We start from the raw sequence: 45,050 nt of genomic DNA, 5'->3' as shown, positions 1-45,050 counted from the left end.
CCCGGCTCCCCCCTCGGCCCCCCTCCCCCGCACGCAGTGCGAAATACGTCTCCTCGGGGCGCTTTGCGCAAACCAATTTCCGGCCGATTGCCCGCCGGCTTCCCACGCACCGGACCGGCTGCGGCGGCGCGCAAAAAAAAATGCGCGGAAATGCAGATTGCGTCAAAATGGGTCTTTTCATTCCCCGCGGGCTCCGCTAAATCCCCGCTCACCAAGTCAGAACGTGCGGTTGTGGCGGAATTGGTAGACGCGCAGCGTTGAGGTCGCTGTGGGGTAACTCCCGTGGAAGTTCGAGTCTTCTCAACCGCACCACTGATTTCAGGACGGCAAGCCCGGAGCGCTCCAACGCTCCGCGCTTCGTCGTTTCGGCGGCGCCCGCCAATCTCTTTTTCGGCAATGGGGGTCCGGGGGCGAAGCCCCCGGCGGGTCGCCTCGGCTCTGCCGAGGCGAAACACCCTCCAAAGCGCCCCAAAAGCGAAGGCCCCGCCAATGGCGGGGCCTTGCTCTCTCTCCAACGCTGTCGCGGCTCAGGCGGCTTGCGCCTGGCTCAGCCACGCGAGCACATTTTCCGGGCTCGACACGCCGTAGGGGTCCTCCGGGCAATTGTCCATCAGGCCGGGCTCTTCGAACCAGGCCTCGATCACCCCATCGGTCACCACTGCCGCATAGCGCCACGAGCGCAGGCCAAAGCCGAGATTGTCCTTGCGCACCAGCATCCCCATGCGGCGCGTGAACTCGCCCGACCCGTCCGGGATCACCTTGACGTTTTCGAGCCCCTGCGCTTTCGCCCATTGGTTCATCACGAAACTGTCGTTGACCGACAGACAGTAGATCGCATCGATCCCCTTGGCGGCAAAATCGCCAAAGCCGTTCTCGAAGCCCGGCAGCTGATAGGTCGAGCAGGTCGGCGTGAAAGCACCCGGCAGCGCGAACAGCACCACCCGCTTGCCGGCGAAATAATCTGCCGTGGTCATGTCCTGCCAGCGGTAGGGGTTCGGCCCGCCCACGCTTTCGTCGCGCACGCGGGTGTGGAAGATCACTTCCGGCAGTCGGGAATTGGTTTTCATGCTTGGTCCTCGATCGGGTCGTTGGCCGGCGCGCCGGGGAGGCGGCGCGCCGGATCGTTTCAGGCAGAACCGCCGGGCGTGCCCGTGAAGCTCACCAGCACATCCTCGTCGCGCGGGATGAACTGGCAGGCGAGGCGGAACCGCGGCGGCGTGTCATTCACTTCCGCCAGTTCGAGTTCTGCAGGCGAGATCATCTGCAACTCCTTGAGCCGCGCCTTCTCTTTTTCGGTCAGCGCCATGCCCATCAGCGGCTTGTCGCCCAGTGCTGTTACTTCGATCAGGCACGAACCGCAATCGCCGTCGCCGCATTCAAACGGGATCGGGATCTCATGTTCCTTGGCCAGCGCAAGGATCGTCGAGGTGTTGCCCGCGACGGCGTAAATCGTCTTGTCCTTCTTCATGATCGGTGCGCTGAAAGTAATATTCGGCATCGCTGTCTCCTTGTTGTCATCACTGTGTCGTGATCGTCGGGGGCAGCCCCCCGATCTTCGCACAGCAAGGGCCATGCCAGCGCATTTTGTCGCCTTTTCGCCCTTAATCGCAGCGCGGCGCAGACACTTTGGGCAGATCGACAAGGCTCACCGGCGCCGGAAAATCCCCCCCCACCGGCGCGAGTCGCGCCCGCATCGCCGGGGTGGCGAAAATCTCGCCCGCTCCGGTGATCATCAGCACGTTCTCAACGCCCATCTGCGCGGCAATCCGCGGCCAGTCCTTCGCGCCCGCCACGCTCAGCGCGGTGGCAGCGGCATCGGCCAGCGCGCCGTTTTGCGCCAGCACCGAAACGGAGACGATATCGGTCACGGGCCGCCCGCTGCGCGGGTCGAGAATATGCGAAAAGCGCAAGCCCCCGGCCTCAAGGTAGCGCTCGTAATTGCCTGACGTGTGCAGAGATTCTCCGGGCTGCAGCTCCAGGGCCGCAACCACCCCCCAGGCAAAGGGATCGCGGATCGCCACCCGCCAGGGCCGCGCGCCGTGGCGGCCCATCACCTGCACGCCCCCGCCCGCATTGAGCACGGCATCGGTAATGCCCGCCGCGCGCAGATCCGCCTCGGCCAGATCGAGCGCCGCGCCTTTGGCATAGGCGCCCAGATCGAGCTGCACCGCCGGATTGCTTGAGCGCACCTCACGGCCCGAAATCGTCAGATCCGTCATCCGCGGATGCGCCGCCACAAGGCGCGCGATCTCCGCGGCGGGCGGCGGATCGCCCTCGGGAAGCGTATCGGCATGAAAGCCCCAGGCCTCGACCAGAGCGCCGATGGCGGGATCGAAAAGCCCGTCCGAGGCACAGGCAAGCGCCCGGCCCTGCGTCAACACGGCCGCCATCGGCGCATCGACGGTGAAGGGCGCGCCCGCGGCAATCGCGGCATTGAGGCTTTCGAGCTCCCCCGGGCGCCAGGCGTGCCAATCACGATGAAGCGTTTCGAGATGCGCATCAACCGCCGCAATCGCGGCGCGGGCGGTCGCGTCATCGACCCCATGGATCTCGATTTCGACCATCGTGCCAAAGAGATAGAGAGACTCGCTCACATCGGGCATGGGGCGCAGCGCGCGCACGCCGCCCGCCAGCGCCAGAGCCGCCGCCAGCGCCACAGACACCCGAAAAAGCGCGCCCCGCGCGTTCATTCGCAGCAGCTCGCGGCTTTGGGCGGATGGACCGCGACCGCGCGCAGGTCCGACACGCCCCGGCGGCGCCGCTCGATCAGCGCGACCGGCGCGAAGCCGAGCGCAAGCGCACCAAGCCCCGCGAGCCCCGCCCCCAGATCGCCAAGGCCAAGCCCCGAGGCGAGCGCGACACCGGCCACCAAAGCGAGCGCCGGCAGAAGATAGGCAAGCCCCGCCGCGGCGAGAAACGCATTGCCGCCCATCTCCACCTCGACCTCATCGCCCGGATGAATATCGAGTCCCGGGGGACGAGCGATTTCAAGGAGTTGCGGGCGCGAAAGTTGGGCCAGCGCGCCGGTGCCACAGCCCTTGCGGGAGGCACAGGCAGCGCAGCCCGCGGCCCGGTCGGCCAGAACGGTGAGCCGCTCCGGCCCGACCGCGACCACCCGCAGCCGCTCGACCAGAGCGCGGGGCGCAAGGTCCCCGGCCATCGGATCGGGCCGGCCTGCGGGGGCGCAGCCTGTCATCTCAGGCCTCGATCGGCGTGATGCACCCGTCTTCCATGCAGGTCGAGATGCATTGCGGCAGGTCATGCTCGCCTTCGCATTCGTTGCACAGATCGGGGTTGATGGCATAAACGCCCTTCTTCGGCGCGATCGCCTCGGTCGGGCATTGCGGCTCGCAATCGCCGCAAGAGGTGCAAAGGGTCGGGTCGATCTTCATGGCCATGGGGAGTGTCCTTTCCTTGCCTGAATGTGCAAGCGGCGCTTGCGGTGGGTGGGGCGGGCGGCCGGGGTCAGCCCGGACGGACCTTGACGTTGCCGCCAAGGATTCGGCACTGGCAAGCGAGCCGATCGTCGCTGCCGGCAAGGTTTTCCGACAGCACCCGCATTTCGAGCGCGCTCGGTTCGGAGAGATTCTCGGCGCCTTCGAGCACATGCGTGAGGCAGGTGCCGCATTCGCCCTCGCGGCAGCCGTAAGTGATGCCCGAGCCGACCTTTTCCGACATCTCGATGATGCGCGTTCCGGGGGGCACATTGACGGTGATCGCAACATCGGTGAAGGTCAGTGTCGCCTTTTCCATGCTCTGTCCTCTGGGGTTTGCCTTTGGAATTCCTGGGTTTTTTGTTCAGCGGGCGGCAAGTTCTGCAAAGTCGATCTCGCGCGGGGGGGCGCGGCCCGTAAGCTGCTGGGCAAGGCGGCGGCCAAAGGCGCGCCCCTCTTCCAGTTCCTCGTCCGAGGGATGCAGCTTCACCCGCAGCCCCGGTTCGGGCAGGCGCATCTTGAGCCCTTGCAGCCGGGTTTCAACGAGGCGGACTGCCTCACCCGACCAGCCATAAGAGCCGAAGGCCGCGCCCATCTTGCCGCGGGTCTCGATATCGACGAGGCGGGCGAGCAAATCCCACACCGTGCGCACGGCATCGCCGTTGATCGTGGGCGTGCCCACGGCCAGCCCGTCGGCCTCCTCGATCAGATCGAGGAAGGGGTCGATATCGGCGCCTTCGAGATCAAAGAGCGAGACCCGCACGCCCTCCTCTTCTTCCGCACCGTCATGGATCGCCTGCGCCAGCTGGGCGGTCGCGCCATAAGCGGAGACGTAGAAAATGAGCAGCACCTTCTCGGCGGTTTCCGCCTTCGGGCGCGGCGTGGCCAGCGCCCGGGTGCGCGCGAGCCAGTCGCGCGGACGCGCCCGCAAGATCGGGCCATGCGCGGGGGCGATCATGGCAAAATCGAGAGGCTCGATCAGATCGAGCGCCGAAATCACAAAGCTGCGGAACGGGCGCATGATCCGGTCGAAGTAATTGTCGAAGGCGTGGCGGAAATCATCCACCCGGTCCTCAAACAGCCGCCCGTCGCAGAAATGGCTGCCAAAGAGATCGCAGGTGAAAAGCACCCGCTCTTCCGGCAGCCAGGTGCATTGCGTATCGGGCCAGTGCACGTAAGGCGTGTTGAAAAAGGCCAGCGTCCGCCCCCCGAGCGACACCGCGCGCCCGGTAGTGACGGGTTTCACATGAGCGGCGTCAAAAGCCTCGCCCAACAGCGCGCGCAGCATCGGCAGGCCACGCGGGGAGAGCAGGATCTCCGCTTGCGGCGCGCGGCGGATCAGCTCGGGCACGGCGCCGGTATGGTCGGGCTCAAGATGGTTGAGCACGATGTAGCGGATCTCGTCATAGCGCGCGACCGCCTCAAGCCGTTCAAAAAAGGCGGGCGCAAATTCCGCCTTCACGGTGTCGATCACCGCCACCCCCTCGGTGCCGCGCACGAGGTAGGAATTGTAGGTGGTGCCATTTGCGGTTTTCAAGATCACGTCGAAGCTGCGCAAGCCGGGATCGAGCGCGCCGATCCAATGCACGCCATTGGCCACGGGAACCGCGCCTTCGGGGCCGGTCGTGCGGGGCGCCGCGGGGCGCAAGTGGAGGGCTTCGGAGGGCAAGAGAAACTCCTGACGATGTGATCGGGCAGCGATGGCCGCCACAATGGATCAAGCAAGCTTCATGCCATCCCCCGCGCGCGGGGGATTCCCGTCGCCCCGGCGGACCGGCCGCGACAGCACACCACAGCCGCCAAGGCCGCGCCGGGCGGCCGGGGCGGCAAGGCGGCGTTCGCACACCGCCCACAGGTTACGGATTTGTCGCAAAGCTGCGCTCCCGAAGCCGTGATGGAGCAGCCCCGACAAATTGTAGCAAACCCTACAAGCGAGGGCGCGCTCACGCGCGCGGGCACACGCACGCGCGCGACCCGCCCCTGCGCGAGCGCGCGGAGGATTGAAGAGTGCCCGCCCGGCCCCGCCGCCCGGATGCGGCAAGCCCCCGGCCGGAGCCAGATCACGGCCACGTGACGCCCGCCCCTCCAGCGGCCCTTTTGGGGCGGATGGCACGGAGCTTGCTCCATCACCCTCAGGCAGTCCCGCGATCCGGCGGGCCATCCCCGAGGCGGAGACCCAGATGCATGATTTTTTCCTGATCCTGCTCAGCACGGCGTTGGTGAACAACGTGGTTCTGGTGAAGTTCCTCGGGCTTTGCCCGTTCATGGGCGTGTCGCGCAAGACCGATGCCGCGATCGGCATGGGGCTCGCCACCACCTTCGTGCTGACGCTGGCTGCGGGTGCGAGCTGGATGGTCGAAACGCTGGTGCTTGAACCGCTCGACCTTGGCTATCTGCGCATCCTGAGCCTTATTCTCGTGATCGCCGCGATCGTGCAATTCATCGAGACGGTGCTGCGCAAGCTCTCGCCCGGGTTGCACCGCTCGCTTGGCATCTACCTGCCGCTGATCACCACGAACTGTGCCGTGCTCGGCGTTGCGCTTTTGAACATTCAAGAGGGCCACGGCCTCGCCTCGAGCCTGCTTTACGGCTTTGGCTCGGCGGCGGGCTTCACCATCGTTTTGGTGATCTTTGCGGGCATGCGCGAGCGCATGGCGCAGCTTGCCGTGCCGGTCCCGTTCAAGGGCGCGCCGATCGCCTTCGTCTCGGCGGGGCTTCTGTCGATGGCCTTCATGGGCTTCGCCGGTCTCGTTCCGAACTGATCCCCTGCCCCGCAACCGCTGCCCCAGAGGAGAGAGAAAGATGATTGAAGCCGTCGGAGCGATGTCTGCCCTCGGGCTTGGGCTCGGGCTGATGCTGGGCTTCGCCGCGCGCCGCTTCCATGTGGAGGCGCCGCCGGTGGTCGATGCGATCGACGCGATCTTGCCGGGCACCAATTGCGGCGCCTGCGGCTACCCCGGCTGCCACGGCCTTGCCGAGGCGATGGCCGAGGGCCAGGCGCCGGTCACTGCCTGCACCCCGGGCGGGCGCGATGTGGCGCTGGCGCTCGCCGAAGTGGTGCAGGAGATCGATTGCGGCGGCGGCGGGGTCTCGCTTGCGGGCATGGCCGAAACCGAGCCGATGGTCGCCTTCATCTTCGAGGACCACTGCACCGGCTGCACCAAATGCTTCAAGCGCTGCCCGACCGACGCCATCATCGGCGCGAACCGGCAGATCCACACCGTCATCACCGATGCCTGCACCGGCTGCGACGCCTGCATCGACGTCTGCCCGACCGAGGCGATCGTCAAGCGCGTCAAGCCGAAGTCGCTGCGGCAATGGTACTGGGACAAACCCGAACCGCGGCGTGAGGCCGCCAGCACGGAGCAAGCAGCATGAGCGTTCTGCCCACTCTCGGCACTCTGTTTCGGCCCTCGCAGCTCTTCTCCTTCAAGGGCGTGCACCCCGATCCGCGCAAATATCTGAGCTCGGAATCCGAGATCGAGACGATGCCGATCCCGACCCTGATCCGCCTGCCCCTGCAGCAGCATATCGGCGCCGAGGCGGAGCCGGTGGTGCAGCGCGACGATTACGTGCTCAAGGGCCAGCTCATCGCCAAGGCGCGCGGGCCGGTTTCTGCCAATATCCATGCGCCCACCTCGGGCCGGGTGATCGCGGTGGGCCATTTCACCGCGCCGCATCCTTCCGGCCTGCCGGTGCCAACGATCACCATCCGCCCCGATGGCGAAGACACCTGGGGCCCGCACCTGCCCCGTATCCGCCCCGAGAATGCCACGCCCGAAGAGATCGCCGCGCAGGTGGCGGAAGCCGGCATCGTCGGCATGGGCGGCGCCACCTTCCCCTCGGCGGTGAAGCTCAATCTGCGCGCCAAATACGACCTGCACACGCTCGTCATCAATGGCGCGGAATGCGAGCCCTACCTCACCTGCGACGACCGGCTGATGCGCGAGCGCGCCGAAGAGATCGCCGACGGCATCGGCATCATGGGCCGCGCCTTGGGCGTGAAACAGATCATCGTCGCGATTGAATCGAACAAGCCGCAAGCCATTGATGCGATGAGCCGCTACAACCGCGCGCTCGACTACACCTTCCAGGTCAAGGTGGTGCCGACGCAATATCCGATGGGCTCGGAAAAGCATCTCGTGCGCCTGCTCACCGGCAAGGAAACGCCCGCCCGCGCGCTCACCGCCGACCTTGGCGTGGTGGTCCATAACGTCGCCACCGCGCATGCGGTGCACAATGCGGTGCGCTACGGCGAGCCGCTGATCACCCGCATCGTCACCGTTTCGGGGCGCGGCATCAAACGGCCCGCCAACGTCAAGGTGCTCCTGGGCACGCCGGTCTCCGAAGTGATCGCCCATTGCGGCGGCTTTGTCGAAGAGCCTGACCGGCTGCTTTTGGGCGGGCCGATGATGGGCCAGCCGATCGCCAACCGCCGCGTGCCGATTGTGAAGGGCTCGAACGGCATCCTCGCGCTGACCCGCGCCGAAACCCCCGGCAACGAGGTGATGCCCTGCATCCGCTGCGGGCGCTGCGTGCAAGGCTGCCCGGTGGGCCTGACGCCGTTCGACATGAACGCGCGCATTCAGGCCGATGATCTCGACGGCGCCGCCAAGATCGGGCTGATGGATTGCCTGACCTGCGGCTGCTGTTCTTACAACTGCCCGGCCAATATCTCGCTCGTGCAGACCTTCCACTTTGCCAAGGGCAAGCTTGCCGAAAAGCAAAGCCGCAAGCATCAGGCCGAGGAAACCAAACGCCTCGCCGCCGCGCGGCAGGCCCGCGAAGAGGCGATTGCCGAGGCGAAGCGCCAGGCGATGGCCAAGCGCAAGGCCGAGATGGACGCCAAGAAAAAGGCCGATGCCGCCAAGGCTGCGGCCGTCGCCGCCGCAACAGCCGCCACAGCCCAGGGGGAGGCCAATCCGTGACCGCGCAACCGCTTCTGGCCGCACCGCATACCCATACCGTCTTCACCGTGTCGCGCACGATGCTGGCGGTGGTGCTGGCCCTCGCTCCCGCCACGCTCTTTGGCCTTTACCAGTTCGGCTGGCCGGCGGTGTTTTTGTTCTGTGTCACCGTGCTCTCGGCCTATCTCTTTGAGCTTGCGTGCCTGTGGGTCGCGGGCAAGCCGCTGGGCCAATTTGCGCGCGATGGCTCGGCGCTCCTGTCGGGCTGGCTCGTCGCGATGACGCTGCCGCCCTATGCGCCCTGGTGGGTCGGGGTGATCGGCTCCGGCATCGCCATTGTCATCGCCAAGCATCTCTTTGGCGGGCTCGGGCAAAACCTCTTCAACCCGGCGATGGTCGCCCGCGCCATGCTGCTGATCGCGCTTCCGGTGCAAATGACGACATGGGTGCCGCCGGTGGGCCTGTTTGACGGGCCGGGCTTTGTCCATTCGCTCGCCATCACCTTTGCCGGCTCGACCGAGTTTGACGCCGTCTCCTCCGCCTCGACGCTGAGCCATATCAAGAGCCAGATCGGCGCGGGAGCCACGATGGGCGCGATCACGCCCGATCTGGCCGACCTCAAGGCGCGGCTGATCGGCCTCGTGCCGGGCAGCATGGGCGAAACCTCGACCGTGCTGATCCTTTTGGGCGGCCTTGCGCTCGTCTTCATGCGCATCATCACGCTTGCCATCCCGCTCTCGGTTCTGGGCACGATCGCCGCGCTTTCTGCCATTGCCTCGAGCCTCGCGCCCGACCGCTTCGCCCCGCCGATCCTGCATCTGACCTCCGGTTCGACGATGCTCTGCGCCTTCTTCATCGCCACCGATTACGTCACCTCGCCGGTCTCGGCGCTCGGCAAGATGCTTTACGGCATCGGCATCGGCGCGCTCATTTTCGTGATCCGCACCTGGGGCTCCTTCCCCGAGGGCGTGGCCTTTGCGGTGCTCTTGATGAACGCCTGCACGCCGCTCATTGAAACCTATGTCCGCCCGCGTGTGTTCGGGCGCACCCGGACCGGCAAACCGCTGCCGATCGCCAAGCCAAAACGTTCCGCCAAGGATACGGGAGCCAAGGCATGACCGAGCCCGCCGAAAAACCGCGCAAAAGCTGGTTCAAATCCTCGCCCCTCGCGCATGGGCTGATGCTCGGGCTGTTCTCGCTCGTCACCGCCGGGCTGCTCGCCTGGGCCGATCAGGCGACCGAGGCGCCGATTGCCGCGCGCGGCGCCGATGACCTTGCCGCCTCGCTCGCGCAGGTGCTGCCCGCAAGCCTTTATGACAACAGCCCCGCCACCGACATGCGCACCGTGACGGACGCCGCCGCGGGCCCGGTCTCCGTGCATATCGCGGCGAAGGCGGGCACCGTCACCGGCACCGCCTTCGAGCTGACCGGCTACGGCTATTCCGGCGCGATCCGGGTGCTGATCGGGGTTGCCCCCGATGGCTCGCTTCTGGGCGTGCGCGTGCTCTCGCATGCCGAAACCCCCGGCCTTGGCGACAAGATCGAAGTGGCGAAGACCGACTGGATCGAGGGCTTCACCGGCCGCTCGCTCTCCGACCCGACGCCCGACGGCTGGAAGGTGAAGCGCGACGGCGGCATTTTCGACCAGTTCTCCGGCGCCACGATCACGCCGCGCGCCGTGGTGGGCACGATCCGCCGCGGGCTCGAATTCTTCGCCCGCAATCAGGCCGCGCTGACCGCGCCGCTCGCGAACTGAGGGAGCAAGCGATGTCGAACCAATATGCCAAGATCGCCCGCGAGGGCTTTTGGGACAAAAACATCGTCTTTGGCCAGATGCTGGCGCTCTGCCCCGCGCTGGCCATCACCGGCACGGCGACCAACGGGCTTGGCATGGGGCTCGCCACCACCGCGGTGCTGATCGTCTCGAACGCGATGATCTCGGCGCTGCGCAAGGTGATCGCGCCCGAAATCCGCATTCCCGCCTTTGTGCTGATCATCGCCTGCATCGTCACCGTGGTCGACATGGCGCTCAACGCCTATGTGCATGACCTGCACAAGGTGCTCGGCCTCTTCATCCCGCTCATTGTGACCAACTGCGCCATCCTGGGCCGCGCCGAGGCTTTTGCCTCCAGAAACGGCATCCTGCCTTCGCTCTGGGACGGGCTGACGATGGGGCTCGGCTTTACCCTCGCGCTCGTCGTCGTGGGGGCTTTGCGCGAGGTTTTCGGCTCGGGCACGCTCTTTGCCAATGCCTCGGTGCTGCTCGGCGCGCATTTCGCCTTCATGGAAACCACGGTCTTTTCCAACTTTCCGGGCTTCCTGATCCTGATCCTGCCGCCCGGAGGCTTCATCATCGTCGGCGTGCTTCTGGCGCTCAAGTCGATCATCGACGCGCGCGGCAAGAGCATCGACGAGGAAATCAAGGAGATGCGCGCGCCGCGGGTGTTCACCGCCGCGGGGGCGCTCGGCCCGGTGCCGCAAATGGAGGATGACGAATGATCGTCGGTGTCGCCTATGCCAAGCCGACCGTGCAGGTCTGGAAACATGTCGATGTGCCCGAGGGCGCCACGGCGCAAGATGCAATCGACCGCTCGGGGCTGCTCGACCAATTCCCCGAGATCAATCTCGCGGAAATGAAGATCGGGGTTTTCGGCCAGATCTGCAAACCCGAACGGGAACTGCGGGAAGGCGACCGGGTGGAGATCTACCGCCCGATCCATCCCGAAGCCGAACTTCTTGAAAAGAAACGCTGAACAAGCGCCCAACGCCTCGCGTCAAAGGAGACATGTGATGACCCGCCTGAGCCGCCGCAGCCTGACCCTCGGCCTTCTCTCCGGTGCCGCATTGGTGGCAACCGGCGCCAGCCTCCGCCTCGGCCGGAGCGAACGCGCCCTCGTGATCGGCGCGGGCCCCGCCGGCGCCCTCGCCGCCGCCGGGCTTGCGCGCCAGAGCCCCGGCGCCTCCGTGGTGCTGCTGGAGCGCGACCCCACCCGCCTTGGCCGCGACACCGCCGCGACCGCGTTCGAGCGCCCCGCCCCGGGGCTGAGCCTCGCTGCGCTCGCCGCCGCGGGGGTTTCCGTCAAGATCGACGAGGTGACGGGGGTCGATTGGCGCGCCGGGCGTGCGGCGCTGTTCTCGGGCCGCAGCCTCGCCTTTGACCGGCTCATTCTTGCGCCCGGCACCGCGCCGCGCGCCGAAGACATCGCCGGGCTCGATGCGGTGGCGCGGCACGACTGGCCCGCCGCCTGGGGCTCGGAGCGCGAGGCGCGCCGGCTTGCCGCCCAGCTTGCGGCGCTCCCCGCGCGCGGCCATGTGGTGCTGCGCCTTCCCGCCGAGATCGGCGCGCCGCAGGTGGCGCTCGGCCGCGCGCTCACGCTCGCGCGCAAGGTGGCGCAAACCGAGGGCGCGCGCCTGACCGTGCTCGACGAAAGCGGCGATGCCGCGCTTGCAGGCGCCTTCGCCATCGCCGCAGGTCTGCAGGGGCTGACCCGGAACATGCGCTGGATCGGCGCGGATCAGGGGGCAAAGGTGCTCGCCGTCGACAGCCGCCGTGGCCGGATCGAGACCGCCGCGGGCCGGATCACCGCCGATGTCGTGAACTTCATCGCGCCGCAGGAGGCCGGGCGTCTCGCGCAGGCGGCGGGCCTCACCGATGCCTCCGGCTGGTGCCCCACCGATGCCGAAAGCCGCTCGACCCGGGTCGAGGGCGCGGTGATTCTGGGCGATGCCCGCAAGGGCGCGATCCGCAATTTTGAAAGCGCCCGCGCCTCGGCGCAAGCGCTCACCGCCTGATCAAAAGCGCCGCCCGCGCGGAGGCCCGGAGGGGCCCGCCGGCCCCGCCGGGCGGGGGGCTCGGGGGGCGGCAAGCCCCCCGACCTCCCCCCGACTTCCCCCCTCGCAGGGGCGCTCAGGCGCGCAGATCGAACCGATCCGCCTCCATCACCTTGACCCAGGCGGAGACGAAATCGCACACGAATTTCTCCGCCGCATCGTCTTGCGCATAAAGCTCGGCATAGGCGCGCAGGATCGCATTCGAGCCGACCACAAGATCCACCCGGCTGGCGGGCCATTTCAGCGCCCCCGTGGCGCGGTCGCGCACTTCATAGCCGCCCGCCCCTTTCGCCCAGGTGTTGCCCATATCGGTCAGGTTGACAAAGAAATCGGTGCTCAGCGCCCCCACCCGGTCGGTAAACACCCCCTCGGGCGCGCCGCCCGCATTGGCGCCCATCACGCGCAGACCGCCGAGCAGAACCACCATTTCCGGGGCGCTCAGCCCCATCAACTGGGCGCGGTCCAAGAGCAGCTCCTCAGGCGCCACCGCATAATCCTTCTTGAGCCAGTTGCGGAAGCCATCGTGAATTGGCTCAAGCACGTCAAAGCCTGCCGCGTCGGTCATCTCGGGGCTGGCATCGCCGCGTCCCGGGGTAAAGGGCACATCCACCGGCACGCCCGCGGCCTTTGCCGCAGCCTCAACGCCGACACAGCCCGCAAGCACGATCGTATCGGCGACCGAGGCGCCGAACCGCGCCGCGAGCGGTTCGAGCACCGCCAGCACCCGGGCCAGACGGTCAGGCTCGTTGCCCTCCCAGTCCTTTTGCGGCGCAAGCCGGATCCGCGCGCCATTCGCCCCGCCCCGCAGGTCAGACTGCCGGAAGGTGCGCGCACTGTCCCAGGCCGTCGCCACCATTTCGGCGGTCGTGAGCCCCGAGGCCGCAATCGCCGCCTTCAGCCCCGCCACATCGTAGCCCGTGGCGCCCGCGGGCACCGGATCTTGCCAGAGCAGATCCTCCTGCGGCACCCAGGGGCCGAGGTAGCGCGCCTTCGGCCCCATGTCGCGGTGCAAAAGCTTGAACCAGGCACGGGCGAAAGCGTCGTTGAAGGCCGCGGGGTCGGCCATGAACTTCTGGCAGATCGCGTTGTAGATCGGGTCCACCTTCATCGCCATGTCGGCGTCCGTCATCATCGGGTTGTGGCGCTGCGTCGGGTCGGAGGCATCGAGGGGCTTGTCTTCCTCGGCAATCGTCACCGGCTCCCATTGCCAGGCCCCGGCGGGCGATTTGCGCAGCTCCCAGTCATGGCCAAAGAGCATCTCGAAATAGCCCATGTCCCATTGCGTCGGATGCGTGGTCCAGGCGCCCTCAAGGCCCGAGGTGATGGCATTCGCCGCCTTGCCACCCATCGTCGGGTTTGCCCAGCCAAGCCCCTGCGCGGTCACATCCGCCGCTTCCGGGTCGGCGCCAAGCTGGCTGGCATCGCCATTGCCGTGCGTCTTGCCCACGGTATGGCCGCCCGCGGTAAGCGCCACGGTCTCCTCGTCATCCATCCCCATCCGGGCAAAGGTTTCGCGCACATGAAGCGCGGTTTTCGCCGGGTCGGGCTTGCCGTTCACGCCTTCGGGGTTGACGTAGATCAGCCCCATCTGCACCGCGGCGAGCGGGTTTTCCATCGTGTCGGGCTTCTCGACATCGCCGTAACGGCCATCCGACGGCGCCAGCCATTCGGTCTCGGCGCCCCAATAGACATCTTTCTCCGGCGCCCAGATATCTTCACGACCAAAGCCGAAGCCATAGGGCTTCAGCCCCATCGATTCATAGGCCACCGTGCCCGCATAAAGAATGAGATCCGCCCAGGAGATCTTGTTGCCGTATTTGCGTTTGATCGGCCACAGCAGACGGCGCGCCTTGTCGAGGCTGACGTTGTCGGGCCAGGAATTGAGCGGCGCAAAACGCTGGTTGCCGGTGTTGCCGCCGCCGCGCCCGTCGGCCGAACGGTAGCTGCCCGCCGCATGCCAGGCCATGCGGATGAACAGCCCGCCATAATGGCCCCAGTCTGCGGGCCACCACGGCTGGCTGTCCGTCATCAGCGCCTGCAGATCCGCCCGCAGCGCCTCGAAATCCAGCCCCTTCACCGCCTCGCGATAGGCGAAGCCCTTGAGAGGGTTTGTCTTTTCATCGTGCTGATGCAGGATGTCGAGATTGAGCGCATTGGGCCACCAGCGCATCGTATCCGCGCCCAGCGCCGTCGCTCCGCCATGCATCACCGGGCATTTGCCCGCGCCTTTCCCGTCGTGTCCGTCCATGGTCCTTCCTCCTCGGTCTATTTTAGCAGTGTTCCAACCAGATCATCCGGCGGTTGAGACCAAGGTAGAGGGAGAGCCTGATAAATTCCAATTGCATTATCCGAAGGGTTCGATAGGAATTTTTTATGCTCAACCTGTCCATGAAGCAGCTTCGCTATTTTGATGCGCTCGTCCGCACCGGCCATTTTGGCCGCGCCGCCGCGGATTGCGCCATTTCCCAGCCCGCGCTCTCGGTGCAGATCCGCGAGATGGAGGCGGCAATCGGCGGTGCCCTTGTCGAACGCTCGGCGCGGCAGATCCACCTCACCGCGCTCGGCGCCGCCTTTGCGCCGCGCGTGCGCGAGATCTTGCGCGCCGTCGATGCGCTCGATCAGTTGTCGCGCGCCGCGCGTGGCCCGCTTTCGGGGCCCTTGCGGCTTGGCGTGATCCCGACCGTTGCCCCCTATCTGCTCCCCGCGATGGTGGGGGCGCTTTCTGACGCCTTTCCGGGGCTTGAGCTTTTTCCGCGCGAGGCGGTGACGGGCAAACTCGTCACCGATCTGATCGAGGCGCGGCTCGATGCGGCGGTGGTGGCGCTCCCGGTCTCGGAACCGGCGCTCACCGAGATGCCGCTTTTTGACGAGGCTTTCGTGCTGGTGCGCCCCGCCGCCGAGGCAGGCCTGCCCGTCCCTTCTGCCGAAACGCTCCCCGAAATGCGGCTTTTGCTCCTTGAGGAGGGGCATTGCTTTCGCGATCAGGCGCTCACCTTTTGCAAGCTCGGCCCGGCGGGCGCACGCACGGTGATGGAGGGCTCTTCGCTCTCCACCCTCGTGCAGATGGTCGGCGCGGGCATCGGCGTCACGCTTCTGCCCGAGATCGCGCTGCCGGTGGAAACGCGCTCCGCGCAGGTGGACCGGGTGCGGCTGTGCGCCCCCGCGCCGGGGCGGCGCATCGGCATGGTCTGGCGGCGCTCCTCCCCGCTCGATGGGCCCCTGCGCGATGTTGCTGCCGTGCTCGCCCGGCTTGGCACCGAAAGCCTTGCCCAGGCGCGTGCGCTTTTGCCCTGATCACGCTTGCGGGTGCTGCGATCTGCCGCCGCGCCGCGCTCTTGCCAAGGGCCGCGGATGGGGGCACGAAGGAGCGACCTGCCCTCTCCGATGGAGCCACCCATGTTCCCCGCCGCCCCCCGCCTGTTGCGTGAAGGCCACCGCCCGCTTTACCTTGCCGCCGCGGTTTTCACGGTGATCGCAATCGCGCTCTGGGGGCACTGGATCGGCGCCGGGATCGGCAGCCCGCTGTTGCCCACCCGCGCCATCGGCATGGACTGGCACGCCCATGAGCTGATCTTCGGCTATGGCGGCGCGGTGATGGCGGGGATCTTTCTGGCCAATGCGCCCAAAGGTCTGGGCTGGATCTTCTTTCCGGCGCTGACCCTGCTCTGGATCGCCGGGCGCATCGCCATGGCGATGTCGGCCACGCTGCCCGCGCCGCTGGTGGCGCTGATCGACCTTGGCTTTGACCTTGTGGTGATGGCGCGGGTGGCGATGCCGCTCTTTGCCAGCAAGCTGACGCAGGAAAACTATGACACCAAGCTGAAAACGCTTGGCTATATCTCCATTTTCCTTCTGCATTTCCTCTCCAACTTCGTCATGCACCTGGACTGGATGGGGGTCTGGCCGGGCATCGCCTCGACCGGGGCGATGGCGGGGCTGATGGCCTGCGCCACGATGAACGCGGCCTTTGGCGGCCAGCTCACCGCCGCGCTGACCCGCAATGCGATGGTCCATGCGGGCGAGACGGCGCTGCCGCGGCCGATGGAGGGGCTCGACCGTTGGGGCCCGATCTTCACCGCGCTGTGCGTGCCCGCGGCGTTCCTGCCGGTGCGCGCCTTTGGCGCCGTTCTGGTGCTGGCGGGCGCCACCAACCTCTTTCGCATCATGTTCTGGCGCTCGGGCTGGGCGTTCAAGAACAGCGCGCTGCTGACGGGCTTCCACCTTGCCTTCATGTGCCTCGGGCTCGGGCTTTACGCGATGGGCCTCTCGGCGGTGACGGCAATGCAGATCTTCCCCGGCGCCACGCATCTTCTGGCGATCGGCGCCGTGGCGGGCCTTTCGATGGCGGTGATGATGAAAACGAGCCTTGGCCGCGCCGGGCGGCCCGGTCACGCCACCGGTGCGCTCAAGCTTGCCGGGGCGGCACTGATCCTTGCGCTGGTTCTGCGCGTCTCGGGCGAGAAGGAAGTGGTTCTGATGGCCTCAGCGATCTTCTTTGCCATCGCTTACGCCGCACTCGCGGTGGGCCTTGCGCCCGCCCTCCTCGGCCCCAAAAAGAAACCGGGGGAGCCCGGCGGGCGCCCGCTTGGCCATGGCCACGGGCATGGCAAGGGCGAGGGCGAGGGAGACTGCAGCTGCGGCGGCCATGGCGAGGGCCAGGGCGGTATGCAAAGCTGCGGCCTGCACCAGATCCGCGGCCTTCAGGGCTCCTGCGACCACGATTGAGCCTGCGGCGGCCCGAGCCGCAACAGATCCACCGCCCGCGCGCCGATCTGGCGCGCGATCTCGGCCACCCCCTGCGGCTTGAGGTAGAAGGCGGGCACCGGCGGCAGGATGATGCCGCCCATTTCCGTCACCGCGGTCATGTTGCGCAGATGCGCAAGCGTGAGCGGCGCCTCGCGTGCCAACAGCACAAGCGGGCGGCGTTCCTTCAGCTGCACCGAGGCGGCGCGGACAAGCAGGTTATCGTCGAGCCCGTTTGCAATCGCGGCAAGCGAGCGCATCGAACAGGGCGCGACGATCATCCCCGCCGTGGGCGCGGAGCCCGAGGCGATGGCGGCCCCCACATTGCCTATGGCGTGGCTGCGCGTCGCCATGCCCTGCAGCCGCTCAAGCGCGCCCGCCTCGGCCTCGGTGGCGAATGTGAGCTTGGCGGCAGAGGACATCACAAGGTCGATCTCGACCTTGAGCGCGGTGAGCGCCTCGGCCACCGCCAAAGCCAGCACCGCGCCCGAGGCGCCCGAAACGCCCAGGATCACACGCGCGCTCATTTCAGCCCTCCGGGGAACTGGCGTTTCAACACGGCCTCGGCAAAGGCTTCATCCTCCGGGCGCATTCCCATCACCGTGCCCCATTCGCGCGTGGTCTCGGTGCCGATCTTCGTTGTGGCATCAATCCCGAGCTTGCCCGCGAGCCCCTCAAGGGGCGAGGCAAAATCGAGGTAATCCATCGGCGTGCGGTCAAGCACGACCAGATCGCGGCCCGGGTCCATGCGCGTGGCAAGCGCCCAGGCGATGTCATCCCAGTTCCGCGGGTCGATGTCGTCATCGACCACGATCACCATCTTGGTATAGCTGAACTGTGCCAGCATTCCCCACAGCGCCATCATCACGCGGCGCGCCTGACCGGGGTAGCTTTTCTTGATCTGCACCACGGCAATCCGGTAGGAGCAGGCAGCAGGCGGCAGCCAGAGGTCTTTCACCTCCGGGATCTGCTGGCGAATGACCGGCAGCGCCAGATCGTTGAACACCTCGCCGATGATCGCGGGCTCATCGGGCGGGCGGCCCGTGTAGGTGGACAGATAGATCGGGTCCTTGCGGTGGGTGAGCGCCGAGACCCGCATCACCGGGAAGGGCTCGACCGCGTTGTAATAGCCGGTGTGATCGCCAAACGGGCCTTCGGGCGCGGTGTCATTGGCGTGGATCCAGCCCTCGATCACCATTTCGGCATCGGCGGGCACCATCAAAGGCACGGTCTTGGCGGGCACAAGATGCGAGCGCTGGCCGCGCAGAACGCCCGAGAAGGTGAGTTCGGAGACGTTTTCGGGCAAGGGCAGCGCAGCGGAGAGAAGCGTTGCCGGGTCGGCGCCCAGCACCATGGCGACGGGCATCGGCTTTCCGGCGGCAAGCCAGGTGCGGTGATGCTGCGCCCCGCCGCGATGGGCGAGCCAGCGCATGATGATGCTTTCGGGCCCATGAAGCTGCGCGCGGTAAATGCCGAGGTTGTAGCCCATCACGGCATCCATGTCCGAGCCATAGGGCCGCGTCACCACCACCGGCCAGGTGAACAGCCGCCCGCCATCGCCGGGCCAAAGCTGCTGCACCGGAAGCTCTTCGAGGTTCAGCCCCTTGCCGGGTTCGAGCACGACCTCTTGCACCGGCCCCTTTTTCGAGGTGGTCACACGGGTGGAGAGCGCCGCCTTCAGCATCGGCAGGCGCGAAAACGCATCGCGCATCCCCTCGACCGGGGCGGGCGCTTTCAGCGAGGCCAGAAATTCGCCCAGCGCCGGCACCTGATCGAGCGCGAGCCCGAGCCCCGCCGCCACCCGCTCTGTGGTGCCGAAGAGATTCGTGACAACCGGGATCGGCGCGTGCGCGCCCGAGGGCAGCACGGGCTTGTCAAACCGCAGGATCGGGCCGCCCCGCTCCAAAACGGCACGGTGCACCGCAGACATTTGCAGTTCCACCGCCACAGGCTCGGCGATGGTTTTGTGATCATTGCGACCCTTCGCCCAATCGAGGAAGGACCGCAGATCGGAAAATACGGGCAGGCTGCGCATCATTCCTCCTAAGTCTTGTTGGCGTTAGCATCCCCGTATCGACCAGGGTTTGACATTGATCAAGTTGCCGCATTGTGACCGGCGTTAAAGGAGCCCATCTAGAAGAGGGGAGAAATCCCTGACGAAAGGAGCGCCATGTCCGACCATGATCAGATTCCCCGCCTGCCCAGATTGATGGGCCGGGCGATGCGGCCCTTGCCGCTTGCGCCGCTGTCGGTGACGCTGACCCTTCTGGCGCGGCGCATTGCCAAACGCCATCCGGGCCTGTTCCAGCGCCTTGGACAGTATCGCGAGGCGCGCTTCCTGCTTGAGGCGACCGACCTGCCGTTCCTTCTGCTGCTCGATCTGCGCGGCGGCAAGGTGAAGCTGACCGCGCACCGCCGCGCGCCCGAGGCCGAGGCGCGCATCGCCGGGCCGATTGCCGGGTTCCTTGGCATGATGCATGGCGCCTATGACGGCGACGCGCTCTTTTTCTCGCGCGATCTGATCGTCGAGGGCGACACCTCTGCCGTTGTCGCGCTGCGCAATGCAATCGACGATGCCGAGCTTGACCTTGCTGCGGAACTGGCAGAGCTTGCCGGTCCGCTCAAACCCTTTGTGCAGCCCGCCGTGAACCTTGCCGAAAAAGGCTCGGGCTTGGTGCTGCACCGCGTCGATACGCTGGCTGGAGGCTGGACATGATGGAACTCGTTTGCCCCGCGGGCACCCCCGCGGCGCTGCGCGCTGCGGTCGAGGCGGGCGCGCATGCCGTCTATTGCGGCTTTGCCGATGAAACCAACGCCCGCAACTTTCCGGGGCTGAACTTCTCGCCCGAGGAACTGGTGCCGGCGATCGCGGGCGCGCACAAGCGCGGCGCGAAAGTGCTCGTCGCGCTCAACACCTTCCCGCGCGCGGGCGGCGAAAAGCTCTGGCATCAGCGCCTTGCCGATGCCGAAGCCGCGGGCGCCGATGCGGTGATCCTCGCCGATATCGGGCTTTTGGACTATGCCGCGACGCATCACCCGAAGCTGCGCCGCCATCTCTCGGTTCAGGCCGCTGCCGCGAACCCGGATGCAATCAACTTCTACGCCGAGACGTTCGACGTGAAACGGGTGGTCCTGCCGCGGGTGCTGACCGTGCAGGAGATCGCCGCGATCAACAAGGAGATCGACGTCGAGACCGAGGCGTTTGTGTTTGGCGGGCTTTGCGTGATGGCCGAAGGGCGCTGCGCGCTCTCCTCTTACGCAACCGGCCTTTCGCCCAACATGAACGGCGTGTGCTCACCCGCCTCCCATGTGGTTTACGCCGAGGAAGGCCCGGATCTTGCGGCAAAGCTTGGCGGCTTCACCATCCACCGCACGCCGAAAGACCGCCCGGCGCCCTATCCGACGCTGTGCAAGGGCTGCTTCACCTCGGGCAGCCAGACCGGCCATGTGTTTGAAGACCCGGTGTCGCTCGATGCGCGCCACCTCATTCCGGCGCTGGCGAAAGCGGGCGTGACGGCGCTGAAAATCGAGGGGCGGCAGCGCTCGCGCGCCTATGTCGCGGAAGTCGTGCGCGCCTTCCGCGCTGCCACCGATGCGCTCGCTGAAGGGCGTGACCTGCCGCTGGCGGAACTCGCCCGGCTTACCGAAGGCCAATCCGCCACTGCCGGGGCCTATGCGAAAACCTGGAGATGACGATGGATCTGACGGTCGGCTCAAACCTGTTCTTCTGGAAAGCCGAAGACATGCGCGCCTTTTACGAGGGGCTGCACACCGCGCCCGTCGCGCGTGTCGTGGTGGGCGAGGTGGTCTGCTCCAAGCGCCTGCCGTTCTGGGAAGCGGAAATCCCCAACATGGTCGCGGGGCTGCGCGCCGCGGGCAAGGAGGTTGCGCTCTCCACGCTCGGGCTCGTGACACTCGGGCGCGAGCGCAACAAGACGCATGATCTGTTTGACATCGGCCTGCCGGTCGAGATCAACGACATCTCCGCGCTCAAGCACCTGCCGGAAAACACCCCCTTCTGGGTTGGCCCGCTGGTGAACGTTTATAACGAGGGCACGCTCGGCTATCTGGCCCGGCGCGGCGCCACGCGGATCTGCCTGCCGCCCGAGCTGCCGCTCGCCTCGATTGCGACGCTCGCAAAAGCGGGCAAGGACGCGGGCGTCAAGGTCGAGGTCTGGGGCCATGGCCGCTTGCCGCTGGCGATCTCGGCGCGCTGCTATCATGCGCGGCTGCATGACCGGGCAAAGGACAATTGCCAGTTCATCTGCGGCGAAGATCTTGATGGCCGCGAGGTGGACACGCTCGACGGGCAGGCCTTCTTGTCGGTGAACGGGGTGCAGACCCTTTCCGCCGCGACCGGTTGCGCCGCCTATCACACCGAAGCGCTCCGCGAGGCGGGGGTCGACAGCCTCCGGCTTTCGCCCCAGACCGGCGATTTCGTCGGCCTGTGCGCGGGCTATGCCGACCGGATCGCGGGGAACATCAGCGCCGAGGCGCTGGTGGCGCAGCTTTTGCCGGAAGCCCCCGGCGGTCGCTTTGCCGATGGCTTCTTTGCCGGGCCCTCCGGGTCGGACTGGTCGCATCCGGGGCCCGCGGGCGCCTGAGCCTTCGGCACAGTCTTGCAAGGGGGCGCGGCGCAAGCTTCGCCCCCTTTGTTTTGGCGGATCGCAATTTTGTGCGCCCCGTCACCCCGCCCCGGCTGATCTATGTCATGCAAGCCCCCGCCCCCTCTCGCTAATCTGGCACCGCCTGCCAGCAGCGCCAGCGGAGGACGAGCATGAGCACACGCGTACCGGATTTCACCCCCTCGGTCAGCCCGCAGGGGAATCGTGGCACGGGGCCCGTGCGCAGCCAGCACCCCGGCTATGTGACGCTCACCGCGCCCTGCACCGCCGCCTGCCCCGCGGGCGAGAACATCCGCGCCTGGCTCGCGCTTGCCATGCAGGGCCGCTACCGCGCGGCCTGGGAAAAGCTCACCGAAGACAATCCGATGCCCGCCGTGCATGGCCGTGTGTGCTACCACCCCTGCGAGGCGGGCTGCAACCGCGGCACGGTGGACAGCCCCGTCTCGATCCATGCGGTCGAGCGGTTTTTGGGCGATATGGCAACGCGCGAGGGCTGGGAGTTCCACAAGCTGCGCTCGGAGACCGACAAGCGCGTGCTCGTCGTCGGCGCGGGGCCTGCCGGGCTTTCTGCCGCCTATCACCTCGCCCGCCTTGGCCATAAGGTCGAGATCCGCGAGGCCGGGCCGGTGGCGGGCGGGATGATGCATTTCGGCATTCCCGCCTACCGGATGCCGCGGGCAGAATTGGCCGCCGACATCGCGCGGATCGCCAATCTTGGCGTGCGGATCACGCTCAACCACAAGGTCACGGATCTGATGGCCGAGAAGGAACAGGGCGGCTTTGACGCCGTGTTCCTTGCCATTGGTGCGGGGCTTGGCAAGCGTGTCGAGATCCCGGCGCGCGATGCGGCCAAGGTCTTTGATGCGGTGAGCCTCTTGCACGACACCTCCGCCGAGGCGCCGCCGATGCTGGGGCGCCGGGTGGTGGTTTATGGCGGCGGCAACACCGCGATGGATGCCGCACGCACCGCCAAGCGGCTGGGCGCAACGGAAACGATCATCGTCTACCGGCGCGACCGCGCGCATATGCCCGCGCATAGTTTTGAAGCCGATGAAGCGATTGAAGAGGGCGTGAAGATCCGCTGGCTCACCACGATCAAGGAGATCTCCGGCTCCGATCTGCAGGTCGAGCGAATGGAGATCGACGCCGAGGGCCGCCCGCAGCCCACCGGCGAGATCGAGACGCTTTCGGCCGATGCGGTGGTGCTGGCGCTCGGCCAGCAAAGCGACAGCGGCTTTTTGCACACGGTGCCGGGGCTCGAATTCACCCCCGACGGGGCGGTGATCGTGTCCGGCGAGATGATGACCGGGGCGACGGGGGTGTTTGCGGGCGGCGACATGGTGCCCGCGCAACAATCGGTGACGATCTCGACCGGCCACGGCAAGCGCGCCGCGCGCTACATCGACGCCTGGCTCCGGGGCGAGCACTATTCCGAGCGCACGGCGCCGCCCGTGGCAGATTTTGCCACGCTGCATCTGCCGGTTTACTCCGATGCCGAGCCGAGCGCCCAGGCGCGGCTTGCCGAGGCGGCACGGATGGGCGGCTTTCAGGAGATCATCAAGGGCCTCACCACCAAGGAGGCCCGCTATGAGGCGGCGCGCTGTTACTCCTGCGGGCAATGTTATGAATGCGACAATTGTTACGCCGCCTGCCCCGAGGAAGCCATTGTGAAACACGGCCCCGGGCGGGGCTATTCCATCGACCTGACAAAATGCACCGGCTGTGCAAGCTGTTATGAGCAATGCCCCTGCGGCGCGCTCGACATGATCCCCGAGGAGGCCCCCCATGCGTGACACCGTTGTGCAGATGGATGCCCCGAAGACTGCGGAGGCAGTGCAGGCGGTGATGGATGGCAACACCGCCGTGGCCCATGTCGCTTACCGCGTGAACGAGGTTTGCGGCATCTATCCGATCACCCCCTCCTCCACCATGGCCGAACTCGCCGACGAATGGGCCGCACGCGAGATCCCCAACATCTGGGGCAATGTGCCGGTGGTGCAGGAGATGCAATCCGAAGGGGGGGCAGCGGGGGCGGTGCATGGTGCGCTGCAGGCGGGTGCGATGACCACCACCTTCACTGCCTCGCAAGGGCTCATGCTGATGATCCCCAACATGTTCAAGATCGCGGGCGAACTCACGCCCACGGTGTTTCATGTTGCCGCCCGCGCACTTGCCACCCATGCGCTCTCGATCTTTGGCGATCATTCCGACGTGATGGCGGTGCGGCCCACCGGCTTTGCCATGCTCGCCTCCGCCTCGGTGCAGGAGGCGCATGACATGGCGCTGATCGCGCAGGCGGCCACCTTGCGCGCCCGCGTGCCCTTTGTGCATTTTTTTGACGGGTTCCGCACCAGCCATGAGGTGAACACGCTCACCCTCATTCCCGATGCGCAGATCCGCGCGATGATCGACGACGATCTCGTGCGCGCCCACCGCGCCCGCGCGCTCTCGCCCGAAAACCCGGTGGTGCGCGGCACGGCGCAAAACCCCGATGTGTTCTTCCAAAGCCGGGAGGGCGCAAACCCCTGGCATGCCGCCGTGCCCGGCATCGTGACGGCAGAGATGGAGCGCTTTGCCGCGCTCACCGGGCGGCGCTACGGGCTGTGCGATTATCTGGGCGACCCGGAGGCGGAGCGGGTGATCGTGATCATGGGCTCGGGCGCCGAGGTGGTGGAGGAAACGCTCACGGCGCTGAACGCCAAGGGCGCAAAACTGGGCGCGATTGTCGTGCGGCTTTACCGCCCCTTCCCGGCGGAGGCGTTCCGCGCCGCGCTCCCCGCAGCCTGCACCAAGCTTGCGGTGCTTGACCGCTGCAAGGAGCCGGGCGCGCCCGGCGAGCCGCTCTTTCTTGATGTGGTCACCACCCTTGCCGAAGCCGCCGCAACCGGCCTCCGGCCCGCCATGCCGCGCGTGGTGGGCGGGCGCTATGGGCTTTCGTCGAAGGATTTTGACCCCGCGCAGGTCAAGGCGGTTTATGACGAACTGGCGAAGGCCGCGCCAAAACAGGGCTTCACCGTCGGCATCACCGATGATGTGAGCTTGACCTCGCTCCCCGTCGATGCGGGCTTTGTCACCGAACCTGACGAGACCGTGCGTGCGGTCTTTTATGGCCTTGGCGCCGATGGCACGGTGGGGGCGAACAAGAACTCGGTGAAGATCCTCGCCGAGGAGGCCGGGCGGTTTGCGCAGGGCTATTTTGTCTATGACAGCCACAAATCGGGCGCGCAGACGGTCTCGCATCTGCGCTTTGGCCCGCGGCCGATCAAGGCGCCCTATCTGATCCATGCGGCGAATTTCGTGGCCTGCCACCAGTTCCACTTCATGCAAAAGATCGACGTGCTGAGGGTTGCCGCCCCCGGCGCCACCTTCCTGCTCAACGCCCCCGTCGGGCCCGACAAGGTCTGGGACCGGCTGCCGCGCTCGGCACAGGCGGCAATCCTCGAGAAGGGGCTGAAGTTTTACGTGATCGACGCGAACCGCGCCGCGCGCGAGGTCGGGCTCGGGCGGCGCACCAACACGATCCTGCAGACCTGTTTTTTTGCCCTGTCGGGGGTGCTGCCGCGCGAGGCGGCAATTGCCCAGATCAAGGCCTCGATCAAGAAAACCTATGGCCGCAAGGGCAAGCGGGTGATCGAGCAGAACTGGGCCGCGGTCGATGGCGCGCTGGAGCGGCTCCATGAGGTGACGGTGCCCAAAGCCGTGAGCGCCACCGACGACCGCGCCCCGGCGGTGCCCGCGACTGCGCCCGAATTCGTGCGCAAGGTCACCGCGCTGATGATGGAGGACCGCGGCGACGAGATCCCGGTGAGCCTCCTGCCCGCCGATGGCACCTTCCCCACCGGCACCGCCGCCTGGGAAAAACGCAACGTCGCGGATGAGGTGCCGGTCTGGCGCGAGGATCTGTGCATTCAATGCGGGCAATGCTCCTTCGTCTGCCCGCACAGCGTGATCCGCGCGAAATACTTTGACGAAGACCTGCTGGAAGGCGCGCCCGAAGGGTTCAAATCCGCCCCCGTCAATGCGCGCGGCTACCCCGGCGCGCGGTTCTCGCTGCAGTTCCATGTCGAGGATTGCACCGGTTGCGGGCTTTGCATCGAGGCCTGCCCCTCAAAAAGCCCGACCGAGCCGGGGGTGAAGGCGATCAACCTCACCGAAAAGGCGCCGCTTGTCGCCGCCGCGCGCACGGCGATCAGCTTCTTTGAGCATCTGCCGGTGAATGATCGCGCGCGGGTGGATTTTGCCAATGTGCGCGGGGTGCAGTTCCTTGAGCCGCTCTTTGAATTCTCGGGCGCCTGCGCGGGCTGCGGCGAGACGCCCTATGTCAAGCTTCTGTCCCAGCTTTTTGGCGACCGGCTGATGGTGGCCAATGCCACGGGCTGCTCCTCGATCTATTCGGGCAACCTCCCCGTCACGCCCTGGACGAAAAACCGCGAGGGCCGCGGCCCGGCCTGGGCGAACTCGCTTTTCGAGGACAATGCCGAGTTCGGGCTTGGCTTCCGGCTCGCCGCCGACAAGCATCTCGACCTTGCGCGCAGCCTGGCCAAAGAGATGGCGCCGGAGTTGGGCGAGGATCTTGTTGCCGCGATCCTTGCCGCGCCGCAGATCCGCGAAAGCGAGATCCGCGCGCAGCGCGAGCGCGTGGCGACGCTGAAAACCCGGCTGCTCGCGCATCGCGAGGCGCCACAGGCGCAGCATCTTCTGAGCGTTGTCGATCATCTGGTGCGCCGCTCGATCTGGATCGTGGGGGGCGATGGCTGGGCCTATGACATCGGCTATGGCGGGCTTGATCATGTGCTCGCCTCCGGGCGCAATGTGAACGTGCTGGTGATGGACACGGAGGTCTATTCCAACACCGGCGGGCAGGCCTCCAAGGCCACGCCCTTGGGCGCGATTGCCAAGTTTGCCGCCGCGGGCAAGCGCACGGCGCGCAAGGATCTGGCGCTGCAGGCGGTGGCTTACGGCAACGTTTACGTGGCGCAGGTGGCGATGGGGGCAAACCCGCAGCAAACGCTGCAGGCCTTCCGCGAGGCCGAAGCCTATGACGGGCCCTCGCTCATCCTCGCCTACAGCCATTGCATCGCGCACGGGTTCGACATCCGGCAGGGGCTTGGCCAGCAAGACCGCGCCGTGGCCTCGGGCTATTGGCCGTTGTTACGTTACGACCCGCAACTGCGCGGCACCGGAACCGCACCTTTCCGGCTCGACAGCCCCCGCCCGGTTCTGCCATTCAAGGACTATGCTTACAACGAGCTGCGCTACTCGGCCCTTGCCGCGAGCCGGCCCGAGGAGGCAAGCGCGCTACTGGACGAGGCACAACAGGCGATCCGCGAGAAATATCGCACCTATGAAGATTTCGCCGCAATGAATGGCGGCCCCGGTCCGGCGCAGGTGCTGGGCGCGGCGGGCAAGCTCTGAGGGGACGACGATGGAAATGAGAACCCGCTATCTCGGGCTGGAACTTGAAAGCCCGCTTGTCGCCTCGGCGAGCCCGCTCAACGCCAAGCTCGACGTGCTGAAGGAACTCGCCGATCAGGGCGCCGGGGCGGTGGTGCTGCCCTCGGTCTTCGAGGAGCAGATCTGGCACGAGCAGCGCATTCTTGACCAGCTTGTCGCGCATGGCTCCGAGAGCTTTGGCGAGGCCTTGAGCTACTTTCCGACGCAGGCGGCCTTTGCGTTTGAAAGCTCGAACCATCTGGCCCTTGTGGAGCAGGCGGCCGCCACGCTCTCCATTCCGGTGATTGCCTCGATCAACGGCACCACCGACAGCGGCTGGACCGATCTCGCGCATGATCTGGCCGAGGCGGGTGCGGCGGCCATTGAGCTCAATGTCTATTTCCTGCCCACCGACCCCGATGTTTCCGGCTCCGATGTCGAGCGGCGCACGCTCGATGTGGTGCGCGCGGTGCGTGACACGGTGGAGATCCCGCTTGCGGTGAAGATCAGCCCCTATTTCTCGTCTCCCGCGCATATGGCGCGGCGGATCGTGGCCGCGGGGGCCGATGGCATGGTGCTTTTCAACCGCTTTTACCAGCCCGATATCGACCCGGTGGGCCTGACGGTGACGCCGTCGCTGGAGCTTTCGCGCCGCTACGAGATGCGGCTGCCGCTTTTGTGGATCGGGGTGCTTTCGGGGCGGATCGCGGGCTCGATCGCGGCCACGACCGGGGTGGAGACCTCCGAGGATGTGGTGCGCTACCTTCTCGCCGGCGCCGATGTGGTGATGACCACCTCTGCGCTCTTGCGCCATGGGCCCAAGCATATGGGCGAGTTGCGGCGCGGGCTGGAGGACTGGCTCGCCGTGCGCGGGCTGGCGGGCCCCGGCGCGATCCGCGGCCAGCTTGGCCATGGCGCGCTCACGGATGGCGACGGCTATGAACGGGCCAATTACATAAAGGTCATGCAGAGCTGGGGCAAAAGCTGAGATTCAACCTTTGCGCCCGCTGAAAATGACGGCAATTAACGGGCCATAAAGGCGGCGCAGGTAGAGTTTTGCGAAACCAGACGGAGTCATCATGCTGTTTCGCCGCTCGTCCGCAGCCCCCCAAATGCAGCGCAAGGAAGCCCTGACCAACGCTGTGGAAACAGCCTTGGCTGTCGTGTCATTTGATCTTGATGGCAAAATTCTCAGCGCGAACCCCGCCTATTGCGAGATTCTGGGCTACAGCCCCGAGGAACTGGTGGGGCAGTCGCTCGGCAAGCTCATGCTGCCGAGCTATGCCAAGTCGATCGGCACCGGCCCATTTTGGGAGGGGCTGCGCGCCGGACAAGTGCAGCGCCTTGCGGTGACCCGGCTGCGCAAAACGGGCGAGCTTGTCTGGCTCGAAACCACCTATGTGCCGACGCGCGATGCTTCGGGCAAGGTGGTGGAAGTGTTCAGCTTTGCCAGCGACATCACGCAAAAAACGCGAGAGCGCAAGCATATGGAGGCGATGGTGGCCGCGCTGCGCCGCTCGCAGGCGGTGATCGAATTCGACCTTGAGGGCAAGGTGCTTGATGTCAACGACGCGTTCTTGCAAACCATGGGCTTCAGCCGTGAAGAGGTGATCGGGAAGCATCACAGCATGTTCATGCCTGCGGGAGGCGCCGAAACGCCGGACTATGCCGCGTTCTGGAACAAGTTGCGCACCGGCGATTTTGTCTCTGGCAGCTTCCAGCGGGTTGGCAAGGGCGGGCGCCCGGTGTTCCTGCGCGCGACCTATAACCCGATCATCGGGATCGACGGCAAGCTCTGCGGCGTGGTCAAATTTGCCCAAGATATCACCCAGGACCGTCTCACCGCGATCGACCGTGCCGGGCAGATTGCGGCGCTGGGCCGCTCGCAGGCGGTGATCGAATTCGACATGCAGGGCACGATCCTGACGGCGAACGACATTTTCCTCAATGTGATGAACTACCGGCTTGAGGAGATCCAGGGCAAGACGCATGCAATGTTCATGCCCACGGCGGAGCGCTCCACCCCCGCTTATGCAAAATTCTGGGACGAGCTGCGCGCGGGCAAGGCGCAGGTGGCCGAGTTCTGCCGCATCGGCAAGGGCGGCAAGGAAGTCTGGATTCAGGCGAGCTACAACCCGATCCTCGACGAGGACGGGCGCCCCTACAAGGTGGTGAAATTCGCCACGGATGTTACCGACCGCAAGGCCGCCATCCTTGAGCTTGAGGACGGGATCTCCGCGCTGCGGGCGGGGGAGCTTGATTACCGTCTGACCCGACCGATGCCGGCCGAATTCGAGTCCCTGCGCGCCAATTACAATGCCGCGCTCGAACGGATGGAAGAGCTTGTCGGCGCGATTGTCGAAAGCGCCGAAGCGATCCGCATCGAAACGACGAACCTCTCGGGGGCCTCCGCCGAGCTTGGGCGGCGCACCGAGACGCAGGCGGCCTCGCTCGAGGAAACCGCCGCCGCGCTGAATCAGCTTTCCTCCTCGGTTGAAAGCTCCTCAAGCGGCGCGCGCAATGCCGCCAATGCCGTGACCAAGGCGCGCAACCGCTCCAGCGAGGGCCGCCGCGTGGTGGAGCAAACGATTTCCGCGATGGGGGATATTGCCCAAAGCTCAGACCAGATCTCGCGCATCACCTCGGTGATCGACGACATCGCCTTCCAGACCAATCTTCTCGCCCTCAATGCGGGCGTGGAGGCGGCCCGGGCCGGCGAGACGGGGCGCGGCTTCGCGGTTGTGGCCTCGGAAGTGCGCGCGCTGGCGCAGCGCTCCTCGGAGGCCGCGCGCGAGATCGCGGAACTGATCGAGACCTCGGGGCGGCAGGTGCGCCAGGGCGTTGATCTGGTGAATGAATCCGGCCAGGCGCTGAGCGAGATCGACCGGCTCGTGACCGAAGTCGACGGGCTCGTTCAGGCGATCGCGGGCTCGGCGGTGGAGCAATCGACCGGCCTTGCCGAGATCAATTCGGCGGTGCACCAGCTCGACCAGCTCACGCAGCAAAACGCCGCCATGTTCGAGGAAAGCTCGGCCGCCGTCTCCGTGCTTGGATCGCAGGCGGGCGAGCTGGCCGCACAGGGCTCGGTGTTCCGCATTGGCGCCCCGGATGACGGCTTCCGCGTCGCCTCCTGACCCCGATCACAACCTTGAAAACGCCGCGCCCCCTGCGCGGCGTTTTGCTTTTGGCGTTAAGGCGCGTTATTCGCAGGGTTCGGGATTGGCACGCCGCCAGCGCACCGAAGAAAAGAAGCTCATGCCGATGAACAGCACCCCGAGCAAGCCGGTCGCCCATTCCGGCACCGGCATCAGGGTTTGTGCAAACATCGCCACGGAGAGCACGAGGATGGACCAGAACGCCCCGTGCTCAAGGAAGCGGAACTCCGAGAGCGCGTGCCGTTCCACCAGCATCACCGTCATCGAGCGCACGTAGAACGCGCCGATACCAAGGCCGATCGCGATCAGGAACAGGTTTTGCGTCAGGGCAAAGGCGCCGATCACCCCGTCAAAGCTGAACGACGCATCCAGCACTTCGAGATAGAGGAAGGCGCCGATCCCGCCGCGCGCCATTTCCGACGAGAGCGACCCGCGGTCGATCACCTGACCGATGCCCTCGACCGCGAGAAAGGTCAACAGCCCGGTGCAGGCGGCAATCAGGAAGCTGCGTTCCTCCTGCATCGGCTGAACCCAGACCACGAACAGAACGAGCATCAGCACAAAGCCGATTTCAAGCCCGCGCACCGAGGCGCAGGCGCTCAACCGCCGCTCAAGCGCCGGAAACCAATGCACTTCCTTGCCGGCATCGACAAAGTAGCTCAACGCCACCATCATCAGGAACGCGCCGCCAAAACCGGCAATCGAGACATGGGCGCCGTCGATGATATGGGCATATTCACGCGGTTCGGTCGCGGCGAGCCGGATCGCCTCCCATGGCCCCACATGGGCCGCCACAACCACGATCATCAGCGGAAACAGGATCCGCATGCCAAAGACGGCAATGAGTATCCCCCAGGTCAAAAACCTGCGCTGCCAGATCGGTGTCATCCGGCTGAGTTTGTTCGCATTGACGATCGCATTGTCGAAGGAGAGCGAGATTTCCAGCACCGCGAGCACGCAGGCGACGAAAAAGAACGACATCGCGCCGGAGAATGTGTGCTCGTAGACGAAGCCCAGCCAGAGCGCGAGCATCAGACCGATTGCTGTGAAGCCGAAGGCCCAGCCGAAAAAGTGGAAGGCGCTGCGCATTCTGTCCCCGCTTTGGCGGCCGAACCCCCTTCGGCCGCAGTGCTTTTGCTCGATGTAGGAAGGCAGGAGGCTTGCTGCAAGCCCCTGCCCCGCCCCTGCGCGATTGTGACCTGCCTCTTAGCCCTTGCGGCGGGTAAAGCCGTAAAGCGCAATGAGTTCGCTTGCCACATGCGCGCCCGCAATCGCCGTGGCGCCGGTGGGGTCATAGGGCGGCGAGACCTCGACCACATCGCCGCCGACAAGGTTCACCCCCGCGAGCCCGCGCAAAAGCGCCGCCGCCTGCCAGGAGGCGAGCCCGCCCCAGACCGGCGTGCCGGTGCCGGGGGCAAAGGCCGGGTCGAGACAGTCGATATCAAAGCTGATGTAGCAGGGCCGGGTGCCGACAATGTCGCGGATGCGCGCCAGCGTCGCCTCGATCCCCTCACGGTGAACGAAGGGCGCATCGAGGATATGCACCCCGCAGGTGTCGGGGTTGTCGGTGCGGATGCCGACAGAGACGGTGGTCTCGGGCGCGACATAGCCAAGCTTCAACGCCTTGTAGAGGAAGGTGCCATGGTCGATCCGGGCCATGTCGTCATCGGCCCAGGTGTCGGAATGCGCGTCAAAATGGATCAGCGCAACCGGGCCATGCCGGGCCGCCATGGCGCGCAGGATCGGCAGGGTGATGAAATGATCCCCCCCGAGCGTGATCACCCCCGCCCCCGCTTGGAGAATCGTGGCGATGTGGTCGGTGACACGGTCGGGAAAGCTCGCGGTATGGGCATAATCGAAGGCAAGATCGCCATAATCGACAATGCTGAGTTCGCTCAGCGGATCATAGCCCCAGCCATAGGGCGCATCGAAGGCCTGCAGCGTTGCGGCCTCGCGGATCGCGCGCGGGCCAAAGCGCGTGCCGGGCCGGTTTGTCACCGCCTGATCAAACGGAACCCCGGTGACTGCAAGCTCCACACCGGTCAGGTCTTTGGTGTAGCGGCGCCGCAAAAACGAGGGCGCGCCGGCAAAGGCGTTCTCATAGGCAAGGCCGCGCAACTCCGCCCGTGTGAATGCCGTATCTATTTGATTTTTTGCGTCTTCCAGTGCCATGAGCGCCCTCCCTGAGGGCCTCACTATGCGCCATGCGCGGGTAGAAGTGTCAACCAAAACCTGCGACAGCCCGTCGCATCTGGAACTATTCCAACTTTGATCTGGATCAATCCTCTCACGCCGCTGTGAACTTAGATTTATTCTACCTTTCGTTATGGAGGACAGGGTCCATGAAACTCAAACTTGCGGCTGCGCTGGCGTTGACGTCGGCGTTGGCCACCCCCGTTTTGGCCGATGACGCGGCTCTGCGCGAAGAAGCCAAAGGCCTCTTCGAGGTGATTCCGATGCAGGCCCCGCAACTGGCCGACCGCAATGCGATCACCCGCGACAAGGTCGACCTTGGCGCGATGCTGTTCTTCGATCCGCGGATGTCGAAATCGGGCGTGTTCTCCTGCCAATCGTGCCACAACATCGGCCTTGGCGGCGTTGACGGGCTCGAAACCTCGGTCGGCCACGGCTGGCAACAGGGGCCGCGCAACGCCCCCACCATGCTCAACGCCGTCTTCAACATCGCGCAATTCTGGGATGGCCGCGCCCCCGACCTCGCCGCGCAGGCAAAAGGCCCGGTGCAGGCGGGCGTCGAGATGAACAACACGCCGGACAATCTCGTCGCCACGGTGAAATCGATGCCGGGCTATGTGAGCGCCTTCGCCGCGGCCTTCCCGGGCGAGGCCGACCCGATCAGCTTTGACAATTTCGCGCTGGCCGTGGAGGCGTTCGAGGCCACGCTGATCACGCCGAACTCGAAATTCGACCAGTTCCTGATGGGCAGTGACGGGGCGATGAGCGCGGATGAAAAGGCCGGCCTGCAGCTCTTCATGGATACCGGCTGCGCAAGCTGCCACAACGGCATCAACATCGGCGGCAACGGCTATTATCCGTTTGGCGTGGTGGAAACCCCCGGCGCCGAGATCCTGCCCGAGGGCGATACCGGCCGCTTCAAGGTCACGGCCACGGCAGATGACGAATATGTCTTCCGCGCCGGGCCGCTGCGCAATATCGCGCTCACCGCGCCCTATTTCCACTCCGGCAAGGTCTGGGATCTGAAAGAAGCGGTGGCGGTGATGGCGAACTCGCAGCTGGGCGCCGAGCTGGATGAAACGCAGATCGACCAGATCACGGCCTTCCTCACCGCATTGACCGGCGAGCAACCGCAGGTGGTGCACCCGACGCTGCCGGTGCGCACGGCCGCAACGCCGAAACCGGCGCCGATGAACTGAGGCGAGGCCCGGCACGAGACCGGAAGGCGCGAGGCTCGTCCTCGCGCCTTTTCTGTCAGGACCGCGCGCAGCCCCGTGCCGCGCGGCCAAACTGTTCGCCCGGGAATGGCACCCTGCGCGGGGGGCCTCCCCCCGCGAAAAGCAGGGGGTCCGGGGGGCGCAGCCCCCCGGTGGGTCGCCTCGGCCTGCCGAGGCGAAATCCCGGCGCGGTCAAAATTTCGCCGCCGGGCAAGCAAGGGGGATTCCCAAATCGGCGCCGTTCTGGCATTCTTGGCGCAACGTCCGGCAGAGACGCACCACGAGGCAATGCATGTTCCCCAAAGGTCCGAAGGTCTTTCCCTTCGTTTATTATTCGCTCGCCGCGGTCTTGGCGATGAACTTTGCCTTTGCGGCGACTCAGGGGCCCAATGGCATTTTTCGCCGCGTTCAGCTTGATGCGGAAATTGCGCGCGCCGAGGCCACGCGCGATGCGCTGCAGGGCGAACATGCGCGCATGGCGAATCTCACCCATCGCCTCTCCGATGATTACCTCGACCTCGATCTGCTCGATGAACGCGCCCGCGATGTGCTTGGCACGCTGCGCGCCGACGAGATCGTGATCCGCTGACCCTGCCCGCTTTTGCACGCCCCGCCCCGCGCCCTTGGCTGCGGGGCTTTGTCGCAGCAGTCATTGCATCTGCGCCCGGCTTGCGCTAAGTGATGGTTTAACGTTGAACTATCACGAACCCGGGAGGCTGTCCGATGGCGACACGCAAAACCCCCGAGACAGCGGCGCCGCAGCGGCCCAATGTCTCGAAGGAGGATCTGCTCAGATATTACCGCGACATGCTGCTGATCCGGCGCTTCGAGGAGAAGGCGGGCCAGCTTTACGGCATGGGGCTGATCGGCGGGTTCTGCCATCTCTACATCGGTCAGGAAGCCGTCGTGGTCGGGCTTGAGGCCGCCGCCAAAGAGGGTGACAAGCGCATCACCTCCTACCGCGACCACGGCCATATGCTCGCCTGCGACATGGACCCCAAAGGCGTGATGGCCGAACTCACCGGCCGCACCGGCGGGCTCTCCAAGGGCAAGGGCGGCTCGATGCACATGTTCTCGAAAGAGAAGCATTTTTACGGCGGCCACGGCATCGTCGGCGCGCAGGTGCCGCTTGGCGCGGGCCTTGCCTTTGCCGATAAATACAAGGGCAACGACAACGTCACCTTCACCTATTTCGGCGACGGCGCCGCGAACCAGGGCCAGGTCTACGAGACCTTCAACATGGCCGCGCTCTGGAAGCTGCCGGTGGTGTTCGTGATCGAGAACAACCAATATGCGATGGGCACGTCGCAAAAACGCTCGACCTCCACGCCCGACATCCACACCCGCGGCACCTCTTTCGGCATTCCCGGCGAAGTGGTGGACGGCATGGATGTGCTCGCGGTGAAGGCGGCGGGCGAGAAGGCGGTGGCGCATTGCCGCTCCGGCGCGGGCCCCTACATCCTCGAAGTGAAAACCTACCGCTACCGCGGCCATTCGATGTCGGACCCGGCCAAGTATCGCTCCCGCGAAGAGGTGCAAAAGATGCGCGACGAGCGCGACTGCATCGAGAACGTGCGCGAGCTGCTGCTCTCGGGCGGCCATGCCACGGACGAAGACCTCAAGGCGGTGGACCGCGAAATCAAGGCCGTGGTGAACGAAGCGGCCGAATTCTCGAAAACGAGCCCCGAGCCCGCACTTGAAGAGCTCTGGACCGACATCACCGCGTGAGGGGAAAGACCATGGCAACCGAAGTATTGATGCCCGCCCTCTCGCCGACGATGGAGGAGGGCACGCTGGCGAAATGGCTGGTCAAGGAGGGCGACGCCGTCACCTCCGGCCAGATCATCGCCGAAATCGAGACCGACAAGGCAACGATGGAATTTGAAGCCGTCGACGAGGGCACTGTGGGCAAGATCCTGATCGCCGAGGGCACCTCGGGCGTGAAGGTCAACACGCCGATCATGGTGCTGATCGAAGAGGGCGAGAGCGCCGATGCGGCCCCCGCGCCCGCCGCAGCCGCAGCCCCCGCCCCGGCGCCCGAGGCCAATGCGCCCGCGGCCAGCGCCCCCGCGCAAGCCGCCGCCCCGGTCGAAGTGGTCTCCAAAGCCAGCGCCGACTGGCCCGAGGGCACCGAGATGAGAACGATGACGGTGCGCGAGGCGCTGCGCGAGGCGATGGCCGAAGAGATGCGCGGCAATGAAAACGTGTTTCTCATGGGCGAGGAAGTGGGCGAGTATCAAGGCGCCTACAAGATCAGCCAGGGCCTGCTTGACGAGTTCGGCGCCGCCCGCGTGATCGACACGCCGATCACCGAACACGGCTTTGCCGGTATCGCGGTGGGCGCGGCCTTTGGCGGGCTGCAGCCGATCGTCGAATTCATGACCTTCAACTTCGCGATGCAGGCGATCGACCAGATCATCAACTCGGCGGCCAAAACGCTTTACATGTCGGGGGGCCAGATGGGCTGCCCGATCGTGTTCCGCGGCCCGAACGGCGCCGCCGCCCGCGTCGGCGCCCAGCACAGCCAGGATTACGCCGCCTGGTATGCGCAAATCCCCGGCCTCAAAGTGGTGATGCCCTATTCCGCAGCCGACGCGAAGGGCCTTTTGAAAACCGCAATCCGTGACCCGAACCCGGTGATCTTCCTCGAAAACGAGATCATGTATGGCCGCTCGTTCGAGGTGCCGGCGCTCGACGATTTCACCATCCCCTTCGGCAAGGCGCGGATCTGGCGCGAGGGCACGGATGTCACCCTCGTCAGCTTCGGCATCGGCATGAGCCATGCGCTCGAGGCCGCCGACAAGCTCGCCGCCGAGGGGATCTCGGCGGAGGTGATCGACCTGCGCACACTGCGCCCGATCGACTATGACACGGTGCTCGCCTCGGTGATGAAAACCAACCGCTGCGTCACGGTGGAAGAAGGCTGGCCGGTCGGCGCCATCGGCAACCATCTGAGTGCGGTGATCATGGAGCGCGCCTTCGATTACCTCGATGCGCCGGTGCTCAACTGCACCGGCAAGGATGTGCCGATGCCCTATGCCGCCAACCTCGAAAAACTGGCGCTGGTGACATCGGATGAAGTCGTCGCCGCCGTCAAACGCGTCTGCTACCGGTAAGGAGGGCAAAATGGCTGTAGAAATCCTGATGCCCGCGCTCTCCCCCACGATGGAGGAAGGCACGCTCGCGAAATGGCTGGTGCAGGAGGGCGACGCCGTCACCTCCGGCCAGATCATCGCCGAGATCGAGACCGACAAGGCGACGATGGAATTCGAAGCGGTCGATGAAGGCACGATGGGCAAGATCCTGATCGCCGAGGGCACCTCGGGCGTGAAGGTCAACACCCCCATCGCCGTGCTGATCGAAGAGGGCGAAAGCGCCGATGCGCTGCCTGCACCGGCGCCCGCGCCGAAGGCCCAGGCCGAGCCGATGCCCGCCGTCCTTGAAGACGCCCCGGCCCCCGCTCCGGCGCAAGCCTCTGCCGCTCCCGCGCAAAAGGCACCGGGCGCGCGGATCTTCGCCTCGCCGCTTGCGCGCCGGATCGCCGCCGAGAAGGGGCTCGATCTTGCCGCCCTGAAAGGCTCCGGCCCGCATGGCCGGATCGTCAAGGCCGATGTCGAGGGGGCAAGCGCCGCCCCGAAAGCGGCCCCTGCCCCCGTGGCTCCGGCGCAAGCCGCATCCGCACCGGCCGCGGCCCCGGCCCCTGTCTCTGCGGCGAATGTCGCAAAACTCTACGAGGGCCGCAGCTATACCGAGATCCCGCTCGACGGCATGCGCAAGACCATCGCCGCCCGCCTCACCGAGGCGAAGCAGACGATCCCGCATTTCTACCTGCGCCGCGCGGTGAAACTCGATGCGCTTCTCGCCTTCCGCGGGGAAATCAACCACCAGCTCCACGCCCGTGGCGTCAAGCTTTCGGTCAATGATTTCATCATCAAGGCCTCGGCCCTCGCGCTGCAACAGGTGCCTGCGGCCAATGCGGTCTGGGCGGGCGACCGGGTGCTGCAGATGAAAGCCTCCGATGTTGCCGTCGCCGTCGCGATCGAGGGCGGGCTCTTCACCCCGGTCCTGCAAGACGCCGAGATCAAGCCGCTCAGCCAGCTTTCGTCCGAGATGAAAGACCTCGCCACCCGGGCGCGCAGCCGCAAGCTTGCCCCGCACGAATACCAAGGCGGCAGCTTCGCAATCTCGAACCTCGGCATGATGGGGATCGAAAGCTTCGACGCCGTGATCAACCCGCCCCATGGCGCGATCCTTGCCGTCGGCGCGGGGGTGAAAAAGCCCGTCATCGGCGCCGATGGCACGATCGAAGTGGCGACAATGATGTCGCTCACCCTCTCGGTCGACCACCGGGTGATCGATGGCGCGCTTGGCGCAGAGCTTCTCGCCGCGATCGTCTCGAACCTCGAACACCCGATGGCCATGCTCGCCTGAACGCCCCCCTCCCCCCTGAAAGAAGCCCTCCGCTTGCGGGGGGCTTTTTGTTTTGGCTCAAGGCGGAACAAATTGCGATATGTTATTTTCTAGGTGGAGCCATCCAAAGCCGAAAGGACAGATCATGGACTGGACCACCGAACTCGACACGATCCGCAAGGAAATGGCCGATTACGCGACCAAGCAGCCCGCCACGCAAAAGGGATTCGGCACGCTTCACCATGAAGCCCTTGCCGAGGGCGTGCTCTCGACCAAGCAAAAGGAACTGATCTCGCTTGCCATCGGCATCGCCCGGCAATGCTCCTATTGCATCGGCCTGCATGTGCAGGCCTGCATCGCCGCGGGCGCGACCCGCGCCGAGGTCGAGGAAACGGTGAATGTCTCGGTGCTGATGGGCGGAGGCCCGTCGCTGATGTATGGCCTGAAGGCGCTCGAAGCCTATGACCAGTTGAAGGGCTGAGCGGGGGCCGAAAAAGCAGGGGGGACCCGGGGGGCCTGCCCCCCGAAAAGCAGGGGGTCCGGGGGGCGCAGCCCCCCGGCGGGTCGCCTCGGCCCTGCCGAGGCGAAAGCCTCACCCCTCGCAGTCGCAGCCGCGCAATTGCTGGTCCATGCTGACCGAAGGATGCGCGCAGCCCGCCTCGCCCACGATCTTCGCGGGCACGCCGGCGACGGTCTTGCAGCGCGGCACATCGGCAAGCACCACCGAGCCCGCGGCAATGCGCGAATTGTCGCCCACGTGGATATTGCCGAGCACCTTCGCGCCCGCTCCGATCAGCACGCCATTGCCAATCTTCGGATGGCGGTCCTGCTCTTCCTTGCCGGTGCCGCCCAAAGTCACCGAATGCAGCATCGAGACATTGTCGCCCACCACCGCCGTCTCGCCGATCACGATCGAATGGGCATGGTCGATCATCACCCCCCGCCCAATCCGCGCCGCGGGATGAATATCAACGCCAAACATCTCCGAGGTGCGCATCTGCACAAAATAGGCCATGTCAGTGCGCCCGACCCGCCAGAGCCAATGCGCAATGCGGTAGCTTTGCAGCGCCTGATAGCCTTTGAAGAAAAGGATCGGCTGGAGGAAGCGATGGCAGGCCGGGTCACGGTCATAAACCGCAACCAGATCGGCGCGCGCCGCCTGACCAAGATCAGGATCGCTGCTGAAGGCCTCATCGGCAATCTCGCGCAGAATCTGCTCGCTCATCTCGCCCGAGGCGAGCTTCAGCGAAAACCGAAAAGCCAAAGCACGCTCAAGCGTCGGATGGTGCAGCAGCCCGGCATGGATCAGCGCGCCCAAAAGCGGCTCGTCGCGCACCGCAGCATGCGCCTCCTCACAGATCTGGCTCCAGACCGGATCAACGGCAGCAACTTTCGCTTGGGTCTTGGCCATGGGAGGGCTCCTTCATCTCGTGCAATCCTAGCACAGTGTGTCGCCCTCAGATAGGGGACGAACGGGCCGGGGAAAAGACCCGTCGGCGCCATACCGCAATGGCAGCAAGAACAAGGCCAAGCGCTTCGAGCCTCTCCGCGCCCGGCCAGAGCGGGCGGCGGCGCGGCTCGCCCCGCGCCCGGTCCCCGAGCGAGCCTATCCCCCAAGCGGGATGCACCCGCCCCAGACGCTTGCGGTAAAGGTCCGCCGCATGCGCCTCCTCCAGCCAGCGCGCAAGCGCGGCCGCCCGCGCCTCCGGGGGGCAGGCCAAGGCCGCCTCCGCCGCGGCCAGCACATCATCGATGAGGATCGGGCGCATGGCTATCCGCCCAGCGCGATCTCTGCGGCCAGCCCCGGTCCGAAAATGTCGGAAACCTGCGCAACCGTGACGACAAAAGGCCCCGTGATCCCGTCGTCACCCCGCATCTGCGCCGAATAATTCCACGCGGATGTGCGCACAAAGGCCTCCCGGCGCAGCGCACCGCCCTCAAGCACGCGCACCCGGTAAAGCTCCTCGCTCTCCCCCAGCGGCACGTCATGGCCCGCCCAGCTGTCGGCATCGACCCGGCTCCGGCGCAGCCAGGTCAGCGCCCAGCCCGCCCCGAGCGCCGCCGCGCGCAGATGGCAGGGGCTGAGCGGGCGCAACCCCACGCCGGAAAATGCCTCGACACGGGGCACGAAGGACGGGTCATCATAGGGCCGCGCCGCCGCGCCGATGCGGTAATGCCGCGCGAGCCCGCGTGCGGCGGGCGCCAGCAAAATCTGTTCGGGCGCCGCATCGAGCAGCACCACCCGGCTCCCCACCGGCCAGAACGCAGGCATCAGCGCATCGCTGCCCAACTGGCCGCGCAGCCGCAGGCTGATCTCCCAAACCCGCGGCGCGTCGGGCACGGCAACCGCCGTTGCAAACTGGATCAACTCCCAGTTCTCGGCACTGCCATCGCCGATGGCCATCAGATTCGCGCCATTGAGCACCCGCTTTTCGTGCACCGCCTCAAGCGCCCCCGTGGCAAGCCGCAGCCGAAGCGGCGCCCCCCGGTCCCAAAGCCCCGGCCTTGCGCGCACCAAGGGCGAGAGCGTGCGCCCGATCACCGCGCGCCCGGCCAATGTCGCGTTGAGGCTGTAGCCCGCGTCTTCATCCGAAGACCAGACCGCCACCGTTCCCGGCCATGGCACGGCAGAAACGGCCAGATGCGGCGCATAGGGGTCTTCATCGCCACGCATCAGCGGCAAATCGAGGAACACCGGCGTCACCGGCACCGGCGCGGCAAAGGCGGCAAGCCGGGGCGGGTCTTCGACCTCATCGGCGGGGCGGTAGAGCCCGGGCTCGACCCGCACCGCCTCCACCTGCGCAAACTCGCCCTGTTCAACCCGGTCAATACGGTAGCGCCGCGCGCCCTCGGGCAGATCCAGCGCCACCACATCGCCCGCGCCCAGATCGCCGAGCGAGGGCGGCAGCGCAAAGCAAACGCCATCGCGTGCCACCCGCGCCTCCGCGAGCCAACGCTCGACCAACCCCTGCGCCTGCGCCCGGTCGAGCGCAAGCGGCAACTCCTGCCCCGCCGCAGCGCCGCCCGCCTCATCGGGGAACACCGCCTCCACGGCAGCGGCTTCAAAGTCGCCCTCCGCACTCACATAGGCAAGCCGCACCCGCCCGGCAATTTCCGCGCTCGCAGCCCGGCGCGTTTCCACCGCCGCCTCACTTTCGCCCAGCGCCAAAGTGGCCGGGTCGAGCCGCGCCGCGATCCGGCCATCACGGGTCTGAAACACCAGCGCCCCGCCCCGCTCCAGCGCCTCGAAACTGCACCCAAGCATCAGCGCCTGCAGCCCCGCCCGCCCGGTCTGCCCGCCGCTCATGGTGAAGCCGCGCACGAGCCCATAAAGCCCGCGCGTATCGACCGCGCGCACCCCGGCGCTAGCGCAGATCTCCCGCACCACATTGGCGAGCGGCTGCGCCACCGCACGCCCCGAGATCCAGTGCCCGCGCGCATAATTGTCTCCGTCGCTCCAAAGCGCGCGCAAGGCCGGAAACTGTGGCCAGGGCCGGGCATCCCACGCCCAGACATGCGCGCGCCCCAGATCCAGCATCTGCCCGCCATAGACGTCAGACACCGGATTGCGCGCGCCCTGCCAATAGTCGAGCATCGCGCGCAGATACTGCATCTGGATCAGCTCATCGCGTCGCCCGTCTGAAAACCACGGCAAAGCCGATTCCGAGCTTTTCGGGTCAAGAAACTTGTTGGGCTGGTTCGTGCCCTTATCCACAGCCGCACAGCCCATCTCGGTAAACCAGATCGGCTTTGAGCGCGGCTGCCACGCCGTCGGCGCAGAGGCGCGCACGCCCCCCACACGCTCGAAATGCTCCTGTTCCCAAAAGCTGCGGAGATCCTTCGCCCGCCAGATCCATGGCTCGCCATGATCGCCATCCGTAATCGGCGTGCGGATCTGCGCCGCGCGGTGCTCGGGCGCGGCGTAATACCAGTCGTAATACTCGCCGCCCTCGATATTCGCTTGCAGATAGTCGAGATTGTAAATCGCGCCCCAGCCCGCATCGAGATGGTCTTCGCCGTCGCGCCAATCCGACAGCGGCAGGTAATTGTCGATCCCGACAAAGTCGATATTGGCATCTGCCCAAAGCGGATCGAGGTGAAAAAAGCGATCCCCGTTCCCCGGCGCATAGCCCGAATATTCAGACCAATCCGCCGCATAGCCAAGCTTGCAATCCGGGCCCAGCACCGCGCGCACCTCACTGGCGAGGGCGATGAATTCCGCTACTGCCGGAAAGCTGTTGGCAGGGCCGCGGATCTGCGTCAGCGCCACCATCTCGGTGCCGATGCAAAAGGCTTCCACCCCGCCCGCAAGCGCGCACAAATGCGCGTAATGCAGGATGAAGCGGCGCATCCCCCAGTCTTCGGGGCCGGAATAGACCACTTCGCCGTCCACAACGGCAAAATCGCTCGCCTGCGCAGCGCCGAAAAACGCCGCCACCTGAGTTGCGGCCTCCGCGGTGCCATCGGGCGAGCCATCGCGGCCCGGCGCCACATCAAGCGTGATCCGCCCCCGCCACGGCAACGCGGGCTGGTCTGCGGCCTCGCTCCAGGGGTCAAACAGGCCATTCCCCGCCACCTGATCCATCAAGATGAACGGGTAAAAGGTCACCGCCTTGCCCGCGGCTTTGAGCGCGGCAATCGCCTCAAGCACCGCCGCATCCGCAGGCGTGCCGCCATAGATCGAACGCGCGTCCCCATCGCGCGGCACAAGTGCCGCGCTCGCCCGCGTCTGCCCGGCCACGCGCCACGGCATATTGGCGCCCTCGACATCCGCCGCCGTCACCTTGGGCACCACCGCACAAGACGCGCAGCGCAGATCCGAGCCAAACCAGCACACCACGAGCGAGACCGCCGCACAGGCGGGCAACTCCTCCTCAAGCCGCTCCAGAGACAGTGCAAAATCCGTCCCGCCTCCGGGCGCATTCTGGTTCACCGCAACCGTCTCGCCCGCGTCCCCTTCCAGATAAACCGGCGTCGTTGCCAGCGCATATTCGCCGGTGCCGGGAATGAGCGCCACGGCCCGCACCCCCGCCGCAAGATCCGGCGCCGCCTCAAGGGCTTCCCCCTGCGCCGCGCGCACCACCTCAAACGAGAACTGCGGCACCCGGTTGCCATAGGGCGAGAGCTCAAGATCCTCGATCACCACATAGGCGATGCCGCGATAGGCGGGCGCCTCCCCTTCCACCGCAGCAATCTTCGGGTCGGCCAGCTGATCCTCGCTGCCGTGATAAACCCGCAGGTTCAGGCGATCGCGCGCGATCTCGGTGCCATCGGCCCAAATCCGCCCCACGCGCAAAATCTCCCCCTCGCACAGCGCCAGCGCAAGGCTGACCGAATAGGAATAGCTCGTGGTGGTGGCCGAGGGCGCGCCCTTGCCGCTTTTCTGCACCGCCTTTGTCTCAAAAAACCGCGTCGCCCAGATCACCTGCCCCGCCACGCGCATCCGCCCCCAGAGCCGACCCACTGCCTCGCCCTCGGAGGCCGAGGCGAGGCGCAGCCGCTCCACCCGCCCGGTCTCCACGCTTTGCGAGCCCTGGCCCAAGAGGCGCTGATCAATCGCGCGCCCAAGCGTTGCGCCCACCGCACGCCCGATCACCGCCCCCGAAAGCCCGAGCACAGAGCCGCCAAAGCCCGCACCAATCGCGGCCCCCGCCGCGCCAAGAACCAGTGTCGCCATTCACCTCGGCTCCTTCGGAAACCAAAACCGCGCCACGATCCGGCGCTGCCACGGGCGCGAGAGCGGGCTCTCCACCACGCCATGCCCGCTATAGGCATGCACAAAGCTCGCACGTGCCCCGACCGCGCCCGCAATGCCCAAATGCTTGGCGACCCCGCCCGCGCGCATCCGAAACAGGAGCACCTCGCCCGGCGCCTCGGGCGCGTGGCCCTGTGGCCCCGGCAGCGCAATCAGGTGTTCGCAGGCCGCCCGCCACAGTGCCTCATCGTGCCCCGGCTCGGACCAATCCGCACTATAGGGCGGCACGGGCGCGGGCTCGGCGCCGTAAAGCGCGCGCCAGACCCCGCGCAGAAGGCCAAGGCAATCCGCCCCCGCGCCGAAGCTTGCGCCCTGATGCAGGTAAGGCGTGCCGATCCAGCGCCGCGCCTCCGCCAGCGCACGCTCCCCGATCTCGCCGCTCATCGAAACAGGCTCCCGCCGTCATTGGTGCCGCTTTCAACCGGATAGGAGACCAGCCAATCCTCCCCCGGAATATGCGGAAAGCCGCGAAAATTGGCGATGTTGTCAAACTTCAACCGGCAGGTCTCGGCGCGCTTGTCGCAGCCCGGCTCAAGGCGGAGTGCATCGCCCACCTCAAGCGGCGCGCCAAAGCCCGCCCAAGGCTCGACAAGGCGCGCCCCATCCGCGCGCAGCCGGTCGTTTTTCACCACTCCGACAAGGCCCGCCGCCGCGCCCGATTGCACCACCATTCGCCCTTTCTCGAACCAGCGATCCTCAAAGCCCTGGCCATGCGCAATCCGCACCGCATCGCCCTCAACCCCGGCCACGGTGGTGGTGAGCCCATAGCCGTCGCGGTTGAGGTTGAACCGGCAATGTCGATCCCCCAGCACCGCCGCGCAGCGCGGATGATACACCCGCCCCTGCTCCAGCCCGAGCGGGGCGCTGAGCCCGCGCAATTCCGCCGTAAACGCCCCCGCACCGCGCGTCACCTCGCCGATATCGCCGCGAAACAGCACCGCGCGCTGGCTCACATCGGCCCAGTTCACCAGCCAGATCGTCACCTCCGCGCCGTCATAGCGCCCGGCAAGCAGATCCGCCTCGGTGATCGCTTCCGCGCGCAGAGCGCCGTAACCTTCTGTATTATCGACAGAAAGACCGGTCGCCTGCAAAAGCGCCCGCGCCGTCATCCCGCTTTCGGGCGCAAAGCCCAGCCCCTCAAAGCTCAGCGCGCAATCATGATCGGTGAAGCCAAGCGCCACGCCATCGCGCCGCACCACTCGCCAGGCCCGCGCAAGCGTGGTGGTGCCGCTTGCCAGATGCGCCTTCAGATCCTCTGGATAGGCCATCAGACCCGCACCTCGACCACCGGCACCTGCGGCAGATCCCCGGCCTGAAAGGACTGCACCGAGACCGCGATCCGGTCCG

40 protein-coding genes, 1 tRNA gene and 1 pseudogene (1 of these 42 running past the window's edge) are annotated in these 45,050 nt (G+C 66.3%); 24 read left to right on the top strand and 18 right to left on the bottom strand.

What is annotated here, in order from left to right; genetic code table 11:
* The first annotated feature begins 225 nt into the window (after positions 1-225).
* A tRNA-Leu gene (locus tag ACFSM0_RS14075) sits at positions 226-312 on the top strand.
* 215 nt (positions 313-527) lie between these two features.
* Here the strand turns inward: ACFSM0_RS14075 and ACFSM0_RS14070 are convergent.
* The 7 genes from ACFSM0_RS14070 to ACFSM0_RS14040 all read right to left on the bottom strand — a co-directional run bounded on the left by ACFSM0_RS14070 (position 528) and on the right by ACFSM0_RS14040 (position 5,103).
* A complete protein-coding gene (locus ACFSM0_RS14070; protein WP_377391597.1) occupies positions 528-1,067 on the bottom strand; it encodes a peroxiredoxin in 540 nt (179 codons plus the stop codon).
* Between the two features lie 59 nt (positions 1,068-1,126).
* Positions 1,127-1,498 (bottom strand): ferredoxin FdxD, encoded by a 372-nt coding sequence (gene fdxD / locus ACFSM0_RS14065; protein WP_377391594.1) that lies wholly within the window; start codon positions 1,496-1,498, stop codon positions 1,127-1,129.
* A gap of 103 nt (positions 1,499-1,601) precedes the next feature.
* On the bottom strand, positions 1,602-2,690 hold the full coding sequence (locus tag ACFSM0_RS14060; protein WP_377391591.1) for an FAD:protein FMN transferase: 1,089 nt from the start codon (positions 2,688-2,690) through the stop codon (positions 1,602-1,604).
* Entirely contained in the window at positions 2,687-3,196 is a 510-nt protein-coding gene (locus tag ACFSM0_RS14055) for a SoxR reducing system RseC family protein (RefSeq protein ID WP_377391588.1), read from the bottom strand. The genes ACFSM0_RS14060 and ACFSM0_RS14055 overlap by 4 nt, the downstream gene beginning before the upstream one ends.
* A 1-nt stretch (position 3,197) precedes the next feature.
* Positions 3,198-3,398, bottom strand: a complete 201-nt coding sequence (locus tag ACFSM0_RS14050; RefSeq protein ID WP_377391585.1) for a 4Fe-4S binding protein — start codon at positions 3,396-3,398, stop codon at positions 3,198-3,200.
* Between the two features lie 67 nt (positions 3,399-3,465).
* Positions 3,466-3,753: a ferredoxin FdxC gene (gene fdxC, locus ACFSM0_RS14045; RefSeq protein ID WP_097070039.1), complete on the bottom strand. Its 288-nt coding sequence runs from the start codon at positions 3,751-3,753 to the stop codon at positions 3,466-3,468.
* A gap of 45 nt (positions 3,754-3,798) precedes the next feature.
* Positions 3,799-5,103, bottom strand: a complete 1,305-nt coding sequence (locus ACFSM0_RS14040) for an FprA family A-type flavoprotein (protein WP_465270047.1) — start codon at positions 5,101-5,103, stop codon at positions 3,799-3,801.
* A 511-nt stretch (positions 5,104-5,614) separates the two neighbouring features.
* Between ACFSM0_RS14040 and rsxA the strand changes: the two genes are divergently transcribed.
* From rsxA to ACFSM0_RS14000, 8 genes are read left to right on the top strand one after another with little or no spacing between them, the layout of a single operon-like run.
* Complete coding sequence (rsxA, locus tag ACFSM0_RS14035; RefSeq protein WP_377391582.1) at positions 5,615-6,196, top strand: electron transport complex subunit RsxA; 582 nt, start codon at positions 5,615-5,617, stop codon at positions 6,194-6,196.
* Between the two features lie 40 nt (positions 6,197-6,236).
* Positions 6,237-6,812 carry an RnfABCDGE type electron transport complex subunit B gene (locus tag ACFSM0_RS14030; RefSeq protein ID WP_377391579.1) on the top strand — a complete coding sequence of 192 codons (576 nt, stop codon included), beginning with the start codon at positions 6,237-6,239 and terminating at the stop codon, positions 6,810-6,812.
* Positions 6,809-8,362, top strand: coding sequence for an electron transport complex subunit RsxC (gene rsxC, locus ACFSM0_RS14025; RefSeq protein ID WP_377391576.1), 1,554 nt, complete (start codon positions 6,809-6,811; stop codon positions 8,360-8,362). The genes ACFSM0_RS14030 and rsxC overlap by 4 nt, the downstream gene beginning before the upstream one ends.
* Positions 8,359-9,459: an RnfABCDGE type electron transport complex subunit D gene (locus ACFSM0_RS14020; RefSeq protein ID WP_377391573.1), complete on the top strand. Its 1,101-nt coding sequence runs from the start codon at positions 8,359-8,361 to the stop codon at positions 9,457-9,459. The genes rsxC and ACFSM0_RS14020 overlap by 4 nt, the downstream gene beginning before the upstream one ends.
* On the top strand, positions 9,456-10,097 hold the full coding sequence (gene rsxG, locus ACFSM0_RS14015) for an electron transport complex subunit RsxG (RefSeq protein ID WP_377391570.1): 642 nt from the start codon (positions 9,456-9,458) through the stop codon (positions 10,095-10,097). The genes ACFSM0_RS14020 and rsxG overlap by 4 nt, the downstream gene beginning before the upstream one ends.
* An 11-nt stretch (positions 10,098-10,108) precedes the next feature.
* Positions 10,109-10,840 (top strand): electron transport complex subunit E, encoded by a 732-nt coding sequence (locus tag ACFSM0_RS14010; protein ID WP_377391567.1) that lies wholly within the window; start codon positions 10,109-10,111, stop codon positions 10,838-10,840.
* On the top strand, positions 10,837-11,094 hold the full coding sequence (locus ACFSM0_RS14005; protein WP_377391564.1) for an RnfH family protein: 258 nt from the start codon (positions 10,837-10,839) through the stop codon (positions 11,092-11,094). The genes ACFSM0_RS14010 and ACFSM0_RS14005 overlap by 4 nt, the downstream gene beginning before the upstream one ends.
* A gap of 37 nt (positions 11,095-11,131) precedes the next feature.
* Positions 11,132-12,133, top strand: a complete 1,002-nt coding sequence (locus ACFSM0_RS14000; RefSeq protein ID WP_377391561.1) for an FAD-dependent oxidoreductase — start codon at positions 11,132-11,134, stop codon at positions 12,131-12,133.
* A gap of 115 nt (positions 12,134-12,248) precedes the next feature.
* On the opposite strand, the gene katG is transcribed toward ACFSM0_RS14000, so the two are convergent.
* Positions 12,249-14,420, bottom strand: a complete 2,172-nt coding sequence (katG, locus tag ACFSM0_RS13995) for a catalase/peroxidase HPI (RefSeq protein ID WP_377391558.1) — start codon at positions 14,418-14,420, stop codon at positions 12,249-12,251.
* 125 nt (positions 14,421-14,545) lie between these two features.
* Between katG and ACFSM0_RS13990 the strand changes: the two genes are divergently transcribed.
* Both ACFSM0_RS13990 and ACFSM0_RS13985 read left to right on the top strand, forming a co-directional pair.
* Positions 14,546-15,466, top strand: a complete 921-nt coding sequence (locus ACFSM0_RS13990; protein ID WP_377391555.1) for a hydrogen peroxide-inducible genes activator — start codon at positions 14,546-14,548, stop codon at positions 15,464-15,466.
* A gap of 102 nt (positions 15,467-15,568) precedes the next feature.
* Positions 15,569-16,897: an NnrS family protein gene (locus ACFSM0_RS13985; protein ID WP_377391552.1), complete on the top strand. Its 1,329-nt coding sequence runs from the start codon at positions 15,569-15,571 to the stop codon at positions 16,895-16,897.
* Here the strand turns inward: ACFSM0_RS13985 and ACFSM0_RS13980 are convergent.
* Positions 16,873-17,442, bottom strand: coding sequence for a UbiX family flavin prenyltransferase (locus ACFSM0_RS13980; RefSeq protein WP_377391549.1), 570 nt, complete (start codon positions 17,440-17,442; stop codon positions 16,873-16,875). The genes ACFSM0_RS13985 and ACFSM0_RS13980 overlap by 25 nt on opposite strands.
* Positions 17,439-18,950 (bottom strand): UbiD family decarboxylase, encoded by a 1,512-nt coding sequence (locus tag ACFSM0_RS13975; protein WP_377391546.1) that lies wholly within the window; start codon positions 18,948-18,950, stop codon positions 17,439-17,441. The genes ACFSM0_RS13980 and ACFSM0_RS13975 overlap by 4 nt, the downstream gene beginning before the upstream one ends.
* Before the next feature lie 135 nt (positions 18,951-19,085).
* Here ACFSM0_RS13975 and ubiT point away from each other — a divergent pair, with 135 nt between their 5' ends.
* The 7 genes and pseudogenes from ubiT to ACFSM0_RS13940 all read left to right on the top strand — a co-directional run bounded on the left by ubiT (position 19,086) and on the right by ACFSM0_RS13940 (position 30,107).
* Entirely contained in the window at positions 19,086-19,631 is a 546-nt protein-coding gene (gene ubiT, locus ACFSM0_RS13970; RefSeq protein WP_377391543.1) for a ubiquinone anaerobic biosynthesis accessory factor UbiT, read from the top strand.
* Complete coding sequence (gene ubiU / locus ACFSM0_RS13965; RefSeq protein WP_377392479.1) at positions 19,631-20,608, top strand: ubiquinone anaerobic biosynthesis protein UbiU; 978 nt, start codon at positions 19,631-19,633, stop codon at positions 20,606-20,608. Before ubiT ends, ubiU begins: the two co-directional genes overlap by 1 nt.
* Positions 20,609-20,610: 2 nt before the next feature.
* On the top strand, positions 20,611-21,519 hold the full coding sequence (ubiV, locus tag ACFSM0_RS13960) for a ubiquinone anaerobic biosynthesis protein UbiV (protein WP_377391540.1): 909 nt from the start codon (positions 20,611-20,613) through the stop codon (positions 21,517-21,519).
* Between the two features lie 170 nt (positions 21,520-21,689).
* Positions 21,690-23,333, top strand: a pseudogene (locus ACFSM0_RS13955) (NAD(P)-binding protein); the annotation flags it as partial.
* On the top strand, positions 23,326-26,955 hold the full coding sequence (gene nifJ / locus ACFSM0_RS13950) for a pyruvate:ferredoxin (flavodoxin) oxidoreductase (RefSeq protein ID WP_377391537.1): 3,630 nt from the start codon (positions 23,326-23,328) through the stop codon (positions 26,953-26,955). The pseudogene ACFSM0_RS13955 and the gene nifJ, both read left to right, overlap by 8 nt.
* Before the next feature lie 10 nt (positions 26,956-26,965).
* Entirely contained in the window at positions 26,966-27,961 is a 996-nt protein-coding gene (locus ACFSM0_RS13945) for a dihydroorotate dehydrogenase-like protein (RefSeq protein WP_377391534.1), read from the top strand.
* Positions 27,962-28,052: 91 nt separating this feature from the next.
* The gene (locus ACFSM0_RS13940) at positions 28,053-30,107 is read left to right on the top strand and encodes a methyl-accepting chemotaxis protein (RefSeq protein ID WP_377391531.1); all 2,055 of its coding nucleotides are present in this window, start codon (positions 28,053-28,055) and stop codon (positions 30,105-30,107) included.
* 66 nt (positions 30,108-30,173) lie between these two features.
* On the opposite strand, the gene ACFSM0_RS13935 is transcribed toward ACFSM0_RS13940, so the two are convergent.
* Together ACFSM0_RS13935 and speB are read right to left on the bottom strand one after the other, a co-directional pair.
* Complete coding sequence (locus tag ACFSM0_RS13935; RefSeq protein ID WP_377391528.1) at positions 30,174-31,217, bottom strand: DUF475 domain-containing protein; 1,044 nt, start codon at positions 31,215-31,217, stop codon at positions 30,174-30,176.
* A gap of 117 nt (positions 31,218-31,334) precedes the next feature.
* Complete coding sequence (gene speB, locus ACFSM0_RS13930; RefSeq protein WP_377391525.1) at positions 31,335-32,300, bottom strand: agmatinase; 966 nt, start codon at positions 32,298-32,300, stop codon at positions 31,335-31,337.
* 170 nt (positions 32,301-32,470) lie between these two features.
* On the opposite strand from speB, the gene ACFSM0_RS13925 reads away from it, so the two are divergent.
* The 6 genes from ACFSM0_RS13925 to ACFSM0_RS13900 all read left to right on the top strand — a co-directional run bounded on the left by ACFSM0_RS13925 (position 32,471) and on the right by ACFSM0_RS13900 (position 38,429).
* Entirely contained in the window at positions 32,471-33,520 is a 1,050-nt protein-coding gene (locus tag ACFSM0_RS13925) for a cytochrome-c peroxidase (RefSeq protein WP_377391522.1), read from the top strand.
* 310 nt (positions 33,521-33,830) lie between these two features.
* Entirely contained in the window at positions 33,831-34,127 is a 297-nt protein-coding gene (locus ACFSM0_RS13920; RefSeq protein WP_377391519.1) for an FtsB family cell division protein, read from the top strand.
* Positions 34,128-34,261: 134 nt separating this feature from the next.
* Positions 34,262-35,266 (top strand): pyruvate dehydrogenase (acetyl-transferring) E1 component subunit alpha, encoded by a 1,005-nt coding sequence (gene pdhA, locus ACFSM0_RS13915; RefSeq protein WP_377391516.1) that lies wholly within the window; start codon positions 34,262-34,264, stop codon positions 35,264-35,266.
* 11 nt (positions 35,267-35,277) lie between these two features.
* Positions 35,278-36,654, top strand: coding sequence for a pyruvate dehydrogenase complex E1 component subunit beta (locus ACFSM0_RS13910; RefSeq protein ID WP_377391513.1), 1,377 nt, complete (start codon positions 35,278-35,280; stop codon positions 36,652-36,654).
* Between the two features lie 10 nt (positions 36,655-36,664).
* Positions 36,665-37,969: a pyruvate dehydrogenase complex dihydrolipoamide acetyltransferase gene (locus ACFSM0_RS13905; RefSeq protein WP_377391510.1), complete on the top strand. Its 1,305-nt coding sequence runs from the start codon at positions 36,665-36,667 to the stop codon at positions 37,967-37,969.
* Between the two features lie 124 nt (positions 37,970-38,093).
* The gene (locus ACFSM0_RS13900; RefSeq protein ID WP_377391507.1) at positions 38,094-38,429 is read left to right on the top strand and encodes a carboxymuconolactone decarboxylase family protein; all 336 of its coding nucleotides are present in this window, start codon (positions 38,094-38,096) and stop codon (positions 38,427-38,429) included.
* A gap of 111 nt (positions 38,430-38,540) precedes the next feature.
* Here ACFSM0_RS13900 and cysE read toward each other — a convergent pair whose 3' ends face one another.
* The 6 genes in view from cysE to ACFSM0_RS13870 are tightly spaced (at most 46 nt apart) and all read right to left on the bottom strand, a layout consistent with a single transcriptional unit that may run on beyond the window.
* Positions 38,541-39,359 (bottom strand): serine O-acetyltransferase, encoded by an 819-nt coding sequence (gene cysE, locus ACFSM0_RS13895; protein ID WP_377391504.1) that lies wholly within the window; start codon positions 39,357-39,359, stop codon positions 38,541-38,543.
* 46 nt (positions 39,360-39,405) lie between these two features.
* Entirely contained in the window at positions 39,406-39,717 is a 312-nt protein-coding gene (locus ACFSM0_RS13890; protein ID WP_377391501.1) for a DUF7742 family protein, read from the bottom strand.
* 2 nt (positions 39,718-39,719) lie between these two features.
* Positions 39,720-43,625 carry a baseplate multidomain protein megatron gene (locus tag ACFSM0_RS13885; RefSeq protein ID WP_377391497.1) on the bottom strand — a complete coding sequence of 1,302 codons (3,906 nt, stop codon included), beginning with the start codon at positions 43,623-43,625 and terminating at the stop codon, positions 39,720-39,722.
* On the bottom strand, positions 43,626-44,087 hold the full coding sequence (locus ACFSM0_RS13880) for a C40 family peptidase (protein ID WP_377391494.1): 462 nt from the start codon (positions 44,085-44,087) through the stop codon (positions 43,626-43,628).
* Complete coding sequence (locus tag ACFSM0_RS13875) at positions 44,084-44,971, bottom strand: DUF2163 domain-containing protein (protein WP_377391491.1); 888 nt, start codon at positions 44,969-44,971, stop codon at positions 44,084-44,086. The genes ACFSM0_RS13880 and ACFSM0_RS13875 overlap by 4 nt, the downstream gene beginning before the upstream one ends.
* A protein-coding gene (locus ACFSM0_RS13870) for a phage distal tail protein, Rcc01695 family (RefSeq protein ID WP_377391488.1) crosses the window boundary here: on the bottom strand, positions 44,971-45,050 show its end. The gene runs 553 nt beyond the window's last position; only the last 80 of its 633 coding nucleotides appear in the window; its start codon lies beyond the right edge, outside the window — the gene reads right to left on this strand; its stop codon occupies positions 44,971-44,973. The genes ACFSM0_RS13875 and ACFSM0_RS13870 overlap by 1 nt, the downstream gene beginning before the upstream one ends.

It is taken from the genome of Rhodobacter lacus (assembly GCF_042683065.1).
Lineage (GTDB): Bacteria > Pseudomonadota > Alphaproteobacteria > Rhodobacterales > Rhodobacteraceae > Rhodobacter > Rhodobacter lacus.
Note: the sequence above shows the minus strand (reverse complement) of the source record. Positions and strands in the feature narration are given on the sequence as shown.

Coding starts and splice junctions, on each gene's coding strand:
- rsxC (WP_377391576.1), top strand. CDS start 6,809: ATGAGCGTTCTGCCCACTCTCGGCACTCTGTTTCGGCCCTCGCAGCTC.
- ACFSM0_RS13905 (WP_377391510.1), top strand. CDS start 36,665: ATGGCTGTAGAAATCCTGATGCCCGCGCTCTCCCCCACGATGGAGGAA.
- ACFSM0_RS14000 (WP_377391561.1), top strand. CDS start 11,132: ATGACCCGCCTGAGCCGCCGCAGCCTGACCCTCGGCCTTCTCTCCGGT.
- ACFSM0_RS13920 (WP_377391519.1), top strand. CDS start 33,831: ATGTTCCCCAAAGGTCCGAAGGTCTTTCCCTTCGTTTATTATTCGCTC.
- speB (WP_377391525.1), bottom strand. CDS start 32,300: ATGGCACTGGAAGACGCAAAAAATCAAATAGATACGGCATTCACACGG.
- ACFSM0_RS13910 (WP_377391513.1), top strand. CDS start 35,278: ATGGCAACCGAAGTATTGATGCCCGCCCTCTCGCCGACGATGGAGGAG.
- katG (WP_377391558.1), bottom strand. CDS start 14,420: ATGGACGGACACGACGGGAAAGGCGCGGGCAAATGCCCGGTGATGCAT.
- ACFSM0_RS14055 (WP_377391588.1), bottom strand. CDS start 3,196: ATGACAGGCTGCGCCCCCGCAGGCCGGCCCGATCCGATGGCCGGGGAC.
- ACFSM0_RS13925 (WP_377391522.1), top strand. CDS start 32,471: ATGAAACTCAAACTTGCGGCTGCGCTGGCGTTGACGTCGGCGTTGGCC.
- ACFSM0_RS13945 (WP_377391534.1), top strand. CDS start 26,966: ATGGAAATGAGAACCCGCTATCTCGGGCTGGAACTTGAAAGCCCGCTT.
- ubiU (WP_377392479.1), top strand. CDS start 19,631: ATGGAACTCGTTTGCCCCGCGGGCACCCCCGCGGCGCTGCGCGCTGCG.
- ACFSM0_RS13935 (WP_377391528.1), bottom strand. CDS start 31,217: ATGCGCAGCGCCTTCCACTTTTTCGGCTGGGCCTTCGGCTTCACAGCA.
- ACFSM0_RS13985 (WP_377391552.1), top strand. CDS start 15,569: ATGTTCCCCGCCGCCCCCCGCCTGTTGCGTGAAGGCCACCGCCCGCTT.
- ACFSM0_RS13940 (WP_377391531.1), top strand. CDS start 28,053: ATGCTGTTTCGCCGCTCGTCCGCAGCCCCCCAAATGCAGCGCAAGGAA.
- nifJ (WP_377391537.1), top strand. CDS start 23,326: ATGCGTGACACCGTTGTGCAGATGGATGCCCCGAAGACTGCGGAGGCA.
- ACFSM0_RS14005 (WP_377391564.1), top strand. CDS start 10,837: ATGATCGTCGGTGTCGCCTATGCCAAGCCGACCGTGCAGGTCTGGAAA.
- ACFSM0_RS14030 (WP_377391579.1), top strand. CDS start 6,237: ATGATTGAAGCCGTCGGAGCGATGTCTGCCCTCGGGCTTGGGCTCGGG.
- ACFSM0_RS13880 (WP_377391494.1), bottom strand. CDS start 44,087: ATGAGCGGCGAGATCGGGGAGCGTGCGCTGGCGGAGGCGCGGCGCTGG.
- ACFSM0_RS13890 (WP_377391501.1), bottom strand. CDS start 39,717: ATGCGCCCGATCCTCATCGATGATGTGCTGGCCGCGGCGGAGGCGGCC.
- ACFSM0_RS13990 (WP_377391555.1), top strand. CDS start 14,546: ATGCTCAACCTGTCCATGAAGCAGCTTCGCTATTTTGATGCGCTCGTC.
- ACFSM0_RS13885 (WP_377391497.1), bottom strand. CDS start 43,625: ATGGCGACACTGGTTCTTGGCGCGGCGGGGGCCGCGATTGGTGCGGGC.
- rsxA (WP_377391582.1), top strand. CDS start 5,615: ATGCATGATTTTTTCCTGATCCTGCTCAGCACGGCGTTGGTGAACAAC.
- ACFSM0_RS13980 (WP_377391549.1), bottom strand. CDS start 17,442: ATGAGCGCGCGTGTGATCCTGGGCGTTTCGGGCGCCTCGGGCGCGGTG.
- fdxC (WP_097070039.1), bottom strand. CDS start 3,753: ATGGAAAAGGCGACACTGACCTTCACCGATGTTGCGATCACCGTCAAT.
- ACFSM0_RS14060 (WP_377391591.1), bottom strand. CDS start 2,690: ATGAACGCGCGGGGCGCGCTTTTTCGGGTGTCTGTGGCGCTGGCGGCG.
- ubiT (WP_377391543.1), top strand. CDS start 19,086: ATGTCCGACCATGATCAGATTCCCCGCCTGCCCAGATTGATGGGCCGG.
- ubiV (WP_377391540.1), top strand. CDS start 20,611: ATGGATCTGACGGTCGGCTCAAACCTGTTCTTCTGGAAAGCCGAAGAC.
- ACFSM0_RS14010 (WP_377391567.1), top strand. CDS start 10,109: ATGTCGAACCAATATGCCAAGATCGCCCGCGAGGGCTTTTGGGACAAA.
- cysE (WP_377391504.1), bottom strand. CDS start 39,359: ATGGCCAAGACCCAAGCGAAAGTTGCTGCCGTTGATCCGGTCTGGAGC.
- ACFSM0_RS14070 (WP_377391597.1), bottom strand. CDS start 1,067: ATGAAAACCAATTCCCGACTGCCGGAAGTGATCTTCCACACCCGCGTG.
- ACFSM0_RS13875 (WP_377391491.1), bottom strand. CDS start 44,971: ATGGCCTATCCAGAGGATCTGAAGGCGCATCTGGCAAGCGGCACCACC.
- ACFSM0_RS13900 (WP_377391507.1), top strand. CDS start 38,094: ATGGACTGGACCACCGAACTCGACACGATCCGCAAGGAAATGGCCGAT.
- ACFSM0_RS13975 (WP_377391546.1), bottom strand. CDS start 18,950: ATGCGCAGCCTGCCCGTATTTTCCGATCTGCGGTCCTTCCTCGATTGG.
- fdxD (WP_377391594.1), bottom strand. CDS start 1,498: ATGCCGAATATTACTTTCAGCGCACCGATCATGAAGAAGGACAAGACG.
- ACFSM0_RS14050 (WP_377391585.1), bottom strand. CDS start 3,398: ATGGCCATGAAGATCGACCCGACCCTTTGCACCTCTTGCGGCGATTGC.
- pdhA (WP_377391516.1), top strand. CDS start 34,262: ATGGCGACACGCAAAACCCCCGAGACAGCGGCGCCGCAGCGGCCCAAT.
- rsxG (WP_377391570.1), top strand. CDS start 9,456: ATGACCGAGCCCGCCGAAAAACCGCGCAAAAGCTGGTTCAAATCCTCG.